61 protein-coding genes and 1 pseudogene (1 of these 62 only partly in view) are annotated in these 56487 nt (G+C 50.8%); 24 read left to right on the plus strand and 38 right to left on the minus strand.

Annotation, left to right across the window (positions count from 1 at the left end):
- The 14 genes and pseudogenes from BJ887_RS20810 to BJ887_RS20875 all read right to left on the minus strand — a co-directional run.
- Positions 1-431 (minus strand): terminase small subunit (locus BJ887_RS20810; protein ID WP_229216863.1); only part of this gene is annotated, 431 nt, incomplete at its 3' end.
- Between the two features lie 245 nt (positions 432-676).
- Complete coding sequence (locus BJ887_RS20815) at positions 677-1357, minus strand: hypothetical protein (protein WP_121340367.1); 681 nt, start codon at positions 1355-1357, stop codon at positions 677-679.
- Between the two features lie 154 nt (positions 1358-1511).
- Entirely contained in the window at positions 1512-2045 is a 534-nt protein-coding gene (locus tag BJ887_RS20820; RefSeq protein ID WP_229216864.1) for a hypothetical protein, read from the minus strand.
- Positions 2042-2578, minus strand: coding sequence for a lysozyme (locus BJ887_RS20825; protein WP_121340369.1), 537 nt, complete (start codon positions 2576-2578; stop codon positions 2042-2044). Before BJ887_RS20825 ends, BJ887_RS20820 begins: the two co-directional genes overlap by 4 nt.
- Positions 2575-2793: a class II holin family protein gene (locus BJ887_RS20830; RefSeq protein WP_121340370.1), complete on the minus strand. Its 219-nt coding sequence runs from the start codon at positions 2791-2793 to the stop codon at positions 2575-2577. The genes BJ887_RS20825 and BJ887_RS20830 overlap by 4 nt, the downstream gene beginning before the upstream one ends.
- Positions 2794-2842: 49 nt before the next feature.
- The gene (locus BJ887_RS20835; protein WP_121340371.1) at positions 2843-3136 is read right to left on the minus strand and encodes a hypothetical protein; all 294 of its coding nucleotides are present in this window, start codon (positions 3134-3136) and stop codon (positions 2843-2845) included.
- 307 nt (positions 3137-3443) lie between these two features.
- Positions 3444-4049, minus strand: a complete 606-nt coding sequence (locus BJ887_RS20840; protein ID WP_121340372.1) for a hypothetical protein — start codon at positions 4047-4049, stop codon at positions 3444-3446.
- A gap of 12 nt (positions 4050-4061) precedes the next feature.
- Positions 4062-5081, minus strand: coding sequence for a DUF968 domain-containing protein (locus BJ887_RS20845; protein ID WP_121340373.1), 1020 nt, complete (start codon positions 5079-5081; stop codon positions 4062-4064).
- On the minus strand, positions 5081-5449 hold the full coding sequence (locus tag BJ887_RS20850) for a RusA family crossover junction endodeoxyribonuclease (protein ID WP_121340374.1): 369 nt from the start codon (positions 5447-5449) through the stop codon (positions 5081-5083). Before BJ887_RS20850 ends, BJ887_RS20845 begins: the two co-directional genes overlap by 1 nt.
- Positions 5440-5640, minus strand: coding sequence for a hypothetical protein (locus BJ887_RS20855; RefSeq protein WP_121340375.1), 201 nt, complete (start codon positions 5638-5640; stop codon positions 5440-5442). The genes BJ887_RS20850 and BJ887_RS20855 overlap by 10 nt, the downstream gene beginning before the upstream one ends.
- 256 nt (positions 5641-5896) lie before the next feature.
- The gene (locus tag BJ887_RS20860) at positions 5897-6151 is read right to left on the minus strand and encodes a colicin E3-like toxin immunity protein (protein WP_023315840.1); all 255 of its coding nucleotides are present in this window, start codon (positions 6149-6151) and stop codon (positions 5897-5899) included.
- 9 nt (positions 6152-6160) lie between these two features.
- Positions 6161-7732 (minus strand): colicin-like bacteriocin tRNase domain-containing protein, encoded by a 1572-nt coding sequence (locus BJ887_RS20865; RefSeq protein ID WP_121340376.1) that lies wholly within the window; start codon positions 7730-7732, stop codon positions 6161-6163.
- A 284-nt stretch (positions 7733-8016) separates the two neighbouring features.
- Positions 8017-8250, minus strand: coding sequence for a hypothetical protein (locus BJ887_RS20870; RefSeq protein ID WP_229216865.1), 234 nt, complete (start codon positions 8248-8250; stop codon positions 8017-8019).
- A 39-nt stretch (positions 8251-8289) separates the two neighbouring features.
- Positions 8290-8522 (minus strand): annotated as a pseudogene (locus BJ887_RS20875) (DinI-like family protein).
- Between the two features lie 533 nt (positions 8523-9055).
- Between BJ887_RS20875 and BJ887_RS20880 the strand changes: the two are divergent.
- Entirely contained in the window at positions 9056-10747 is a 1692-nt protein-coding gene (locus BJ887_RS20880) for a hypothetical protein (RefSeq protein WP_229216866.1), read from the plus strand.
- Positions 10748-10794: 47 nt separating this feature from the next.
- On the opposite strand, the gene BJ887_RS23380 is transcribed toward BJ887_RS20880, so the two are convergent.
- Genes BJ887_RS23380 through BJ887_RS20910 form a run of 7 tightly spaced genes read right to left on the minus strand, consistent with a single transcriptional unit; the run spans position 10795 to position 13698 of the window.
- Positions 10795-10938: a DUF977 family protein gene (locus tag BJ887_RS23380; RefSeq protein ID WP_121340379.1), complete on the minus strand. Its 144-nt coding sequence runs from the start codon at positions 10936-10938 to the stop codon at positions 10795-10797.
- 3 nt (positions 10939-10941) lie between these two features.
- The gene (locus BJ887_RS23220; RefSeq protein ID WP_380026012.1) at positions 10942-11133 is read right to left on the minus strand and encodes a PerC family transcriptional regulator; all 192 of its coding nucleotides are present in this window, start codon (positions 11131-11133) and stop codon (positions 10942-10944) included.
- Complete coding sequence (locus tag BJ887_RS23225) at positions 11109-11345, minus strand: hypothetical protein (RefSeq protein ID WP_229216885.1); 237 nt, start codon at positions 11343-11345, stop codon at positions 11109-11111. The genes BJ887_RS23220 and BJ887_RS23225 overlap by 25 nt, the downstream gene beginning before the upstream one ends.
- A gap of 14 nt (positions 11346-11359) precedes the next feature.
- Positions 11360-11905 carry a replication protein P gene (locus BJ887_RS20895; RefSeq protein WP_229216883.1) on the minus strand — a complete coding sequence of 182 codons (546 nt, stop codon included), beginning with the start codon at positions 11903-11905 and terminating at the stop codon, positions 11360-11362.
- Positions 11817-12875, minus strand: coding sequence for a DnaT-like ssDNA-binding domain-containing protein (locus tag BJ887_RS20900; protein ID WP_229216867.1), 1059 nt, complete (start codon positions 12873-12875; stop codon positions 11817-11819). Before BJ887_RS20900 ends, BJ887_RS20895 begins: the two co-directional genes overlap by 89 nt.
- A gap of 35 nt (positions 12876-12910) precedes the next feature.
- Positions 12911-13465 carry a toxin YdaT family protein gene (locus tag BJ887_RS20905; protein ID WP_047357252.1) on the minus strand — a complete coding sequence of 185 codons (555 nt, stop codon included), beginning with the start codon at positions 13463-13465 and terminating at the stop codon, positions 12911-12913.
- A 2-nt stretch (positions 13466-13467) separates the two neighbouring features.
- Positions 13468-13698, minus strand: coding sequence for a YdaS family helix-turn-helix protein (locus tag BJ887_RS20910; protein ID WP_040017166.1), 231 nt, complete (start codon positions 13696-13698; stop codon positions 13468-13470).
- Between the two features lie 89 nt (positions 13699-13787).
- On the opposite strand from BJ887_RS20910, the gene BJ887_RS20915 reads away from it, so the two are divergent.
- From BJ887_RS20915 to BJ887_RS20940, 6 genes are all read left to right on the plus strand, one after another.
- Positions 13788-14225: a helix-turn-helix domain-containing protein gene (locus BJ887_RS20915; protein ID WP_080317437.1), complete on the plus strand. Its 438-nt coding sequence runs from the start codon at positions 13788-13790 to the stop codon at positions 14223-14225.
- 278 nt (positions 14226-14503) lie between these two features.
- Positions 14504-14626, plus strand: a complete 123-nt coding sequence (locus tag BJ887_RS23385; RefSeq protein ID WP_268989592.1) for a hypothetical protein — start codon at positions 14504-14506, stop codon at positions 14624-14626.
- Positions 14623-14805, plus strand: a complete 183-nt coding sequence (locus BJ887_RS20920) for a DUF1482 family protein (RefSeq protein ID WP_047357251.1) — start codon at positions 14623-14625, stop codon at positions 14803-14805. Before BJ887_RS23385 ends, BJ887_RS20920 begins: the two co-directional genes overlap by 4 nt.
- A gap of 176 nt (positions 14806-14981) precedes the next feature.
- Positions 14982-17462 (plus strand): exonuclease, encoded by a 2481-nt coding sequence (locus BJ887_RS20925; protein ID WP_229216868.1) that lies wholly within the window; start codon positions 14982-14984, stop codon positions 17460-17462.
- A 52-nt stretch (positions 17463-17514) separates the two neighbouring features.
- On the plus strand, positions 17515-17760 hold the full coding sequence (locus BJ887_RS20935) for an excisionase (RefSeq protein ID WP_071787694.1): 246 nt from the start codon (positions 17515-17517) through the stop codon (positions 17758-17760).
- Positions 17741-18874: a site-specific integrase gene (locus BJ887_RS20940; protein ID WP_121340381.1), complete on the plus strand. Its 1134-nt coding sequence runs from the start codon at positions 17741-17743 to the stop codon at positions 18872-18874. Before BJ887_RS20935 ends, BJ887_RS20940 begins: the two co-directional genes overlap by 20 nt.
- A 52-nt stretch (positions 18875-18926) precedes the next feature.
- Here BJ887_RS20940 and BJ887_RS20945 read toward each other — a convergent pair whose 3' ends face one another.
- The 3 genes from BJ887_RS20945 to icd form a co-directional block, all read right to left on the minus strand.
- On the minus strand, positions 18927-19910 hold the full coding sequence (locus BJ887_RS20945; protein ID WP_047357249.1) for a DNA-processing protein DprA: 984 nt from the start codon (positions 19908-19910) through the stop codon (positions 18927-18929).
- Complete coding sequence (locus BJ887_RS20950; RefSeq protein WP_047357248.1) at positions 19910-21355, minus strand: HAD-IA family hydrolase; 1446 nt, start codon at positions 21353-21355, stop codon at positions 19910-19912. The genes BJ887_RS20945 and BJ887_RS20950 overlap by 1 nt, the downstream gene beginning before the upstream one ends.
- A gap of 149 nt (positions 21356-21504) precedes the next feature.
- Positions 21505-22755 (minus strand): NADP-dependent isocitrate dehydrogenase, encoded by a 1251-nt coding sequence (icd, locus tag BJ887_RS20955; protein WP_014169617.1) that lies wholly within the window; start codon positions 22753-22755, stop codon positions 21505-21507.
- Between the two features lie 117 nt (positions 22756-22872).
- On the opposite strand from icd, the gene rluE reads away from it, so the two are divergent.
- The 8 genes from rluE to BJ887_RS20995 all read left to right on the plus strand — a co-directional run bounded on the left by rluE (position 22873) and on the right by BJ887_RS20995 (position 30680).
- Complete coding sequence (rluE, locus tag BJ887_RS20960) at positions 22873-23526, plus strand: 23S rRNA pseudouridine(2457) synthase RluE (RefSeq protein WP_032681233.1); 654 nt, start codon at positions 22873-22875, stop codon at positions 23524-23526.
- A 9-nt stretch (positions 23527-23535) separates the two neighbouring features.
- Entirely contained in the window at positions 23536-24009 is a 474-nt protein-coding gene (locus tag BJ887_RS20965; protein WP_047955425.1) for an NUDIX hydrolase, read from the plus strand.
- Positions 24010-24049: 40 nt separating this feature from the next.
- Positions 24050-25162 carry a tRNA 2-thiouridine(34) synthase MnmA gene (gene mnmA / locus BJ887_RS20970; RefSeq protein WP_032670452.1) on the plus strand — a complete coding sequence of 371 codons (1113 nt, stop codon included), beginning with the start codon at positions 24050-24052 and terminating at the stop codon, positions 25160-25162.
- Between the two features lie 27 nt (positions 25163-25189).
- On the plus strand, positions 25190-25819 hold the full coding sequence (hflD, locus tag BJ887_RS20975) for a high frequency lysogenization protein HflD (protein WP_014169611.1): 630 nt from the start codon (positions 25190-25192) through the stop codon (positions 25817-25819).
- 19 nt (positions 25820-25838) lie between these two features.
- Complete coding sequence (gene purB, locus BJ887_RS20980) at positions 25839-27209, plus strand: adenylosuccinate lyase (protein WP_121340382.1); 1371 nt, start codon at positions 25839-25841, stop codon at positions 27207-27209.
- Positions 27210-27331: 122 nt separating this feature from the next.
- Positions 27332-28003, plus strand: a complete 672-nt coding sequence (gene phoP / locus BJ887_RS20985) for a two-component system response regulator PhoP (RefSeq protein ID WP_032670531.1) — start codon at positions 27332-27334, stop codon at positions 28001-28003.
- Positions 28004-29467: a two-component system sensor histidine kinase PhoQ gene (gene phoQ / locus BJ887_RS20990; RefSeq protein WP_044857631.1), complete on the plus strand. Its 1464-nt coding sequence runs from the start codon at positions 28004-28006 to the stop codon at positions 29465-29467.
- Positions 29468-29558: 91 nt separating this feature from the next.
- Positions 29559-30680 (plus strand): cupin domain-containing protein, encoded by a 1122-nt coding sequence (locus BJ887_RS20995; protein WP_032677894.1) that lies wholly within the window; start codon positions 29559-29561, stop codon positions 30678-30680.
- 56 nt (positions 30681-30736) lie between these two features.
- Here the strand turns inward: BJ887_RS20995 and pepT are convergent, their stop codons facing one another.
- Entirely contained in the window at positions 30737-31960 is a 1224-nt protein-coding gene (gene pepT, locus BJ887_RS21000; protein ID WP_047357245.1) for a peptidase T, read from the minus strand.
- Between the two features lie 233 nt (positions 31961-32193).
- On the opposite strand from pepT, the gene potA reads away from it, so the two are divergent.
- From potA to potD, 4 genes are read left to right on the plus strand one after another with little or no spacing between them, the layout of a single operon-like run.
- Positions 32194-33345, plus strand: coding sequence for a spermidine/putrescine ABC transporter ATP-binding protein PotA (gene potA, locus BJ887_RS21005; protein ID WP_229216884.1), 1152 nt, complete (start codon positions 32194-32196; stop codon positions 33343-33345).
- Positions 33329-34186 carry a spermidine/putrescine ABC transporter permease PotB gene (potB, locus tag BJ887_RS21010; protein WP_121340384.1) on the plus strand — a complete coding sequence of 286 codons (858 nt, stop codon included), beginning with the start codon at positions 33329-33331 and terminating at the stop codon, positions 34184-34186. Before potA ends, potB begins: the two co-directional genes overlap by 17 nt.
- A complete protein-coding gene (potC, locus tag BJ887_RS21015) occupies positions 34183-34974 on the plus strand; it encodes a spermidine/putrescine ABC transporter permease PotC (protein ID WP_014169603.1) in 792 nt (263 codons plus the stop codon). The genes potB and potC overlap by 4 nt, the downstream gene beginning before the upstream one ends.
- Positions 34971-36005 (plus strand): spermidine/putrescine ABC transporter substrate-binding protein PotD, encoded by a 1035-nt coding sequence (gene potD / locus BJ887_RS21020; RefSeq protein WP_121340385.1) that lies wholly within the window; start codon positions 34971-34973, stop codon positions 36003-36005. The genes potC and potD overlap by 4 nt, the downstream gene beginning before the upstream one ends.
- Before the next feature lie 47 nt (positions 36006-36052).
- On the opposite strand, the gene BJ887_RS21025 is transcribed toward potD, so the two are convergent.
- Complete coding sequence (locus BJ887_RS21025; protein WP_063156123.1) at positions 36053-37282, minus strand: EAL and HDOD domain-containing protein; 1230 nt, start codon at positions 37280-37282, stop codon at positions 36053-36055.
- A gap of 237 nt (positions 37283-37519) precedes the next feature.
- Here BJ887_RS21025 and BJ887_RS21030 point away from each other — a divergent pair, with 237 nt between their 5' ends.
- Positions 37520-39451: a methyl-accepting chemotaxis protein gene (locus BJ887_RS21030; protein WP_121340386.1), complete on the plus strand. Its 1932-nt coding sequence runs from the start codon at positions 37520-37522 to the stop codon at positions 39449-39451.
- Between the two features lie 47 nt (positions 39452-39498).
- Here the strand turns inward: BJ887_RS21030 and cobB are convergent, their stop codons facing one another.
- Genes cobB through lolC form a run of 5 tightly spaced genes read right to left on the minus strand, consistent with a single transcriptional unit; the run spans position 39499 to position 44438 of the window.
- A complete protein-coding gene (gene cobB / locus BJ887_RS21035; protein WP_014169599.1) occupies positions 39499-40320 on the minus strand; it encodes a Sir2 family NAD+-dependent deacetylase in 822 nt (273 codons plus the stop codon).
- A 14-nt stretch (positions 40321-40334) separates the two neighbouring features.
- Complete coding sequence (gene nagK / locus BJ887_RS21040; protein ID WP_025204444.1) at positions 40335-41246, minus strand: N-acetylglucosamine kinase; 912 nt, start codon at positions 41244-41246, stop codon at positions 40335-40337.
- Positions 41247-41300: 54 nt separating this feature from the next.
- Positions 41301-42545: a lipoprotein-releasing ABC transporter permease subunit LolE gene (lolE, locus tag BJ887_RS21045; RefSeq protein ID WP_014169597.1), complete on the minus strand. Its 1245-nt coding sequence runs from the start codon at positions 42543-42545 to the stop codon at positions 41301-41303.
- Positions 42545-43246 carry a lipoprotein-releasing ABC transporter ATP-binding protein LolD gene (gene lolD, locus BJ887_RS21050; RefSeq protein ID WP_025204445.1) on the minus strand — a complete coding sequence of 234 codons (702 nt, stop codon included), beginning with the start codon at positions 43244-43246 and terminating at the stop codon, positions 42545-42547. Before lolD ends, lolE begins: the two co-directional genes overlap by 1 nt.
- Positions 43239-44438: a lipoprotein-releasing ABC transporter permease subunit LolC gene (gene lolC, locus BJ887_RS21055; protein WP_025204446.1), complete on the minus strand. Its 1200-nt coding sequence runs from the start codon at positions 44436-44438 to the stop codon at positions 43239-43241. Before lolC ends, lolD begins: the two co-directional genes overlap by 8 nt.
- 256 nt (positions 44439-44694) lie before the next feature.
- Between lolC and BJ887_RS21060 the strand changes: the two genes are divergently transcribed.
- From BJ887_RS21060 to BJ887_RS21070, 3 genes are all read left to right on the plus strand, one after another.
- Positions 44695-45768: an acyltransferase family protein gene (locus tag BJ887_RS21060; RefSeq protein WP_121340387.1), complete on the plus strand. Its 1074-nt coding sequence runs from the start codon at positions 44695-44697 to the stop codon at positions 45766-45768.
- 148 nt (positions 45769-45916) lie between these two features.
- A complete protein-coding gene (gene mfd / locus BJ887_RS21065) occupies positions 45917-49363 on the plus strand; it encodes a transcription-repair coupling factor (RefSeq protein WP_025204447.1) in 3447 nt (1148 codons plus the stop codon).
- A 149-nt stretch (positions 49364-49512) separates the two neighbouring features.
- A complete protein-coding gene (locus tag BJ887_RS21070) occupies positions 49513-50478 on the plus strand; it encodes a L,D-transpeptidase family protein (protein WP_044858705.1) in 966 nt (321 codons plus the stop codon).
- A 79-nt stretch (positions 50479-50557) separates the two neighbouring features.
- Here the strand turns inward: BJ887_RS21070 and bhsA are convergent, their stop codons facing one another.
- Positions 50558-50815 carry a multiple stress resistance protein BhsA gene (bhsA, locus tag BJ887_RS21075; protein WP_013097102.1) on the minus strand — a complete coding sequence of 86 codons (258 nt, stop codon included), beginning with the start codon at positions 50813-50815 and terminating at the stop codon, positions 50558-50560.
- 244 nt (positions 50816-51059) lie between these two features.
- On the opposite strand from bhsA, the gene comR reads away from it, so the two are divergent.
- Positions 51060-51695 carry a TetR family copper-responsive transcriptional repressor ComR gene (gene comR, locus BJ887_RS21080; protein WP_014169591.1) on the plus strand — a complete coding sequence of 212 codons (636 nt, stop codon included), beginning with the start codon at positions 51060-51062 and terminating at the stop codon, positions 51693-51695.
- 59 nt (positions 51696-51754) lie between these two features.
- Here the strand turns inward: comR and BJ887_RS21085 are convergent, their stop codons facing one another.
- The 6 genes from BJ887_RS21085 to lpoB all read right to left on the minus strand — a co-directional run.
- Positions 51755-52294 carry a glycine zipper 2TM domain-containing protein gene (locus BJ887_RS21085; RefSeq protein WP_008500779.1) on the minus strand — a complete coding sequence of 180 codons (540 nt, stop codon included), beginning with the start codon at positions 52292-52294 and terminating at the stop codon, positions 51755-51757.
- Positions 52295-52486: 192 nt separating this feature from the next.
- Positions 52487-53791 carry an NAD(P)/FAD-dependent oxidoreductase gene (locus BJ887_RS21090; protein ID WP_121340388.1) on the minus strand — a complete coding sequence of 435 codons (1305 nt, stop codon included), beginning with the start codon at positions 53789-53791 and terminating at the stop codon, positions 52487-52489.
- Between the two features lie 238 nt (positions 53792-54029).
- Positions 54030-54572: an alpha/beta hydrolase YcfP gene (gene ycfP / locus BJ887_RS21095; RefSeq protein WP_121340389.1), complete on the minus strand. Its 543-nt coding sequence runs from the start codon at positions 54570-54572 to the stop codon at positions 54030-54032.
- Positions 54573-54606: 34 nt separating this feature from the next.
- On the minus strand, positions 54607-55632 hold the full coding sequence (gene nagZ, locus BJ887_RS21100) for a beta-N-acetylhexosaminidase (RefSeq protein WP_020884661.1): 1026 nt from the start codon (positions 55630-55632) through the stop codon (positions 54607-54609).
- A gap of 11 nt (positions 55633-55643) precedes the next feature.
- Positions 55644-56468 carry a thiamine kinase gene (gene thiK / locus BJ887_RS21105; protein WP_121340390.1) on the minus strand — a complete coding sequence of 275 codons (825 nt, stop codon included), beginning with the start codon at positions 56466-56468 and terminating at the stop codon, positions 55644-55646.
- On the minus strand, positions 56449-56487 hold the end of the coding sequence (gene lpoB, locus BJ887_RS21110) for a penicillin-binding protein activator LpoB (protein WP_014169586.1). 609 nt of this gene lie beyond the right edge of the window; 39 of the gene's 648 nt are visible here — the last part of the coding sequence; its start codon lies beyond the right edge, outside the window; the stop codon is at positions 56449-56451. The genes thiK and lpoB overlap by 20 nt, the downstream gene beginning before the upstream one ends.

Genomic DNA, 56487 nt, shown 5'->3' on the forward strand with positions numbered 1-56487 from the left:
TCCAGTTCCGGAAAGCGCCGCTGAACCGACAGAGGTATTCCATCAAGGATACTGGCAATTTCTCCGGCTATCCGCGACAGCACGAACGTGCAGAATGCGGTCTCCACCACCTCAGCGGACTCTTTTGCATTTTTTAGTTCCTGAGCATCAGCCTGGGCTCGGGTAAGCCGATGGCGCTCATAATCAATCGTGCCAGGCTGGAGGTCTGATTCAGAATCAACTCTCAGCTGTTCAACCTCTTTGCGCAGCTTTTCGTTTTCTATCGCTGCGTCCCGGGCGGAATACCATTCAATTGCGGCGGCAGAGTCATAAAGCACTTCATTCCCTTTACCGCCACCTCGCGCAACTGGCATTCCCTGATCCTGCCAGTTCTGGATCGTGCGGATGCTGACACCAAAAATCTCTGAAAGGCGTTTTTTATTGACCTCCATGACGAACTCCAGGCGAAAAACAGGGTAAGGAAACCATGCCGGGTAAAATGACTACTACCAGGCTTTAATACTTCCTTTCTTTTTGTTGGTTATACCCAGAAAATACAATGACTTATAAAGAAGAAGAACGGAAACGGCAAAATCCTGAAAATTTTCATAAATAGCGAGAACCTGCGAGGTCGCCGCCCCGTAGCATGCCGAATCCAGCAAAAGGACCCGCCCCAAATTTTTTACCCATCCATTAACTATGCTTTATGCGTCAATTGAGTGCGTTTGTAGTGTTTTTCCATTACCCTACGTGCTTTTCGCTCCATTTTGTTTATTTGCTCGAAAGCCCTTAAACGATTCATTTGGTTAATACTTTGGATAATAGTATCACTTGGATTCCAGTCGTCCCTCTGTGGGATTTTGAAATGCAATCTTAATTCTTTAACTATGTTTGCAGCCTTCAAACCGATTTCGGCATATTCTCTTCGACGCATTGTGAAATAATCATCCATTCTCTCTGGACCAAATTCAGGATGATTTGTAAATTCCCTCAACTTTTCCTTTGTTTTGGCCATCTCTAAAATAACACCTTGTAACCTATAGAGCATCATAGGTTCGAGGTACTTTTGATCCCCTTTAACTGAAGACAAGTCAAAGTCTGGCACCTTAGTTTGTGGGCTGTAATCATTTTCGTTCGGTGGAGGGAAGAATGGATCATAACCCATATCCCATGACACCTCCCCACACTTGAATACAAAATCATCAAGTAAATATATGAGCTGCACAACAATATAATTTTTCTCAACGCTTCTCTTTTTAAAATCAAAATAAAAGTCTTTGATGGTGTTTACAAAAAGCGGAATAGATATAGCTGCTGCAGCACCTAAAAATGAATATAATTTCTCAGGACTATCTAGAAAATCAGTTAAAAAGGACATCAACTTCACTCATGATTTAATATTTTTCTTAGATTAATATCAAAAGAAGCTTGATTCAAGATGATAAAAATCGAAACTTCAACATTCGAAGCCCATCATCGAGTACTGACCGGCGTTTGTTGCTTTTGTGACCTTTAACAACACAATATCATTATTATCTTCGTTTCTCCTCTAGTTTTCTTTCCTGCTCAATCGATCGAATCCCAGCGAAATTGTTGTTACCTTTTTCGATAACAGCCAGCAGTGGCTTAATCCAGAGCACAGCCTGGCAGTACGTTATTGACCCGGCGGCAGCGGCACGATCATTGGCTGTATCAGGTCCGTTGGTATCGGTGTGCATGGCGCTGGCACGTAAACGGTGCGCGTATTTGAGCAGCCCACCAGCGACATCAGCAGGAACAGGCAGATCACAGGTTTTTTCACGGCGGAGAATCTCCCGGTATTCGATTACGGTTTCTTCGGTGCTGGTGTCGATCAGGGAGTTAAGCTTAGTGGCATGTTCTGCAATCTGATTGAACCGATTGAAGTTGAATGCCTGAGTGGCAATTACCTGCCCCTGCAAAGTGTTATCACTTCTCAGAACGTTGTTATCACTCTGCAGGCTGCTGGCATCTGAACAACTTTTAACGAGTGCTACTGACAGGGCAGCAATGATGACAATCGCAACTGGGAAAAGATTAAATTTCACTGTTCTATCCCCCAGCATGCCAGAGCGCTTTCCTGATCCCGTCGTTCTACCTGACCGTAGCAACCATTTTTCTGGCCTTTGGTTAGACGGCAATCACGGCCACCGTCTCTAATCCACCAACGGATCGCTTCACAAGCCCCCTTTTTGTCACCGGCGTTAATACGCTGGTAAAACGTCGATGGGAAACATTTACCTGGCCCGATGTTGTAGGGGCAGAAAGAAGCTATTCCCGCCTTCTGAGGTTCACTAAGCGGGATGTGAATATTACGGTCTACCCATGCCAGCGCCCTATCGCGCTCAATAGCGTTCACCTGATCACATTTGGCCTGCGAGAGAGTCATGCCCTTAACGACTTTCTTCCCGTCAACCAGTGTCGCACCCCGGCAAATTGTCCAAACCCCTGAACCATCCTGATAAGCTGTGGTGGTATTCCCCTCTTTCTCATCAAGAAATTTATCGAGAATTACTGTGGCCGGTGCTCCAGCGAGCACAAGCCCCAGAACAGCCGTACTCAGTTTAGCTCTGGTTTTCATTGCTCACCTCGGGCCTCTTTTCTTCTGTCATCTTTTACTTTGAAATACAGATTGGTCAGAAAGGTCAGTAAGCCAAACAGTAAACTTCCAATCACACCTATGGCCGCCCATTGTTCAGGGCTGTAACCATCAAGCAGCCTTTTAAACCAATAAAGGGCACTACCTCCTGACGCGCCGTAGGAGATGCCTGTAGTTATTTTGTCCATTCGATACATACTCTCACCTCGCTGTGTGCGAGTGCGTTTGAAGTAATAAAAAAGGCCCTTATTGGGCCTTTCGACGGGTAATTTTTTTTAGGAAGGTAAAGAGGCTAGGTTTTGGTTTTTTTCGATGGGACTCGGATGCCTCAACAAAGAGTTTTGCCTCTTCATCGCTGTATCCAGCGTCTGTCCATATTTTCAGAAGCTTTTTTTTATGTGATCTGTCGGATATTTTTTCAAGGACCCAAAAGAAAGGGGGGACTAAAATTTTCAAAATTGCAATCACGAATACGATCGTCGTCATCGCTTTGTAGTGATCTAATATTCCGTTTACATATTCGTAAATCCACTCAAGCATGCTGTCTCCTTCATCCAAAAAAAAGATTTTCTCACATGCTTGATGTGTCCGGCAAAGCTTACTCCCTTCTTGAATACAACGACGATATGACAGGGGTACTGGTGCAATGCACCTTCGCGAATACCCCTGTCGTATCGCCGGATAACAAAAAACCCCGACAGGCGGGGTTTAAAGTTTTTTCAAATTGTCGCTTAAGTTCGCTGCCATCGCGGTGCAGCTCTGCCAAGCATGAATGAATTATCTAAATTCCTGGCTCGTTTTCAATATATAAATAGAAATAGAGCACGAAAAGTCAAAGACCAATCATTCAGCTCTGCTCAGCCAAGAGTTTCCGCGTAGATAAAAAGACCTTAGCCCTGAATATTTCCAGGCACCAGCGAACTCTTTTTCTGGCCTCCCAATCCGTTAGCCACGGTGCGATCGACTGTAACTCCCGCGTAATGTCTGAGATTTTTTTGCGTGTGGTGTAATACTGCAGACCGACGATATAAACCGGGTCATTTACATCAAGCGCCTGCAGCACTGACTGCTCGACAAAATCAACGTCATCATCGTGCATAGCTTCATCAATAATGCTGGTGGCTGGCTGTGGCCACAAAATGGCGTGAGCACGATTTAAAGCCTGCGGCCCTCTGAATCCCTCTACTCGAGCTTGTTCCAGTGCAGCTGTAAAGCGAGACAATGCCTTATCCGACCATCGCCCGCCCTTAAGAACATCCCAGCATGCATGAGCGCGAGGCAAGCGAGGTGCTGTTCCACCGCTTACCCCGTCTCCCCATGTTGTCAGCAATGATTTAATCCAGGCCGACTGGATACTTGTAAGAAGCATGCTTTTACCCAGCCAGCTTTTACGCGGCGCACTCGCTGCTCTACCCAGCGCTTCAATATGGTTACGGCGTTGACGTGGTGTCATCCTGTTCTCTCCTTACGCCAGAACGCCGAGCGCATAGGCCCGGTCCAGCACTCTAATGATCATTTCCAGCTGCGAGCCATATTTGCGCTCGAATGCCAGGCGGTCGTTATGCAGTTCGGTATGATGTTTGCGGCAAAGTGGAATGGTGAATATGTCGTGCGCTTTAGTTGCCATGCCACCCTGCCCCCACCCGATTAAGTGATGCGGGTCGTCTGATTGCTGCTGGCAGCATTCACAGGGCAGTGTTTTCACCCAATTCAGATAATTGCGACTTTCCCAGCGCAGACGCTTTGGTCGACGCATGAAAGACTGAGGCGGCGCTGGATCCACCATCACGCCCACCAGCGGTTCTGTCAGCGCATCAGGTAGGTCGACCGCTGAAACTAATTCCCCAAGGATGCTGGTGGCCGGTACTTCGGGAATTATGTCACTTTCTCGTCCAATACGACTTTCTTCACGCATACAAAGAGCTTCACGAACGCATGATTCTGGAAGTGCATCCGTAACTTCTTTACGAACTGCCCACCAGCAGAGCTCTGCAAGTGAGATCTCCCGGCTTTTGTCCAGGCAGAGATGAATGCGGACAGAATCCAAAACAAAGACAATTACATTTCTGCGTGCCAGCTCTGCCAATGCTTCGGTACGCTGCTCTCGCAAGTGATTATCGCAATAGCCACAAAGCAGGATGGATCCTGGCTCATGGTGCATGATGGTTAGTTCGTGGTAGTGGTAATCGCTATGAGCGTATTGGCAATCGCCGCCGCCGTACTTCAGCAACCAGTAATCAAGCCCGCTTATACCACCAGCAGCAGCCAGAACCTGTTCATTCAAAAAGAAGCTTCGCAGCTGCTCGTTTTCAGCCAGTGGCTGCCGCGCATCCGAAACACGACCAGTTTGACACCCGGCCATGCTTTCAGGCTGGCGCTCGATCAACACTCTTCCTGCGGTGAACAACTCCATCAGCTCTCTGCCCGGCTTCAACAGAACGACACCCAGCTCTCTCGCAATAACAGGTTGAAGAAGAGCACGCATCACTCGCTCTCCCTGATAATAATTTGCCCATTTTCGCCCCAGAGCTTTGTTTTCCTTGAATCCCAGATATGCGTGTCGTCCTCGAAGAGCGCATCCATCAGAGACTTCATCAGGTTATCGAGATCGGGTTTACCCTGATGGGGCTGCCCGTTCATCTCTGCGCGCTTCTTTTTGCTCCAGCTATTCGGCATCGGAAGAACGAAGGTAACGTGTGAATTTGACTCTGGCATGTAAATGCCCAGCAGCCGGACGTGATCGCAAAAGGCCCGGTAACGCATAACTTCAGGGCGCTTTTTCCATTTGTCTGCACGAGTCATGCGTGGCTTACCCATCGGGAGGATGTTGTAGACTGTCACGATCACCCCCATGCCCGGGAACACATACTTTGCGCCGTCTTAGCTGAGGATTTTTGCTGAGGTAGTAATGCGCTGACTATCCAAAGTCGAGGGTCAATATCAAGGCTTTTCTCGACCTGAACGCCTTTAGACTTATAGCGTGCCACCAGCTCATTGGCTTCTTCGGTTGTCAGACCGGTGTGAGTGAACCAGCTTTTCTTCATGCCACCTCCTGCAGTTGCAGAGGCAAAAGAAAATCGCTGGCCCTAATAAGGGTCAGTGAGGAATTAATTTTGATCTTTTCTTGCGCCATGGTTTGTCTCCAGTGGCGCAGCAGGTATAGGGTGTTCAGGCCTATGAATTAAGTCTAACAGAGTTGAGAGTGATACGAAAACAGAAAGGAATACATTATTTATTTGTAGCAATATAAAGAAAAACCGAGCCTAAGCCCGGTTTCAACATTACATAGTCAGTGACAAATTACCATTTGTCACGATAATCGAAGGCGACAAAGTAATTGAACTTGCTGGTATCAATTCGATTCTGGAAATGCGGTTGCAAGAATGGCACCCACCCATTATCCATATCAAATTCACCGTTATTGAGGTTGTCCTTCATTGGAAGACCGAGGCTCTCCATTACTGAACTATCCTCTCCAAAGTCTTTAGATACCTCTTCGCCCTTGAAATCTTCTGTCTTCTTATCGAACCAGCTAATGCGAATTTTTAAGCCCATAAATCCCTCTCAAAGATATTTTTTAATGTTGCGCTTCGGATCTGGCCCTTTGACCTGCTTACCCGATGCAGGGTCAAACGCGCCCAGATGGCTACCATCACTCGCGCGATAACCTTCAAGCTCCCCATGCTGGGAATCCCATTCGTAAATTTTACTCTTTTTATCACCATACCAGCGAGGTCGTTTACCGCCACCATTTTGTTTAGGTGTTTTAGGTGCACCTTTGGTCAGGTCACCTAACCCCTTAATTTCATCAGTTTTTGGAACAGGATGATAATCATGGCCATAATCTTTTGCACCTTTACGCGGCTTTTTCTTTTCGTCAGCCAGTTTTTGCTCTGAAGCCTTTTTCTTTTGCTCCTTCTGCTTACGGCTTTCGACAGCAACACTCAGAGCTTTCTCAGCATCTACTTTTTCTTTAAGGGATGCATCGTAGGCTGTTTGCCGTTTTTTGGCATCCTCCTGGGCTAACCCCAATTGGTAACCAGCTTGCTGGAATACACGATGGCCAGGATGGCTCTGGTCATGGGCATATTTTAAAGTTTCCTGAACAAACTTCTTTGCATTTTCTACACGTTTATTAGAGTCGTCGAGTTCACTCTTACGCAGAGGGATCGCCTGAACAGCTTTGTTAATTCGCTCCTGAGCTTTTACAATATCGCCTTGAGCACGACTCAACTCATCTCCGGCGTCTTTATCTTCTTTAGCTGCAGCCTCAACCGGGTTATTTAAAGCCCAAGCCAGCGTACGACGTTTCTCCTCCTCCTGTCGCTTTTTAACTTGATCAGGGGTGCTCACCTCCGTCACGGAAATATAAATAGGAGGGCTTTTGCCATCAGGGAAACGAACCACGGCTTCGTGAGTGCTTTGGCCAGAAGTGAACCCCGGGAAACGAGATTGTCCCTGCTCTTTTTGAATACCTTTTGATTGTGATACAGCCGGTGCTTTCCCCGTATCAACTTTCACGTGTAGATCTGGTTTACCCGGAACTACACCAGCAGTGTAAACCCCTGCGCGTTTCGTTGGTTTCGCATCGACAACCGGAACGCTCATCGGCATGTTTTTACTTTTGACCACAGCGATATGCTGTTTACCATCTTCATCAACAATATCAGCAATTCGAGTGTGAACAACTGTAGCTTTCTGAGTCGGTAATGCAGCGGGGGGAGTGGTCGAAACTTTATCAAATGGCAAAGAGTTAACCAGATGAGCCGTCGCCATCATACGGGGATCATCTTTTGCGATCTCAGATGGAATCAGAGCACCAATAGTTGCTCCCAGGAGACGTCCGGCAAGTGGAACTGCGGCAACTGCAGTTTGCTCAACACGGGTCAGCGCTGCTTGCATCGCTTCCTGAAGCGTCGTTTTGGTGAAGAGTGTGAAACCCCACATACCATCATAAACGCCAATGACAGCGGGTACACCGAATGATGCTGGCTTCTGTGCTTCAGGTGTACTTGAAAGGTTCGCTCCGGATGAATTAGAGCCGTTACCGCCTCCATTACCGCCGCCCCCCCAATGAATACCGCTATCGTTACTGCCAGAACTACCATCTACATTAATAGTATCTTCGTTAGGCATAAAATTCCTCTTTGACTTTAAAATCAATAAATAACACCAATAACTGTATATGCATACAGTATTTTTATGCTATTCCCGAGCTGCTTTAAAGTCAATGTGGAAAGATACAAATAACGAAAATTGGTAGTTTTTTATTATCTCTAAAACAGTTGGTTGGGAGAGATACATATGGAAAGGGAATCCTTCTGCAGAATGACATGAAGTCGATTCCGAGATGGAGAACATAGAGTTATTGCTGCACCAACAACTCTATATTCAAAATTGAAATGTTTACTTATCTGAAACTAACTTGATGGCAAGTGAACCCGATACCCTGCTTTTTCCAACATTTGGGTAAATAGCGTTGGTGTACCAATGATTTCTTCGTCCCGCAAAGGAGTGAACGACACCATATCCCCACGCCTATACATCAAAGCTCGGTCACAATCTGGAAATGAGTGCAGTCTTGCAACGATAACCCCATCGTGGCATCTGATGACCGCGTAGCCCTTGTTTGGTAAATCTTCTTTTTGTTTCACCAATCTCCCCTCCAAACTGGAAAATTTTTGCATGCTCTATCAATAAAACCAGTCGTCTACACTTTCCCAGGTCTGCTGGAGGATTTCCTCAACCTTCTTCTTAGCTTCTTTTTCGCCACCGTAAATACTTAATCCATCGGAACCTGCGCGGCGTATGACCAGACTGCACTCATCGAACCGATTCAGGAGCCGTTTTAACAGTTCTTTTTCCAGTGCCGGGACCGCGCCCTTAGGAAGTTTTTAGTACAATCAATGGTTAATTCAACTTTCATAAATGCCTCTGCCGCCTTAACTGTATATTTATACAGTACACCCATGTATTAATTTGATCAACGCTATAACAGCACGAATTGCTAAGATGGCTACCAAGTGATGTCAAAAAAATCCCCGCTATTCGTGGATAAAGTTTAGCGTCTATCTAATTGTTTTAGCTGAGTTATTAAAATACGGCCTTACCCCTACTGTACAACAGCTGGCTCGGTCACTCGAAAGTTGGATAGTACTGAGGATTTCGCTTAATCTGCTTCATACCGTAACGTAACTGTATGGATTTTCTTTTTGAAAGTAGCGAACATTGCTAACGCTTCATCAGATAATTTTTGGTCGTATATCAGTAAGAACCTCCACTGGGATAAAGTTATATTGTTTCAATATCCGGCGAAGGTGCAAATGGTAAGGTAGCCTTGTGTGCGTGTTTTAGAACACAAAACGATCAAAATCAAACCAAAAAGTAGGGGAAGATTCAGGGTGTTGTAGAGTAGAATGATCGTATTGATTTCAACTTTAACTGTCTGGAAGATATCAAATGGACGGCCATACTATTCCACTAATCTACCTTTTAAATACTACTTTAAATTCTGACAAAGCGCTTCAAGCATCAGGTTTTAATGCACACAGATGTAAATTGAATGGTTTAGTCCTACAAGAACAATCTCTATTGTCGACATCAATTCCTTATTTGCACAATATCCCTGAAAACATTCACGAAGCAGAAATCATTGTCATAGATACTTCGCTTAGTAACTTCAGTCATGGAGCAGGAAGAACCTCTTCATTTAATGTGTTTTTTAAACACACACCTTCGTATGTAGACTTGCTCCCTATCGATATGTCCATAATCAGCGCACGAATATTCGAAACTAGAAAAAATCAAGCAGTCATTGTTTTTTGCGGCAGTAACACAAATGTTATTTATGCAATTGAAAGCGGCCCAGCAAGGAATAAAAAGGATTTAAACTATAATACGTATGAATTTAATAATGCTTACCTTGATGTAGTTGATAGAACAGGTTATCGCTTCAAGAAACCAGACAATATAATTTCAAAAAGCTTAACCGACCTGATATTTAAGTACGCGCATGGTAGTAGTTACAATGTAATTTTCAATGGGATAACAAAAGGTGATGTTATATTAGCCGAGAATGAAGCTGGCGAGGTAATATCATTCATTACCATGATAAAAGAAAAGCCTTTTATCTTCCTACCTGTAATAAATAATCAAACCGAATTCTTAAATGAATTATTCAACAATATTTTACCTGACATACCACTATTTTCGTCATATTTTCCTAATAATGGTAGCTTTCAATGGATCAATAGCGATTTATACATCTCACATGAAGAAAAGACAAAGTCCAATGAGATTGAAGCCCTAAATTCTGATTACGAAAGAAATCTTGCCAAGCTACAGCAAGAGTTAAGCGACTTGTCAAAAAAAGATGAGAATATAAAAACCAAAGCTTTACTGACAGCGACTGATGATGAACTTGTAATTTCTGTGAAGTGGTTCCTCGAATATATCGGATTCGAAAACGCTATAATTCCTGATGAACATGTTAATGAAGGTAATGGTGAACTATTTGAGGAAGATTTAAATATAGAAACAAGTTCTAAAGTCTATCTTTTCGAGGTGAAAGGTATTGGCGGGACATCATCTGATGACCAGTGCGCACAAATTTCAAAGATAGTCTACCGTCGTGAAGAGGCCAATCCCAACAAGAATTATAAAGGCATCTATATTGTAAATCATCAACGCCAGAAAAATCCCAAAGAGAGAAAAAACCCGCCATTCTTCGACCATCAAATCCTTGATGCTGCTATAGCTCGTAGAGGCATGACTTACACATATGAATTGTTCCAAGTCTATCATATGATTGAATCAGGAATAATTGAGAAACATGAGGTGAGAGAAGCATTTAACCAACGCGGACTTATTGATTTTCGAAAATCCTTGATGCCCTTAACCTGTGACCATGTATTCCGTGAAATATGTGTTTATTCTTTTGATCTAACTTCAACACCAGACACAACGATAAGTAAAGATGATAGCGTTGTGGTTAAAGATGAAAATAATAATTGGCATTTGCTATCTATTGTGGGTATTCAGATAAATAGAATTCCCATTAATGAAGCAACAGCAACTAGCGGTGCTAGTGCCGGGGTGAAGGTAGACAGAATTGTCCCTGGAGCTAGAGAGTTTTTCGTTTTGAAAAAATGAAGAAGAGAAGCCCTCACGGGCTTCTTATCCTAAATATATTCAAACTATTACTCTTTTGACTTAGTGGTAATGCAATACAAATCGATCATCGCAATTACATTTTTCATCGTGATACGGCCATGCACTTTCACCAACCCAATGATTCTGGTGATGATTTGAGCTCGCTCACTGTGTGTTTTTTGTTTCGGCATCGGTTACGCCCTCCCCGCCTGGCGCACGCAGTCTTTAAGACGCTTGGCGATACGAGCAACCTCAACAGCACTACCTGCTATGCCAAACATTTCTGAATACACCGCAGCAGCTCTTCGCCATAGCCCCTTATCCTCAAATGCCTTCGCTTTCTGCTCAGCAGCCTGCATCCCTACTGGATCACTATTTTCCACCATGCACGGGATGATAACGTCTTGAATATCCGCGTGTGGTACTGACCGCTATCACGTGATCGAATGATCACGCCTTCGTCACTGAGCTCACGCAGCAACCTGCCGGCTGTGCCGCCAGCCAAGTCCAACGCATCGGAAACATCGCCTACGACGCAGTTCGGTTGGTAGCGCACGAATACAGCAACCTGCTCTTTTTGGGTTAATGTTTTGGTCATTGGTCAATACTCGATTAGTTGGTTAAACCTGCCGCTTTACGGCGTTGGTACTCTTCCATCAGTAGCTGTGCCGGAGTTGGCCCTGCCGGATGCTGCGGTGCAGCAAGCTGGCGACAGATTGGTGGAACCAACTGCCCGTTACTAACGTGCTTTGTCCATTTGGTTAATAACTTCTCAGCCAGTTTTTTAAGTTCCCCCTCGGTCATCTGACGCTCAATACCAGTTCTGCGCATTTCGATGCAGATGTGATACAACACCGGCTGGGACCAGGGGTATTTGTCACTACCCGAAAAACGATACGACTCGTTACGCCAGCGACGGTATTCACTCATCACCCGGTCAGATGTCAGCCCGAACGGATTTGCACCACTTTCTGAAACCAGCGAAACGAACTCAGCAAGATCCGGGGGCCATGTATTACCTAATGCGCAACGGTCCATGCATTGCTGACAAACCAGTTTGATCTGGTTCTCAGTCATCGAACCTATCTGAGCTATCCACAGGGCCGTGGGTTCTGCCCCATTCTTCTGCGTCCAGCGGTTCGAGAAGATTTCCCCCATCACCTGCCATAACCGCCACGCTGTCTCCGTCGCCATCAAGTCCGTTCCGGCGTCGCCACTCTGCGTGTGCTGACTGTATTTGCTGTACAGCCCGGGATGCTGCTGGCTGTGGTCGAACTGATGCATTCTTGGTACCTCCCGTTTGTGGTGCTTTCAGAACCTTTGCGCGATCCAGGTGGCGAGCGAACTTCTGCTCCCACTGAATTTGATGAAACACTTTCCCTTCGGCTTGCCAGTAAGCGATGAAGCTGCTCAGCTCGGCTTCGATATTTATGCCTGCCTTGATCGGCATTCCCCACAGATTTGCCTGTCGAGCAAAGTCGGCTGTTGGATTCCAGTTTTTAAACATCCGGAATTTGCCGAATGGCTGCTGTTGCCCAATTCCGATACCTGGCTGATCCGGATAATCAGGAATAACAGGTTCGACCAGTTCTCTATGTGTGGGGTTTAGATCTTTATGGTTCCTTGGTAGATTCCGTGTCCCGTTTTTGGGACTGTTTAAAGGGAAAAACGGTACTCTTTGGTTAAAATCCGAACTGTTAACAATCCCGTTTTTGGTACCCTTATCACCTGAAATAGTCCCGTTAATGGCACTGTTTGTATTAACAGTTCCGTTTTCGGTACGGTTCAAATTAACCGTCCTGTTTTTGGGATCCTTTAAAGAGTTCCGGTTTTGGGTCTGTTCGGCATCGGGGATGCTTTCCTCAACACCGACCAACTTGTACACAGGAATTTGCTTTGTCCTGCCGCGCCGTTCACCTGTATCGACAACCAGGCCGATTTCCTGCAGATGCTGCAAGCCTGCAAGCACCGTCTTTCTGTCCATCTCAGTAGCCTCTGCAAGCGCAGCGACAGATGGATAAGCGCACAAGTCAGCGCCGCACATGTCAGCCAGCCAGGTAAGGATCGCCTTACTGGATGATTTTCCGGTCTTAACTTGCTTGGCCCACCGCATTGCATCAATGCTCATGAAGCCTCCGGGTTGAATTCATTGGTCAAACTCGATTAAAAAAATTGCGGCGCTACAGCGCTGATACTCGCCAGTAGTGGTCCCGCCGCATCAGCAGGTAACATGTTGAATAAAGTGATTGCCGCTTCGCGGATCTCCTTCTCAAGCTTTTGCAGCGGTGCGCCTAGCAATTTCGCCTGGTGCGCCTCACTGCATTCTTTGATTGAACTCGCCACCAGCTCGGCTTCCGTTCTGGCATTACTCAGGCCATGCTTTCTGGCAAGCTCAATGGGCATAGCGGCGACAATTGCCCCCGACAGCTGCATGACGTAAGCGGTGTATTTTTCCGAGCCACCTTCGTTTTTCAGATATCGGAATAAATTCTGCTTATTGACCGCGATACCGCGGCCCCCTTCCTTCGCCCACTGCTCAGCCACCATCTGAGCGATTTTCTCCTGCGCCTGGCCGGGCAAAGTGGATTCCCACTCCCGAACTGCAACCTGTATTGAACGGTGCTTAAAGCTATCTCGCCGATGCGCCATAAATTGATTTTGAGTTTTCAGCGGTCCGGCCTGGCGTTGGTTATGATGTTGATATGTAGCTGACTGCATGATTAAGCCTCCTTCTGAGGTAAACCATCTGTTGCGTTGGGATAGAGGTCTGGACGTAATTCATGCGGGGTGACTTCCCAATCCAAAGCTCTGCATGCGTTTAAAACCTCTGTGCTTGCTACCTGAGTACGAAACCAGACAGATACAGTCTGCGAGTTTTTACCTAAGCGGCGTGCCAGTTCTGATTGGCTGCCACACAGCGAAATAATTTTTTGTTGAATGTGTTCTTTCATGCTTCCTCCCAATTTATGAATCACATGATTGATAAATAATTTGTCAATGTCAAGAAACTTAATCAATCACATCTGATAAGAAAGTTTGTATGCTTGCTTATGGGTTTGATTTGGATACGAACATGAACTTCGAAGAAAGACTGTTACGAGCTCTTGATGAAGCCGGGATATCTCAATCTGAGCTGGGCCGCAGAGTGGGGGTAAACTCACAAACGGTTAGTAACTGGTGCAATACAGGTAATTTCCCTCGCAAGGAAAAGTTGGCTTTATTCCCGGAAGCATTAGGTAAGCCACTGTATTGGTTCTTTTTATCTGATGAAGAAGAGGCGCATCTTAAGGCAACCAGCGAAAGCAAAACGGTATTGAACGAGAAACAAGCTGCATTGTTGGAAGTTTTTGATCAGTTACCTGAAGTTGAACAAACCAGGTTCATACAGCTGGCCAGCGACCGCCTCGAAGAGCTCGATAAATTTATGGCTGAATTTCTCAGCAAACGGAAGATTGAGCCCGCTCCAACCAAAGACTGATAAAGAACACTCTAAAGGCCGCATTTTGCGGCTTTTTTTTGCCTCTAGTATCTCCTCAGCTCTCCTCTAAAAATCATCACTACAATTATTTATGTCAATTAAGTATTGACCTATGACATATTTATTTGTAGCCTGATTTTAGAAAATCAGTCATCAAGGCAGGACGCCCACGAAGTAGCTACCGGTGGCATACGAAACACCGGATGAGATGGCAAGACAATCGCGCAGCAGGTTTACCGTTCCGCCAGCCTGGCGTTAAAGGCACACAGGAGTTAACCATGATCGATTTCTCACGCAAAAAAGCTGGCTGCCAAGCCGTTCGCTTAAATCTGTTTGAAGTTCTGGTTCGTAAGCTTTGCTACTTACTGGCCCAAAAAGGCAATCCAGAGCTTAAAGCATGAGCTCGTTCTTTGCCCTAATCGTTACCGTCTGTGCCCTCACCGGGGAATGCTCAGACATCATGCTCGGTGTATACAAAACCGAATCTGGCTGTGATGCAGCTGCCAAAGAGCAGCACATTAAAGGAGAGTGTTATCCGTATAAACCGGCTGAAGACCAACAGCCTGCTTTCAAATTTTAATCGAGTTAAGACCTATGGCTTCTACCAGCCCTTAAAAGCACAAAACCCGCGCAAGGCGGGTTTAGTACCCGGTCAGCCGACCAAAGCTTTCCGGAATCGAGTTTTGACCAATGACCACTACCCAAGGCGGCAATCATTAGCTGCGGGTATCTTACAACCAAAATTAAGGACCCGATATGGAATTCTTTCATTTAATCAAGGCAACGCAGAAATCCGGCAAAGAAGATGCCGTTATCTGGTTCACGGCTAAATCAGAAGCACGAGCCAATTTGCAGCTGGATGTTGAGCTGGAAGATGCTGGCATTGAAACCGGCCGGGGCAAGGATTATAGCAAACCTGTCCGTACCGATTTTCCGGTTTATGACGACCTGCCTGAAGAAAGCACAGTTGATTATTCATGGTGCAAACGCTACGAACTGCAGGACGATGGTCGCACCTGGCTGCCAAAGGCTGGTGCTGAGTCATCTGGAGCCGTTGACAACACAACCGCACCGGAACCGATCGTTAAAGTCGAAACTACCGTCGAGAGTGTTCCTCTTGAAAACCGCACTCCAGCGGTGCGTTTTGCCGTCCACCTGACCAGCGACAAATACCAGTCACATATCACTAAAGAGCAGCAGCTGGCTGCCAGCGAGATGTCACAGGATGAAGGCAACACCTATCTCCAGAACCTGCTGCTGGCGAAGAACGACATCCCTGAAGTTGCCGAACTCACCCTGAACGCTGAGTGGAAACTCGTTCAGGGGATTAAGCAGGTATTCGCGCCAGATGAAGCTCACGAAACTGAAAACATCGCTGCATTCATGGCTGACTGGACTAAAGCAGATGCCAGCGATCGCAACCAATTAGTGGAAGACTGGTGCAGCGGCAAATTTACCCCTCTGAAATCTGAAAGCACCAGCGACGCCGGCGTTATAGCAGGTCAGGGTCTTGAACCTAATAATGGTATCCAGATAGACGAGAATGATGACGAAACCACACGTTATCCGGTCGTTCGCATGTCCTTTCGCAAGCAGTTACTCGCCCAGTTTACCGCCGACGAACTGCGGCACCACTTAACCCGCGAAGAATACGAAGGTATCAGCGCGCTGGAGATGGACACTGACAATAGCTATGTCCAGAACCTGTTGCTGGCGGCAGAAAACTGCGAACAGGTAAAGGGTTACGACACCAAAGACCTGTGGCGCTATACCGATGCCATTCGCAAGGTGTTCGGACAGGAAAAGCGTCACGAACTCGCTTTGGTTCTCCGATTCACCAGAATCTGGGCGGCGACTGATTACATTGACCGCGGCCTGCTGGTAAAAGAATGGGCCAAAGGCAATCGCGTTGCAGAAATACAGCGTACTGAAAGCGGTACGAATGCTGGCGGAGGCAACAAGACTGACAGAAACCCTGACCTTAAACATGATCTCGACACTCTCGATTTAGAGATTGCGCTGGCCACGTTACCAATGGATTTCAACATTTACGATATCCCTGGTGGTGTTTTCCGTCGGGCAAAAGAGATCGTTAGTAAAAAAGAAAGTCCATTCAAAGAATGGTCTAAAGCTCTTCGTGCAACTCCGGGAGTTTTGGATTACTCGCGTGCAGCTATCTTTGCACTTATCCGCAGCGCTCACCCTGAGCATTACCTGTATCCGGCACGTCTCAGCGGATTCATTAACGCAAACCTGACTGAAAGCGATCATTCTGCTCCATCAGACCAAACCTTTGCGGCTGCGCGCCATAACCCTGAGGTGAGCTGGTCAAACGAGGTAACTAATGACTCTGCTGTTGAAACTGGCGGCCAGAATGAGGGGACTCAGGTCGACGGCGACACGCAGCCGGTTCTCGAAAAAGTTGGTAATGGTCTTTTTTCTATTGAAGGGCTGGCCACCAGCAACTCTGTAATCGACCAACAAAATACCGCGACAGAGTACGTAGATAATGTGCAGATGGAAGAAACTGGCAATGATGAAACCCCGGACGGTGCTGCGTTATCAGAACGCACGGAAGAAACTATCTCAAGCGCAAGTGCTACTGAAACTTATAGCAGCACAACTGCCATAAATAATGATTCCGGTCATCATAATCATACCGAGCCTGAAATGCTCTATACACACCTTATGATCGACATTGAAGCTTTTGGTAAAAAAGCTGATTCACCAGTCGTATCTATCGGGGCCGTGTTCTTTGATCCATCTACAGGTAATACCGGATCGGAATTTTACAAAGTTATTAGCCTGGAATCAGCCATGGCCAGCGGCGGGGTTCCGGATGCATCTACCATAACCTTCTGGCTCAAAGCTTCACCTGAAGCTCGTTCAGAGTTAGTGGTGGATGATGCTATTCCGCTCGATGACGCCTTACTACAGCTAAATGAGTTTATAGCTGAGAATGCGGCTAACGGCCCTGAACATGTGCAAGTCTGGGGCAATGGTGCCACTTATGACAATGTCCTGCTTGAGGCATCTTATGACCGGACGGGGCTCCCCTGCTCATGGAAGTTCTGGAATAACCGGGATGTAAGAACTGTTGTCGAGTTGGGTAAAGCCGTTGGCTGCGAGCCTCGCTATGAGATCCCATTTGAGGGTGAACCTCACAAGGCTATTTCGGATGCTCTTCACCAGGTCAAATACGTGTCAGCAATCTGGCAGCGTCTGACAGAACACTGATTTTTTAATTTCAGAAAATGGCCCTGATATGGGCCATTATGAGGTAAATCACATGCTTCAAATGCTGACTTTAGAAGAATGGGCTGCGGAAAAATACCGGAGTAATCCTCCAAGTCTGAATACTTTACGTCGATATGCTAAAGAGAGCATGTTCACTCCCCCGGCCACCAAAGAAGGAAGATACTGGCGGGTAAGAGAGGACGCCGAGATTACAGGTAATTTAACCCAACCCGTTATTAAAAAATCTGATTCTCCTATGCTTCAAAGGATACTGTCTGATGGCTGCTCGACCACGTAAAAACAACGTTAAGATACCTAATCTTTATCCGCTCTACAGTCGTAAGGTAAATAAAATCTACTGGCGGTATAAGCATCCGGTTACAGGTAAGTTTCATAGCCTTGGAACTAACGAGGCCGAAGCAACAGCAATAGCAATCGAGGCCAATGAGCGACTAGCTGAACAGCGCACCAGGCAGGTTTTGGCTATCAGTGACAAGATCGCTTCCAGCAAAGGAAAGGCGATAACAACAAATACGTGGTTAGATCGTTATTGGAAAATTCAGGATGAAAGACTGGAGAACGGTGATATCAAGCCGAACACTCATAAGCAAAAGGCTAAACCAGTAGCCCTACTTCGCGAGAGCGTGGGAATGAAATTGATTTCATCCGTCGATGTTCGGGATGTTGCCCAGATACTGGAGTCCTATGTTGCAGCAGGTCAACCTAGGATGGCCCAAGTGATCCGCTCTGTTTTAATCGATGTTTTCAAGGAAGCCCAACATTATGGCGAGGTACCGCCGGGTTATAACCCAGCACTTGCTACAAAACAACCGCGCCGGCGGGTTAGCCGACAACGTCTTAACCTTGACGAATGGCAAAAGATTTTCGCGATTGCTGATGCCCGCAATCATTACATGGGCAATGCAATGCTATTGGCACTCGTTACGGGTCAGCGCCTCGGGGATATCTCCAACATGAAGTTTAGCGATATTTGGGATGATCATCTACATGTCGTTCAGGAGAAAACAGGGAGCAAGCTAGCGATCCCTCTATCCCTAAGGCTTAACGCGATTGACTGGAGTTTGAGGGATGTAGTTGCACGTTGCCGTGACTATGCAGTGAGTCCATACCTAATCCACTTCTTCCGGGCAACCTCAATGGCGGAACGTGGAGCGCAGGTTAAGTCGAATACCATAACAATGAATTTCAGTAAGGCCCGTGATAAAGCAGATATTAATTGGGGGGAAGGCGCACCAGCTACTTTCCATGAACAAAGATCTTTAGCAGAGCGTCTGTACGAAGCACAAGGAATTGATACACAGAAGTTATTAGGTCATAAGTCCCCCAATCAAACAGCTCGCTATCATGACGATAGAGGAAAAGATTGGACGAAGATTAAATTATTAGGATGATGGATTTTATTTATTAGAACACAGCCAGAACCAAAAGTTCATGGCTGTTTTTTTAGAAATCAAAGCCATTCGAGCTTATCTGATACCTTTGTAAGGAATTAACAAGCATTCCCTCAATAAAAGTATAATCATTGCTGTTTTTCATAATCAACAATCTATCAGTCATAAAATTATTAACCTTCAAGAGATTGCGTATTGCGTAAGAATCACCATTCATGAATGTTAAGTTTGCCTGTATTTTAGGTTCATTGTTTATGATATCGCGATTAGATTGATTTGGTATAATCAAATACCGCCCATAGTTTATTGCGGACCTAGAGGCATGAAGACTTCCGCCTTTTAAGTCAGACTGGACCATTAATACAGCCGCCGATAACCCAGCTTGTATTCTATCTCTTTGAACAAAATTATTACGAAAGGTATGACTACCGTAACTATATTCAGATATTAGCAACCCACCATTATCAATTATATCCAGGGCTAGTTTTTTATTTTCAGCAGGATATATTTTCTCGAGACCTTGAGCCATAACAGCTACAGTTTTCCCATGATTTTCAATGGCAGTGCGATGTGCAATTGAATCAATACCTTTAGCCAATCCACTGATAATATTCCAACCTTTATCAGAGAACCACTTAGTTATATTGGAAGCAATTATTTGTCCGTGTTCAGTGGGTTCACGGGTACCAATCACAGCAAGTGATTTTTGATTTAGAATTTTTACATCACCGGCACAGTATAAAATAACTGGGCGATCTTCTGTGGCTTTAAGAATTCCAGGATAGCTGTCATCGAAGATTGAAATTATTGAGTGGTTTTTATTCTGTGATATTTCTATGTTTTTATTGGCAAATTCTTTAGCCAAAACAATATCTTTTTGCGAAATTTCTTTAAGAGCTAATATACCGACTAATTCTTCTACTGAAAAAGAAGATAAGTCTTTTAACTTCTCTAAATTTGAAAGAGTCTTAGTGCCCACTCCCTGTAGGGCACTCAGAGTCAACAACTTAACAGTGTTATCTGAAATGTTCGACATCACTCATTCTCAGTGTAATAGCATTTTGGTTCTTGATTCCAACCCGTACAAGACAAGAACCTAACCCCTTGTTTTTTATTGAATTTTTTCACCATATTTCTACCGCATTTTGGACATGTTTTTTCAACAAAGCTTTCAGTATATTCACATTTATCAGACGTATCATTATAACCCGAACATCCCCAGAAATGTATACCACTTTGCTGATTTCGTCTTATTCTTAGTACGTGAGACTGGCATTTCGGACAAAGACGTTCTTCTTCAGAAATCGATACCGTTTTAGCCAAGCAAATTCCTAAGACATGCTTAACATTTTCAGCGCGTAGGAGCTCATATGCACGCTTTAGAGTTGCACCTGTAGTAATAACATCATCAAAAATCAAAATAGACTTACCTTGCAGGCGATTTCTATATTTTTCATTTAAATGCAGAGATGATTCAATTTCAATTGCTCTTTGGTCTCTTGGAAGAGCTTTAAGTGATTTCGCTCCTTCCTCAAACACAAATAAATCGTTGATAAAACTAGTATTAGACTGACTTTTTTGGGCTGCATTATCTAATACAAGTTCCAATCTCTGTTTTTTTTCTTTTTTTGATGGTATTACTGTTGCTATATCAAATCCTTTTTTGGATTTAAAAAATTCCGGCAATTTATCATTAGCATGAGCAAGAATATCTCCCCAATAATCAGGTGGAGTATAGTTTTCATCATGTTCCTTACTCGCAATTTCAATTGAAAGAGGGTGAGAATCATGAAGTTTAGTAGTAACCAAACTTTTTTGAGAGAAGTAACGGCCAAGACAAATTGTCGAGAGAGTATCACTTGCAGGAATAACATTAGCAGATTCATCTAAAGGAACGAAATAAAAACGCTTACGTTCAAATGAGAAGTTCTTATGCTGAGCACTCTTTTCGGCCATGAGTATGATATTTTCTAGTGTTTCACACTCATCTAAAAGAAACTCACTACTCAGCACTGCTGCCGGGACCTGTGAAACTGGTGTTCTTGATGCCCAAGAGGGCACAATTGGTATTACTCCAGCGTAGTAACTTGCTATTATATCTGTATAGTCGTCACCCACATATATGACCTTTTCAGGATGAGTTATTCCTAAGTTGCTTAAAGCAAGATGAATGCCTTTCGGATTAGGTTTCATTCCTGAACTACCGACATCAGTATATGTCACGATAGTATCAAATTTCGGTAAATCGAGCTGCTTGAGGACAATATCGGCATATTGACGACCTGAATTAGTCACTATTCCGACTTTTATGCCCTTAGAAATTAAGCCTGAAAGCAAATCTTTAGTATTGTTATAAGGTTTAATTGTTCTAAGTAATTCAGGCGTTATTTCATTATATGCCCCTCTTTCTCTAATATCTCTCAGTTTATTAGTTGATGCTAAAGTGTTATCAAGATCGAATAAAACAGCCTCAAGCTTCATGATGAACTCCATGTATATAGGATTATTCTAATATACAATCTCTTAGCTTTTTTGATAACTATTTTTGATAAATTTTTGATAACCGTTCGAAAGCGAATAATAAAAAAGGGAACCATTAGGTTCCCTTCTTAATTCGACTAAACTTCGAATTACATGTTCGCGATGATTGCGTCGCCAAACTCTGAGCATTTCAGCAGTTTAGCGCCTTCCATCAGACGTTCAAAGTCATAGGTGACGGTTTTTGCGTTAATCGCGCCTTCCATACCCTTAACGATCAGGTCTGCGGCTTCGAACCATTCCATATGACGGAGCATCATTTCTGCAGACAGGATGATAGAACCTGGATTCACTTTATCCTGGCCGGCATATTTTGGTGCCGTACCGTGGGTCGCTTCGAACAGTGCGCACTCGTCACCGATGTTCGCACCAGGGGCGATACCAATACCACCAACCTGCGCCGCCAGGGCGTCGGAGATGTAGTCACCGTTCAGGTTCATACAGGCGATAACGTCATATTCAGCAGGACGCAGCAGGATCTGCTGCAGGAACGCATCGGCGATCACATCTTTAATGATGATCTCTTTGCCGGTGTTCGGGTTCTTGATCTTCTGCCATGGACCACCGTCAATCAGCTCACCACCGAACTCTTCCATCGCCAGCTGGTAGCCCCAGTCTTTGAATGCGCCTTCGGTGAACTTCATGATGTTGCCTTTGTGAACCAGCGTCACAGAGTCACGGTCGTTGGTGATCGCGTATTCAATGGCCGCACGCACCAGACGTTTAGTCCCTTCTTCGGAGCAAGGCTTGATACCGATACCGCAATGCTCAGGGAAGCGAATTTTCTTCACGCCCATCTCTTCGCGCAGGAATTTAATCACTTTCTCTGCGTCAGCAGAGTCCGCTTTCCACTCGATGCCCGCGTAGATGTCTTCTGAGTTTTCGCGGAAGATAACCATGTCGGTCAGTTCAGGGTGCTTAACCGGGCTTGGGGTGCCCTGATAGTAACGAACCGGACGCAGACACACGTACAGGTCCAGCTCCTGACGCAGCGCAACGTTCAGGGAACGAATACCGCCACCGACTGGAGTTGTCAGAGGGCCTTTAATAGCAACGCGGTAGTCGCGGATCAGGTCCAGCGTTTCAGCTGGCAGCCAAACGTCCTGGCCATAAACTTGAGTAGATTTTTCACCGGTGTAAATTTCCATCCAGGAAATTTTACGCTCGCCTTTGTAGGCTTTCTCAACAGCGGCATCAACCACTTTCAGCATTGCCGGGGTAACGTCTACACCGATACCGTCACCTTCGATGAACGGGATAATCGGATTGTGAGGAACGTTAATCTTGCCGTTTTGCAGGGTGATCTTTTTACCTTCCGCCGGAACAACTACTTTGCTTTCCATTAACCTCTCCTTCGAGCGCTTCTGGTTGTTACTGATCTTATGTTAATAAATTGTAATGAGCCCTTCGATAGTACCTGATTGTCCGACGCCATGAAAGGTCTTCGTTAATAGGCTATAATGCGGCAATTGATAACGTCTGAAAATACCATGAAGAAAACTTCTTTTACAAAACACCGGGTTGAGCGATTCAGCTCACGACAAGCCGCCAGAAGACCACAAGAATCCCAGCCAAAGCGGGTTATTTTGTTCAATAAACCCTACGATGTTTTGCCGCAGTTTACTGACGAAGCCGGACGCAGCACGCTGAAGGATTACATTCCTGTTCAGGGCGTCTACGCCGCCGGCCGTCTGGACCGGGATAGCGAAGGACTTCTGGTCTTAACCAACGATGGTGCCTTACAGGCCAGGCTCACTCAGCCGGGCAAACGCACGGGAAAGATTTACTTCGTCCAGGTTGAAGGTGAACCGGATGAAGAGACGCTGGCGACATTACGCCGCGGCGTGACGTTAAACGATGGTCCTACGTTGCCTGCAGGTATCGAGCTCGTCAGCGAGCCGGAATGGCTGTGGCCACGCACCCCGCCGATCCGCGAGCGCAAATCCATCCCGACGAGTTGGCTCAAAATCACCCTTTATGAAGGCCGTAATCGCCAGGTTCGCCGGATGACCGCACACGTGGGCTTCCCTACCCTGCGACTTATTCGCTATGCCATGGGCAACTACACCCTGGATTCACTGGCAAACGGTGAATGGCGGGACGTTACCCCTTAAGGAGTCACTATGTTTAAACCGCATGTCACGGTCGCCTGCGTGGTTCACGCGCAGGGTAAGTTTTTGGTCGTAGAAGAGAGTATTAACGGCAAGGCGCTGTGGAACCAGCCAGCCGGGCACCTTGAAGCCAATGAAACCTTACTGCAGGCCGCCAAACGCGAACTGTGGGAAGAGACCGGTATCCACGCGGAGCCGCAGCACTTCATCCGTATGCACCAGTGGATTGCCCCTGATCACACTCCGTTCCTGCGCTTTTTATTTGCCGTCGAGCTTAGCGAAACGTGCGCCACAGAGCCGCAGGACGATGATATCGATCGCTGCCTGTGGGTCACTGCCGAAGAGATCCTGAACGCGCCAAACCTGCGCTCGCCGCTGGTTGCCGAGAGTATCCGCTGCTGGCAGGCTGCTGGTCGCCTGCCGCTTGAGGTGATTGGAGAATTTAACTGGCCGTTTACAGAGGGTGCCAATGGTGGGGGGGCGTGATAGAATACGCCGCCTTGAAGTTCAATGTCGTGAGTATTCCATGTCAGATAACAGCCAGAAAAAAGTGATCGTCGGCATGTCCGGCGGTGTCGATTCCTCCGTTTCCGCCTACCTGTTGCAACAACAGGGCTATAAGGTGGAGGGCCTGTTCATGAAGAACTGGGAGGAAGATGATGGCGAGGAATATTGCACTGCTGCTGCGGATCTCGCCGATGCGCAGGCGGTGTGCGATAAGCTGGGCATTGAACTGCACACCGTTAACTTTGCCGCAGAATACTGGGACAACGTCTTCGAGCTTTTCCTGGAAGAGTACAAAGCCGGTCGTACCCCGAACCCGGACATTCTGTGCAACAAAGAGATCAAATTTAAAGCCTTCCTGGAATTCGCCGCAGAAGATCTGGGCGCAGACTATATTGCGACCGGGCACTACGTGCGTCGTGCCGATGTGAATGGCAAAAGCCAGCTGCTGCGCGGTCTGGATGGCAACAAAGATCAGAGCTACTTCCTTTATACACTCAGCCACGAACAGATTGCGCAAAGCCTGTTCCCGGTAGGCGAGCTTGAAAAGCCGCAGGTGCGTAAAATCGCCGAAGAGCTGGATCTGATCACCGCGAAGAAAAAAGACTCCACCGGTATCTGTTTTATCGGCGAGCGCAAATTCCGCGATTTCCTTGGTCGTTACCTGCCGGCACAGCCGGGTAAAATCGTTACCGTCGACGGTGATGAGATTGGTCAACATCAGGGGCTGATGTACCACACGCTGGGCCAGCGTAAAGGGCTGGGTATTGGCGGCACCAAAGAAGGCAGCGAAGATCCGTGGTACGTCGTAGATAAAGATGTCGAAAACAATATTCTGGTTGTCGCTCAGGGCCACGACCATCCGCGTCTGATGTCCGTCGGCCTCATCGCACAACAGCTGCACTGGGTCGATCGTGAGCCGCTGAAGGGTACGCTGCGCTGCACGGTAAAAACACGCTATCGCCAGACCGATATCCCTTGTACCGTCACCGCGCTGGATGATGAACGCATTGATGTGCGTTTCGACGAGCCGGTTGCGGCGGTCACCCCAGGCCAGTCCGCCGTATTCTACAGCGGCGAAATCTGTCTGGGCGGCGGGATCATTGAACAGCGCCTGCCGCTGCCGGCCGTTTAACACGATTGCACACATAAAGGAGAACGTGTGGCGAAGAACTATTATGACATCACCCTGGCACTGGCTGGAATTTGCCAGTCTGCCCGTCTGGTGCAACAGCTGGCGCATCAGGGTCATTGCGATGCTGACGCGCTGCACGTTTCACTCAACAGCGTTATCGACCTCAACCCCGGTTCGACTCTGGGTGTCTTCGGTGGGAGTGAAACCAATCTTCGTCTCGGTCTTGAAACTTTGCTTGGCGTGCTTAACGCCAGTAGCCGTCAGGGGTTGAACGCGGAGCTGACCCGCTACACGTTAAGCCTGATGGTGCTGGAGCGTAAGCTCAGCGCGGCTAAAGGCGCCCTTGATACGCTCGGTGACCGCATTGCCGGGCTGCAGCGCCAGCTCGACCATTTTGATCTGCAGTCCGAAACGCTGCTCAGTGCCATGGCCGGCATTTATGTTGACGTCATCAGCCCGCTGGGCCCACGTATTCAGGTCACAGGCTCTCCTGCCGTGCTGCAAAGCCCGCAGGTTCAGGCAAAAGTCCGCGCCTCCCTGCTGGCGGGTATTCGTGCCGCCGTGCTGTGGCATCAGGTTGGCGGTGGCCGCCTGCAGTTAATGTTTTCTCGTAATCGCCTGACGACTCAGGCAAAACAAATTCTTGCTCATTGTTAACCTCCCGGAGTTGCGAATTATGGAATTATCCTCACTGACCGCCGTATCCCCTGTAGATGGACGCTACGGCGATAAAGTCAGCGCGCTGCGCGGGATCTTCAGCGAATATGGTTTGCTGAAGTTCCGTGTTCAGGTTGAAGTACGCTGGCTGCAAAAGCTGGCCGCCCAGGCAGCAATCAAGGAAGTTCCTGCTTTTGACGCCCAGGCAAACGATTACCTCGATAAAATCGTTGCTGACTTCAACGAAGAAGATGCTGCGCGCATTAAAACTATTGAGCGCACCACCAACCATGACGTAAAAGCGGTTGAGTATTTCCTGAAAGAGAAAGTGGCAAGCGTGCCTGCGCTGCATGCCGTGTCTGAATTCATTCACTTCGCCTGCACCTCAGAAGACATTAACAACCTGTCTCATGCGCTGATGCTCTCCACCGCGCGCAAAGACGTGGTGCTGCCTTACTGGCGTAAAATCATCGACGCGGTAAAAGCACTGTCTGTCGAATATCGTGATATTCCGCTGCTGTCCCGTACCCACGGTCAGCCGGCCACTCCCTCCACGATGGGTAAAGAGATGGCAAACGTGGCGTACCGTATGGAACGTCAGTATCGTCAGTTGGAGCAGGTCGAGATTCTGGGTAAAATCAACGGTGCGGTAGGTAACTACAACGCCCACATCGCTGCCTACCCGGAAGTGGACTGGCATCAGTTCAGCGAAGCGTTCGTGACCTCTCTGGGCATTAAGTGGAACCCGTACACCACCCAGATTGAGCCGCACGACTATATCGCGGAACTGTTTGACTGCATCGCTCGCTTCAACACCATTCTGATCGATTTCGATCGTGACGTGTGGGGTTACATCGCGCTGAACCACTTCAAACAGAAGACCATCGCCGGTGAAATTGGCTCCTCAACCATGCCGCACAAAGTCAACCCAATCGACTTCGAAAACTCCGAAGGCAACCTGGGTCTGGCGAATGCGGTGCTGCAGCACATGGCGAGCAAACTGCCGGTGTCCCGCTGGCAGCGCGACCTGACTGACTCCACCGTGCTGCGTAACCTGGGCGTGGGTATCGGCTACGCGCTGATCGCGTATCAGTCCACCCTGAAAGGTGTAAGCAAACTGGAAGTGAACCGCGACCGTCTGCTGGACGAGCTGGATCACAACTGGGAAGTGCTGGCAGAGCCCATTCAGACCGTCATGCGTCGTTATGGCATTGAAAAACCGTACGAGAAACTGAAAGAGCTGACGCGCGGCAAACGCGTAGACGCCGAAGGCATGAAACAGTTTATCGACAGTCTGGAACTGCCGGAAGACGAGAAAACCCGCCTGAAAGCGATGACCCCGGCAAACTATATCGGCCGTGCCATCACCATGGTTGACGAGCTGAAGTAACCTCCCTTCCCCCTTTCCGCCTGGAAAGGGGGCTGCTTTTCCCCGGTTTACTTAATGTTTATCCCCACAACAACATAATCAGCGTTAAACTATTCATACCATTCATATAGGGAGAAAAGATGATGCGCGTACTGGTTGTTGAGGATAACGCATTGCTACGCCATCACCTGAAGGTTCAGCTTCAGGAGATGGGTCATCAGGTGGACGATGCCGAAGATGCAAAAGAAGCCGATTATTATCTCAATGAGCACCTGCCGGACATCGCCATCGTCGACCTCGGATTGCCTGATGAAGACGGTTTGTCGTTGATTCGTCGCTGGCGGAGCCATGATGTCTCCCTTCCGGTTCTGGTGTTGACCGCACGTGAAGGCTGGCAGGACAAGGTTGAAGTGCTCAGCGCGGGCGCGGATGATTACGTCACCAAACCGTTTCACATCGAAGAAGTGGCGGCACGCATGCAGGCACTGCTACGCCGCAACAGCGGCCTGGCCTCCCAGGTGATTTCGATTCCCCCTTTCCAGGTTGATCTCTCCCGTCGTGAATTCTCGATCAATAATGAAGTCATTAAGCTGACCGCGTTTGAATACACCATCATGGAAACGTTAATCCGCAACAGCGGCAAAGTGGTGAGCAAAGACTCCTTAATGCTTCAGCTTTATCCGGATGCCGAGCTGCGTGAGAGCCACACGATTGATGTGTTGATGGGACGTCTGCGCAAGAAAATTCAGGCGGAGTACCCGCAGGACGTGATCACGACCGTCCGTGGTCAGGGCTATCTGTTCGAAATACGCTAAATGAGAGGGATCTTGCGTCATATTCTGCCCCTCTCGCTGCGGGTTCGCTTTTTACTGGCAACGGCCGCCGTCGTGCTGGTGTTATCCCTCTCCTACGGCATGGTGGCTCTGGTGGGCTACAGCGTCAGTTTTGATAAAACAACTTTTCGACTGTTGCGTGGTGAAAGCAACCTGTTTTATACCCTGGCGAAATGGGAAAACAACACGATCACCGTCGAAATGCCGGAAAACCTTAACCAGCAAAGCCCGACGCTGGCCCTGATTTATAACGAAAAGGGAAAACTACTTTGGGCACAACGCGATATCCCATGGCTGGTTAAAAGTATTCGTCCGGAATGGCTTAAGACCAATGGTTTCCACGAACTTGAAGCCGATCTGAACACCACCAGCTCGCTGCTGCGCGAGGACCGCTCCCTGCAGCAAAAGCTGAATGAGATCCGCGCAGACGATGCCGAAACAGAAATGACGCACTCCGTGGCGATTAACCTCTACCCGGCCACGATGAACATGCCGCAGTTAACCATCGTGGTGGTCGATACCATCCCGGTCGAACTTAAACGTTCTTATATGGTATGGAACTGGTTCGTCTATGTTCTGGCCGCGAATCTGCTGCTGGTAATCCCGCTGCTGTGGCTCGCCGCGTGGTGGAGTTTACGCCCCATCGAATCGCTGGCGAGAGAGGTGCGCGAGCTGGAAGAACATCATCGTGAGAAACTCAACCCGGAGACTACCCGCGAGCTGACAAGCCTGGTGCGTAACCTCAACCGTCTGCTGAAAAGCGAACGTGAGCGCTATGATAAATACCGCACCACCCTCACCGACCTCACGCATAGCCTGAAAACGCCGCTGGCGGTGATGCAAAGTACCCTGCGTTCGATGCGCAGCTCAAAGCTGAGCGTTGATGACGCCGAGCCGGTGATGCTGGAACAGATCAGCCGTATTTCTCAGCAAATTGGTTACTATCTGCACCGTGCCAGCATGCGTTCCGGCAGCGCGTTATTGAGCCGCGAACTGCATCCTGTGGCACCGCTTCTGGATAACCTCACCTCCGCGCTCAACAAGGTTTACCAGCGCAAAGGGGTCAATATCAGCCTCGATATCTCTCCCGAAATCAGCTTTGTTGGTGAAAAAAATGATTTCATGGAAGTGATGGGCAATCTGCTGGATAACGCCTGTAAATATTGCCTGGAATTCGTGGAAGTTTCCGCGCGTCAGACGGATAACGAATTGCATATTATCGTTGAGGATGATGGCCCGGGGATCCCGCGCAATAAACGTGATGTGGTATTCGACCGCGGTCAGCGTGCGGATACGTTGCGCCCCGGCCAGGGGGTTGGGTTAGCGGTGGCACGCGAAATCGTCGACCAGTACGACGGAAAAATTGAAACCGAAGACAGTTTACTCGGAGGCGCCAGAATGGAGGTCATTTTCGGTCGCCAGCAGCCCACATCGAACGATAGTTAACCCGTTATGTGAAAAATGCGAGGATCTCGCACCCAGGCTCCTGTGCTTCCGTTATAATCCGAGTCAGTAAGAGCCTGCGGAATAAAAAAATATGGATTATCACTTAACACTTAACTGGCCCGAATTTATTGAACGTTACTGGCAGAAACGCCCGGTCGTTCTTAAACGCGGGTTCAGCAATTTTGTCGATCCTCTCTCCCCTGACGAACTGGCCGGTCTGGCCATGGAGAGTGAAGTCGACAGCCGCCTGGTAAGCCACCAGGACGGGAAATGGCAGGTCAGCCACGGTCCTTTCGAAAGCTACGATCACCTCGGTGAAAACAACTGGTCATTACTGGTTCAGGCGGTTAACCACTGGCATGAACCGACTGCGGCGTTAATGCGTCCGTTCCGCGCCCTGCCCGACTGGCGAATGGACGATCTGATGATCTCCTTCTCCGTGCCAGGAGGGGGCGTTGGTCCGCATCTGGACCAGTACGACGTGTTTATCATTCAGGGTACAGGCCGCCGGCGCTGGCGCGTGGGCGACAAAGTGCCGATGAAACAGCACTGCCCGCATCCGGACCTGCTTCAGGTCGATCCGTTTGAAGGGATTATCGATGAAGAGCTGGAGCCGGGTGATATTCTCTATATCCCACCAGGCTTCCCGCACGAAGGGTATTCGCTGGAAAACTCGCTGAACTACTCCGTCGGATTCCGCGCACCAAGCGGTCGCGAAATGATCAGCGGCTTTGCTGACTACGTGCTGCAGCGTGAACTGGGCAGCCATCGTTACAGCGATCCGGATGTGCCTGCACGCGAGCACCCGGCTGATATTGTGCCAGCCGAACTGGACAAGCTTCGCGGCATGATGCTGGATTTGATCAATGAACCGGCGCATTTCAGCCAGTGGTTTGGTGAGTTTATCAGCCAGTCACGCCATGAGCTGGATGTGGCACCGCCAGAGCCGCCATACCAGGCCGACGAGATTTATGACGCACTGCAGCAGGGCGACAAACTGGTTCGTCTGGGCGGGTTGCGCGTACTGCGCATCGGTGAAGATGTTTTCGTTAACGGCGAGAAGCTGGACTCCCCTCACCGTCCGGCGCTGGAGGCTATTGCCAGCCACCTGACCTTAACGGCTGATACCTTTGGCGATGCGCTGGAAGATCCCTCTTTCCTCGCGATGCTCGCCGCGCTGGTGAACAGCGGGTACTGGTTCTTTGAGGACTAAACCGTAAAGAAAAGCGTGCCGGGTGGCGGCTTCGCCTGACCCGGCTTTTTTTGTCATTACCGCGCCGCGGTCAGCTCCGCAATTCGCACAATCACCTTCACCGCTTTTTCCATTCCTTCCAGCGTCACGAACTCGTGCTTGCCGTGATAGTTGTAGCCACCGGTAAACAGATTCGGGCAAGGCAGCCCCATGAACGACAGCTGCGAACCGTCTGTGCCGCCACGAATCGGTTTTAACAGCGGTTCAATATCACAGTCACGCATTGCCTGCTGCGCGATATCGAGGATATGCGGATGCGCCATCACTTTCTCGCGCATATTGTAGTAGCTGTCTTCGATAATCAGCTCGATATAGCAATCCGGATGCAGGCCCTTACCGACCTTTTTGGCTATCTCCATCATCTTACGTTTACGCGCTTCAAATGCTTTACGGTCAAAGTCGCGAATGATGTAGTGCATCTGCGCACTGTCTACGGTGCCCTTAATGCTGGTCAGGTGATAAAAACCTTCATAACCGTCGGTCTGTTCCGGGCTCTCTTCTGGCGGAACTTCCGCATGAATACGCGACGCCAGCGACAACGCATTCACCATGACCCCTTTGGCGGAGCCAGGATGAACGTTGTTTCCGACGATTTTGATTGTCACGGACGCGGCGTTGAAATTCTCGAACTCCAGTTCCCCTACGCCGCCACCGTCGACGGTGTAGGCCCACTTCGCGTTAAAGGCCTCTACGTCGAAGTGTTTTGCCCCCTTGCCGACCTCTTCATCCGGCGTAAAGGCGACACGGATATCCCCGTGCGGGATATTTTTCTCTTTCAGCACCGCCAGCGCCGTCATGATCTCGGCAATCCCCGCTTTGTCATCGGCACCCAGCAGCGTTTTGCCGTCGGTGGTGATGAGCGTTTGACCGAGCAGCTGGTGCAGCACCGGGAACATCACCGGCGACAGTACTTCGTCACCAATCCCCAGCGCAATGTCGCCGCCGCGGTAGTTTTCAACAATCTGCGGGTTCACATGTTTACCGCTAAAATCCGGAGAGGTGTCGACATGGGAGATAAAGCCAATCGCCGGGATATCACCGGAGACATTCGCAGGCAGCGTTCCCATCACAGTGCCTTTCTCGCTTAACGTGACGTTAACCAGCCCCATGGCGTCGAGCTGCTCTTTGAGCAGGTTTAATAACTTCCACTGGCCTTCGGTGCTTGGCACCTGGCGGACACCCGGTTTAGATTGGGTATCCAGCGAAACGTACTGTAAAAAACGCTCAAGTAATTTATCCATGCAGTCACCCTCACTTTTTGTGACAACATTATCAATAAGCATCAAAAGGCAAATATTGCGTCAGGTCACTTTTATCCCGCAAACGAGAATATTTTCCGTTTATATCGTATCCGTTAGTAAATGTAGCTTATGAATCAGTGACAAGGATTGGCGATTACAGTGGTTTGCCGTAGAATGTCCGCCCTCATTACGAGTCACCAAGGTGGTTACACACAAACCCCGCTTCGGTCTGCATCCCGGAGCGTCTATATGGGACAGCGCAAAAATTGAATACACAATCCCGTTCACGTTCACCGCTGGTGCAACTGGAACGAATTCGTAAAAGTTTTGATGGTAAAGATGTTATTTCCGGGCTCAACCTGACCATCAATGACGGTGAGTTCCTCACGCTGCTTGGCCCCTCTGGCTGCGGCAAAACAACCGTACTGCGCCTTATCGCCGGACTGGAAAACGTCGATAGCGGTCACATCCACCTTGAAAACCAGGATATCACCCAGGTCCCCGCCGAAGAGCGGCACGTGAATACCGTCTTTCAGAGCTATGCCCTGTTTCCGCACATGACCGTGTTCGAGAACGTCGCATTTGGCCTGCGGATGCAAAAAACACCGACCAGCGAGATCCCGGCTCGCGTTACCGACGCGCTGCGCATGGTGCAACTGGAAGAATTTGCCCAGCGTAAGCCACACCAGCTTTCCGGCGGCCAGCAGCAGCGCGTTGCTATCGCCCGCGCTGTGGTCAATAAACCGCGTCTGCTCCTGCTGGATGAGTCACTTTCCGCGCTGGACTATAAACTGCGCAAGCAGATGCAGAACGAGCTTAAAGCCCTGCAGCGCAAGCTCGGCATTACCTTTGTCTTCGTTACCCACGATCAGGAAGAGGCACTCACCATGTCGGACCGTATCGTGGTGATGCGTGATGGCAAAATCGAGCAGGACGGCACGCCACGTGAAATCTATGAGGAGCCGAAAAACCTGTTCGTGGCCAGCTTCATTGGGGAGATCAACATTTTCAACGCCACGGTGATTGAACGCCTGGACGAACAGCGCGTGCGGGCCAACGTAGAAGGCCGCGAGTGCAATATCACCGTGAATTTCGCCGTCGAAAAAGGGCAAAAGCTCAACGTCCTGCTGCGCCCGGAGGATCTGCGCGTTGAAGAGATCCACGGCAATACTGATGCCGAGGGACTGATTGGCTATATCCGTGAGCGCAACTATAAAGGGATGACGCTGGAGTCTGTCGTCGAACTGGAAAACGGTAAGATGGTGATGGTCAGCGAGTTCTTTAATGAGGACGACCCTGATTTCGACCACTCCCTCGACCAGAAAATGGTTATCAACTGGGTAGAAAGCTGGGAGGTTGTACTGGCTGATGAAGAACACAAGTAAATTCCAGAATGTGGTGATTGCTACTATCGTCGGTTGGCTTGTGTTGTTTGTCTTCTTACCCAACCTGATGATCATCGCCGCCAGCTTCCTGACACGCGACGATACTGACTTCGTAAAGCTGGTCTTTACGCTGGACAACTACTCGCGTCTGCTCGATCCGCTTTATTTTGACGTGCTGTTGCACTCGCTTAATATGGCGCTGATCGCCACCGTTGCCTGCCTGGTGCTGGGTTATCCCTTTGCATGGTTTCTGGCACGTCTGCCGCAAAAAGTGCGTCCACTGCTGCTCTTTTTGCTGATCGTGCCTTTCTGGACCAACTCCCTGATCCGCATCTACGGGCTGAAAATTTTCCTCAGCACCAAAGGCTATCTGAACGAGTTCCTGTTGTGGCTGGGCGTGATTGATACGCCAGTGCGCATCATGTTTACGCCGGGTGCGGTCATTGTGGGTCTGGTCTACATCCTGCTGCCCTTTATGGTGATGCCGCTCTACTCCAGCATTGAGAAGCTGGATAAACCGCTGCTGGAAGCTGCGAGAGACCTGGGCGCCAGCAAACTGCAGACCTTTATCCGGATTATCATTCCGTTGACCATGCCTGGCATCATTGCAGGTTGTCTGCTGGTAATGCTGCCGGCAATGGGCTTGTTCTACGTGTCCGACCTGATGGGCGGCGCGAAAAACCTGCTTATCGGCAACGTGATTAAGAGTCAGTTCCTGAACATTCGCGACTGGCCGTTCGGTTCCGCTATCAGCATTACGCTCACGGTGGTGATGGGTCTGATGCTGTTGATCTACTGGCGTGCTTCACGATTACTGAATAAAAAGGTGGAACTCGAATGATCGGTCGACTGCTTCGCGGCGGTTTTATGACCGCCATCTATGCGTATCTTTATATTCCGATCATTATTTTGATCGTGAACTCGTTTAACAGCTCGCGTTTCGGCATCAACTGGCAAGGTTTCACTACCAACTGGTACAGCCTGCTGATGAACAACGACAGCCTGCTGCAGGCTGCTCAGCACTCCCTGACGATGGCGATTTTCTCCGCCACCTTCGCCACGCTGATTGGTTCGCTTACCGCCGTGGCGCTCTACCGCTATCGCTTCCGCGGTAAACCGTTCGTCAGCGGGATGCTGTTTGTGGTGATGATGTCGCCGGATATCGTCATGGCGATTTCGCTGCTGGTGCTGTTTATGCTGCTGGGCGTCCAGTTGGGCTTCTGGTCACTGCTGTTCTCTCACATCACTTTCTGCCTGCCGTTTGTGGTGGTCACCGTCTTCGCACGCCTGAAAGGGTTTGACGTGCGCATGCTGGAAGCCGCAAAAGATCTGGGAGCCAGTGAGATGACCATCCTGCGCAAAATCATCCTGCCGCTGGCGATGCCCGCCGTTGCTGCCGGATGGCTGCTGAGTTTTACCCTGTCGATGGACGATGTGGTGGTCTCCTCCTTCGTCACCGGCCCGAGTTATGAAATTCTGCCGTTGAAGATCTATTCAATGGTGAAAGTCGGCGTCTCGCCCGAGGTGAACGCGCTGGCGACCATACTGTTAGTGTTCTCGCTGGTGCTGGTGATTGCCAGCCAGGTTATTGCTCGTGATAAAACAAAATCTCAGGGGACAATGAAATGAAAAAAATGCTTGCCGCTGCGGCACTGGTGCTCGGAATGGGTGCCGCGCACGCTGATGACAGCAAAACGCTCTATTTCTATAACTGGACCGAGTATGTGCCACCTGGCCTGCTGGAGCAGTTCACGAAAGAGACGGGCATCAAGGTTATCTATTCTACCTACGAGTCGAATGAAACCATGTACGCCAAGCTCAAAACTTATAAAGAAGGCGCGTACGATCTGGTCGTCCCGTCGACCTATTTCGTCGATAAAATGCGCAAAGAGGGCATGATTCAGAAGATCGATAAAACGAAGCTCACTCACTTCAACAATCTCGATCCGGAGATGCTCAATAAGCCGTTTGACCCGAATAACGACTACTCCATTCCTTACATCTGGGGCGCAACCGCCATTGGGGTCAACAGCGAGGCTATCGATCCGAAAACCGTTACAAGCTGGGCCGATCTGTGGAAACCGGAATACAAAGGCAGCCTGCTGTTAACCGACGACGCGCGCGAAGTGTTCCAGGTAGCGCTGCGTAAGCTCGGCTACTCAGGCAATACGACGGACCCGAAAGAGATTGAAGCGGCCTATAACGAGCTGAAAAAGCTGATGCCTAACGTGGCGGCATTTAACTCTGATAACCCGGCAAACCCGTATATGGAAGGCGAAGTGAATCTGGGCATGGTGTGGAACGGCTCCGCGTATGTTGCCCGTCAGGCCGGTACGCCGCTGGAGGTAGTGTGGCCGAAAGAAGGCGGGATCTTCTGGATGGATAGCCTCTCTATTCCTGCAAACGCGAAGAACGTTGACGGTGCCCTGAAGCTGATTAACTTCCTGCTGCGCCCGGACGTCGCGAAACAGGTTGCGGAGACCATTGGTTATCCCACCCCGAACCTCGCTGCGCGCAAGCTGCTCAGCCCGGCCGTCGCGAACGACAAATCGCTCTATCCGGATGCGCAAACCATCAGTAAAGGCGAGTGGCAAAACGATGTCGGTGAAGCAAGCCGCATCTATGAAGAGTATTACCAGAAATTAAAAGCGGGCCGGTAAGCGGCCAGGCTTTCTTCCTCACTCCGTCTTAGCGGAGTGAGGAACGATTAACTGACGGCGTTCTCCCCGGCCCAGATCGTGGCCTTCCTCATCGCCTCGACGATCTCTTCCTCTGCCAGCCCCAGCGCGTGACTTATTCTGCTTGCCTCATCCCACTGCTGCTGCTCGTAGTAATGGCAGAGGCGAACCATATCCGCTAACTGCCCTTCCTGATGGCACAACGCATTACTCACGCTCTGCGGGACAGCAATTTGCGTCATCAACTCTGCCATCGGCAGCTCAAGCAGGGTATCAAGGAGTGAGAACAGACCGCACATGAACGCATTCTCAGCCAGCATCGGCTCATTCAGCTTCTCGGCAATCAGCTCACAGAATTTCCCGCGCATCATACTCATCGGGTAAAGCTCGGTGACGGTGTCGTTGGCTGCACTTGCCAGCACTACAACGGCCACAAACCTTCTGAGCTGATTTTCTCCAAGATACCTCAGCACTTCACTCAGCGTTAACTTGCTGAAATTACAGGCCCCCATGTGTTTAAAGGCGGTGTGCTTCATATAGCGCATGATTTTATAGGACAGCGTGAGGTCGCTTTTGATTAACGCCTCGATGATCCGAAAGTCAGGTTTATTGCGCCCTACTTCCATTTGCAGACGGAAAATTGCAAGCTGATTTTGCGATAGCCGTTTATATTTAATCACCTCCGGACGACAGAAAAAATATCCCTGAAAAAGAGAAAATCCGGCATCGCTGTATTGTTTGAATTCCTCTTTAGTCTCAATTTTTTCAGCCAGATATTTAATATGCCCGGTCAGGCTTTTACGCTCACTCAGGTAATTTTGAATTTGCGCTAAGGTGTAATTCTGGACATCAAATTTGATGATGGAAATATAGGGCAAAAAAACATCCCATTCCGGTGCGAGAGTGAAATCATCGAGCGCAAAACAGTACCCGTGCTCATACATTTCTCTCACGGCCTGCAAAAGCGCCTCACCCGGGTCAGCATCTTCAAGGATCTCAATGACCACGTTGTTTTTGTCCAGCGCCTCAGCGCTGCGGTCGATAATCATCCGGGAAGGAAAATTGATAAACGACGTATGTTCCCCGGCGATGCGCTGGGACGGCACGGATAAGAACTGGTCTGATATCATTCTGGACGTGGCATATTCCGCCGACACATCGGGGAAACGGTTGGTCATTCCGTCTCTGAAAAGCAGCTCATAGGCCACGGTATTCATATCGAGGTTAAAAATGGGTTGTCTCGCGATAAATCCATACATATCCCATCCTCCTGAACGTCTTTATATTTATTAGCATCCCCTATCTGCACAACGATAACGAGCATTATCGAACACTAATTTGATTGAATGCACAAAATAAAAGCATCCACACTAATTAACGGGAATTAGCGATCAAAAATTTAAATTAAATATACCCGGTGCTCTACAGAAACATGGCGAAATATCCGATAAGTGATCTGTGCCTGCCCGACATGCACGTCATTACGGGAGTTGAGAATGAAAGACGCCATGGTCCGAAAACAAAAAATAAGAGTCAAGACGTTGATGCTATTGTCCATTTTCCTCACCGTGACGGTGGGCTTTACGGCAACGATCGGTTTTATGATGTGGCAGTGGATGGATCAGCAAGAAGTGCTGGCTAAAAAACACATCCGTCAGATTGCTGAAGTGCAGTCTTTGCAGGTCAGTAAACAGATGGATTCCGCCCTGGCGGCCGCGCGTGACATGGGAAATAGCGCTCAGGCACTGCGCGACGCGGGCATCGCTGATCGACAGGGACTCAACCAGCTGCTAATCCATTATCTCTCAGCGCACCCTCAGTTTCTTTCAATGTCGATGGCCTTTGAACCTGATGCCTTCGATGGCAACGATGCCACCTTTGCCGGTCAGAGCGGTGAAGATCCCGCCGGACGTTACGCCCGCTACGTTGACCGTGACGCCACAGGCAAACCGGCATTACATCTGCTGACGGACATCGAAACGCCCGGCAGCGGCGATTATTATCTGCTGCCGAAGCAACGGCAAAAAGATGTCATCATCGAACCCTATATTTATCCCTACAATGGGGTGGACGTAATGCTCACCTCGATTGCCGCCCCCATCATGCGTGAGGGTCAGTTCCTGGGGTCCGTCACGTCGGATTTCTCACTCGCTACCCTGCAATCGATGATCGGGGCGATTAAACCGTGGAACGGTACAGGCTACGCCCTGCTTCTGTCGGCGGGCAACAGCGTGGTTTCCAGCCCGGATAAACGTGCCGTAGGCAAGCCTTACACCGGAACTGTCACAGGGGATGAGGTGATACGCACAAACGATCCTCAACTGAAGGAAGAGGCATTTATCACCTGGCAGGCGATTACCATCGGCAACAGTCAGACGCCCTGGAAGCTGGCTATCGTCATCCCGGTCAGCGAAGTGATGGCCGAGGCAAGACAATTTTTACTGAAAGCCATCCTCCTGATGGTGTTAAGCATTGTGGTTGTCAGTCTGGTCATGGCGCAAATCTTTACCCGTAAAGTGGACCGCCCGGTGGGGGGCGAACCGTCAGATGCCGCCGGGATCGCGCTGGCCGTGGCCGGAGGCGACCTGAACAACGCTATCCCGGTGCGTCCCGGGGATACCAGCAGTATTTTTTACGCCCTGCACACCATGCAAATGCAGCTCAAGCGCATCGTGGGTAACATCAGCGAAGCCAGCCACTCCGTTCACGGTGGCACCAGTGAAATTTCGGCAGGCAATCTCGATCTGGCCTCACGCACCGAAGAACAGGCAGCGGCGATTGTCGAAACCGCAGCCAGCATGGAAGAGATTTCGGTCACGGTGAAAAATAACGCCGACAATGCGCACAAAGCTACCACCCTTACCGATCGCGCCGCGACCCTTGCCGGACATGGCGAGACGCTGGTCAACGATGTCGTGGTGGTGATCGGGGAAATTGACGAAAGCGCCCGTAAGATTGGAGAGATCAACAGCATTGTGGACGGTATCGCCTTCCAGACCAATATTCTGGCGCTGAATGCCGCCGTAGAAGCGGCGCGCGCGGGCGAACAGGGGCGCGGTTTTGCAGTGGTGGCGGGTGAAGTGCGCAACCTTGCCCAGCGAAGCGCCAACGCGGCAAAAGAGATCTCCCAGCTGATAGCCGAGTCTTCAGGCCGTGTCAGCAAAGGCGTTGAGCTGGTCAATGAAACCGGCGTCATGATGAAGCAGGTCATTGAGGCCGTGTCGCATGTGCATCTGGTGATTAACGATATTGTTCAGGCTCTGGATGAGCAGAATCGGGGAATTAGCCAGGTCAGCATTGCCGTCAATCAGATGGACAGCACGACCCAGCAGAACGCGTCCCTGGTACAGCAGATCTCGGCAGCGGCCCTGTCTCTGGACGAGCAGGCGAAATCGCTGGAGAAAACGCTGGCGTACTTTACGCCATAAACAAAAAAAGGCACCCGCAGGACGGGTGCCTTTTCAGGCTATCGCGATTACAGCCCTTTCAGGAGTTTATCGACAAACTCCGGTACGACGGTACTGGCCAGGCCATAGTGCTTCTCTTCGAACTCGCTGCCCACCTGGCTCGGCTCAAGATTCAGCTCAACCGTATGCGCACCGTGCAGCCGCGCTTCGTGAACAAAGCCGGCCGCCGGATAGACATGGCCAGACGTGCCAATGGCGATAAAGACATCCGCCATGGCCAGCGCGCTGTAGATGTCATCCATACCAAGCGGCATTTCACCAAACCAGACCACATGCGGGCGCAGGCGCGACGGAAACTGGCAGCAGTGGCACTTATCTTCAGGCAGCACGTCCTCTTTCCAGTCCAGCACCTGACCGCTCCAGGCGCAGCGAACTTTCAGCAGTTCACCGTGCATATGGATGATGTTTTTGTTACCGGCCCGTTCATGCAGATTGTCGATATTCTGCGTAACCAGCAAAAAACGATCGCCAAGCGCCTCTTCCAGCTTCGCCAGCGCCAGATGCGCCGGATTAGGCACAACCTCTGGCTGCTGCAGCTGACGACGGCGGGCGTTATAAAACGCCTGCACAAGATCCGGATCGCGGGCAAAGCCTTCCGGCGTCGCCACATCCTCAACACGGTGCTCTTCCCATAACCCGTCCGCAGCGCGGAAAGTACGAATACCTGACTCTGCGGAGATCCCCGCCCCGGTCAGCACCACCACTCTGGGTTTATCCATCGCTTCTGGCATCATTCTGTCTCTGAAAAAGATCCGCTGGCGCAAGCGCTCACGTAAGCGGCGTTTATTTTTGCGAAAACGGCTGAGTCGACCTAAGCGACGCGACAGCATAAAAACCTCGTAAACTAATCGGTGAGATGAAGGAATGCGGCTCCGCGCATCCCTCCTGCGTCCCCGTGTCGCGCACGTTCAATACGCGGCACGCGGGCAACCGGCAATAAATGTCGGGGCAAACGCCCGGACAGCTGTTCCGTTAACGCGCTAAAGTTTGAAAGCCCTCCCCCAATCACCAGCAGATCCGGGTCGACGATGGTGAGAATATTTCCCAGACACACCGCCAGCAGATCCAGATAGCGCTCAACGTGCTCTCGCGCCTGCGCATCCCCCTGCTCCCACAAGGTAATGATTTGAGGGGCTTCAAGTTTCTGATGATAGAAGTGTTCGTAAAGCCATGCAAACCCACGTCCGGAGAGGTAGTTCTCAATACAGCCATGCTGACCGCAACCGCAGCGGGTCAGCGGGAAGTCGCGCCCGACGACCGCCAGGGCATCAACCGGCAGGCGGATATGGCCGAACTCTCCCGTAATGTAACTGCGCCCGGTAATCGGCTTACCGTTGATGACGATACCTCCCCCTACGCCCGTGCCGAGGATCAGCCCCATCACCAGAGGATAGCGCTGAAACTCATCGTCCCAGGCTTCAGAGAGTGCAAAACAGTTGGCATCATTATCTAAACGCACGTCGCGTTCAAGCAGAGCGGAGAGATCGGCGCGCAGCGGTTTACCGCTGGCAGCAGGAACGTTGGCCGCATACAGCGTACCATCGTCAGTTTCGGGCATTCCCGGAATACCAATGCCGACGCTGCCTTTCACGCCAAAGCGTGAATCAGCTTGCGCCACCAGCGCGGCAATGGCAGTTAAAAATTCATCGTAGCTTTCGCGTGGTGTGGGAACGCGGGTTTCCCACTGCAGTTTGAGGTTTTTATCAAACACGCCCAGCGCAATTTTGGTGCCGCCAATATCAAATCCATAATACATCATGCATTCCTCTTTTTGATTTGGCGGCCTGACGACCGCTAAATCATGACGTAATTACTGGCCACTTAGTACCCTCGCCGGATCAATTCGGCTTGCGCGACGCGCCGGATACCAGCTTGCCAGCAGACTCAGTAAAAGTGCCGTTACCAGCACATAAAAAACGTCCAGCCAGTGCAATTCAGACGGCAGGAAGTCAATAAAATAGATATCACCCGACAGGAACTGGTGGCCAATAAGCGCCTCGATGCCATTGATAATTGGCGTCAGCTGCAGAGAAACCACCACGCCAATCACCACGCCGCAGAGGCTCCCGAACAGCCCAGCCAGCAGACCGTACCAGACAAAGATGGCGCGAATAAGACCGTCTTTTGCCCCCAGGGTACGCAGGACGGCGATGTCGCCGCTCTTGTCTTTGACCGCCATCACCAGCGTCGAAACGATATTAAAGCACGCGACCCCAATCACCAGCACCATCGCCAGATACATAATGGCGCGGATCATCTGGATATCACGGTACATATAACCGTAAGTGCCAATCCAGCTTTTGATGTAGACATAGTTATTGGTCACGCTGCCGGCATCACGCACTAGTTTATTGGCGTTGAAGACGTCGTTGACCTTAATGGCAATCCCCGTCACGCTGTCGGCCATGTCGAGATACTGGCGCGCATCTTCCATCGGCACCATCGCAAAGCTGTGATCGAGCTGGCCGCTTAACTGAAGAATACCGGTGACGTGCAGGCGTACACGTTTAGGCTGCTGCAGCTTGTGGTCGGCACTGGCGTTCGGGATCATGATAGAGACCCAGTCGCCCTGCTTAACCTTCAGGGCCTCGGCAACGCCTTTGCCCATAATAATTTGCTGTTCACCGGCCTTAAAGTTTGCCCACGCGCCGTTTTGCACATATTTCGGCAACGCGCTGAGGCGCTCTTCCTGCACCGGGTTCACCCCTTTTACCTGAATGGCGCGCAGGTTAACGCCGCTCTCGACCAGCCCGGTAAAGTTAATGTAAGGCGCGGCCGCCACGATGCCTGGCACTTTTTCAATTTTGCTCAGGGCATCGCTCCAGTGCGTCCACGGCTGATTCACCGGTTCGATTTCACCGTGCGGGACCACCGCCAGGATGCGGTTATTCAGTTCACGCTCAAAGCCGTTCATGGCGCTAAGGCCCACGATCAGCACCGCCACCCCCAGCGCAATACCGATGGTGGAGATCACCGAGATCAGTGACACCATGCCGCCGCGACGACGTCCGCGGCTAAAACGCAACCCTATGAGTAACGATAACGGTGAAGCCATTACTCCGCCCCCATCAGGGTCAGTTCTGGGTTCAGATGACCGTCGCGCATCTCAAGCTGACGTCCCATCCGTTTTGCCAGCTGGAGATCGTGGGTTACCACCAGAAACGCGGTTCCCTGCGAGGCATTCAACTCACCCAGCAGCTGGAAAATACTGTCCGCGTTGCGGGCATCCAGGTTACCCGTTGGCTCATCCGCCAGTACCAGGCGCGGATTGTTGACCAGCGCACGCGCAATGGCCACACGCTGGCGTTCACCGCCGGAAAGTTCAGAAGGACGATGGTTACCGCGATGCCCAAGCCCAACCGCTTTCAGCATATCGCTGGCGCGGGTAGTAATTTCTGCGGGTTTCTTTTTACCAATCAGCAGCGGCATCGCCACGTTTTCCAGCGCCGTGAAATCCGGCAGCAGGTGGTGGAACTGGTAGATAAAGCCCAGCTCGCGGTTACGCAGCTCCGCTTTTGCCGCAGATGACATTTTGCTCATCGGCTGGCCGGAGAAAATCACGTCACCGCTGGTGGGTGTATCCAGTCCACCGAGCAGGTGTAATAACGTACTTTTCCCGGAGCCGGAACTGCCCACAATCGCCATCATCTCACCTTCGCCCACGCTGAAGCTCACATTGTGCAACACGTCAGTCTGCACAGTGCCTTCCTGATAGCGTTTGGACAGGTTGTCGCATTGCAACAGGATCTTATTCATAACGTAAAGCCTCAGCGGGTTGAGTGGCGGCAGCGCGCCAGGAAGGATAAAGCGTAGAAAGCAGCGCAATGGCCATCGCAGCCAGCGCAATTCCAATCACCTGTAACGGTTCGATAGCCACGGGCAGCGCCGCACCATCAAGCAGAGCGCCGATGATCGGCATTAAATTGTTAAGCTGGCTGGCGAGCAGCGCCCCCAGCACCGCACCGAGTAGCGCACCGATAATCCCGGCACTGGCACCCTGCACCATAAATACCGCCATGATCTGGCGCGGCGTTAGCCCCTGAGTCTGCAGAATGGCGACTTCACCCTGCTTTTCCATCACCATCAACCCCAGTGAGGTGATGATGTTGAAGGCCGCGACCGCCACGATCAGGCTCAGCAGCAGCCCCATCATATTTTTTTCCATCCGCACGGCCTGGAACAGCTCGCCTTTGCGTTCACGCCAGTCCTGCCATTTGGTCCCTTCCGGCAACGTTTGCTGGCTGAGGGTATCCACTTTTAGCGGGGCGTCGAGCCACAGGCGCCAGCCGGTGATATTCCCCGCCGGATAGCGCATCAGACGTGACGCGTCCTGAATATTCACCAGCATCTGATAACCATCGACTTCGCTGTTGGCGGCAAACGTGCCAACCACCGTAAACAAGCGCTGGCTTGGCAAACGTCCCATCGGCGTAAACTGACTGGCCGACGGTACCATTACGCGCAGCTGGTCGCCACGGTTGACGCCAAGCTGCCCGGCCAGTTGCTCGCCGAGGATCACGTTATATTTGCCGGCTTCCAGGTCGGTCTGCTTCACGTTCACGAGGAACGGCGTCAGCGGGTCGTTTTGCGCCGGGTCAATGCCCAGCATCACGCCGACCGCCACGCTACGGGCGCTTTGCAGCACCACATCGCCCGTGGTTAACGGCGCAACGCGCGTGACACCCTGTAACTTCGCCGCGCTTTCCGGGAGCTGTTGTGGGTTAACGGAACCGTTGGTTGAGGAGAGGATAGCCTGCGGCATCAGCCCCAGAATGTTGTTTTGCAGCTCGCGCTCAAAGCCGTTCATGACGGAGAGAACCGTCACCAGAGCCATTACGCCAAGCGTAATGCCAATAGTCGAAAGCCAGGAGACAAAGCGACCGAAGCGGTCCGCGGCGCGCCCACGCATGTAACGTAAGCCTATGAAGAGTGCGACAGGTTGGTACATGAAATCCGTCTGTTTGCTGATAGCAGACCCACGAGTATATAAGCGAATCCCTTAAGCGTAAATGACTGAAACCGTAAGCTTTGGTAATCATTTTTCTGAAAAATTCAGATAAATCAGGGTACTACTCTCTGAAACCTCCCTGTACAGCCTCCACCTTTTCCGAAAAACCTCCTGATACAGACTGTTACCCGTTACATCACGGTTTTGTTTAACAACAATTGTTCGTTCGTTTATGGCAAAAAGGTAGTCGCGAACAATGAAGCAAAAAGCATTATGGATTAACCAGATAAAAGGGCTGTGTATCTGCCTGGTGGTTATCTACCATTCAGTCATCACCTTTTATCCCCATCTCAATGGGTTACAACATCCGTTATCCGGTCTTCTCGCCAAATGTTGGGTCTATTTTAATCTCTATCTTGCTCCCTTCCGCATGCCGGTGTTTTTCTTCATTTCCGGCTATCTGATTCGACGTTACATCGATGAGGTGGACTGGCGTACCAGTCTCGATAAACGGATCTGGAGCATTGTCTGGGTACTGGCGCTGTGGGGCGTTCTGCAATGGCAGGCGCTGAGCCACCTCAACGCCTGGCTTGCTCCCGAGCGTGAACTGGCCACTTCCTCCAATGCGGCCTATGCCGATTCCCTTTCCGGGTTTGTGAAGGGAATGCTCACCGCCAGCACCAGTCTCTGGTATCTGTATGCCCTGGTGGTCTATTTCACGCTGTGTAAACTGCTGAGCCGCTGGAAGCTGCCGGTACTGGGGCTGCTGGCACTGGCGAGCGTCGCGATAAACTTCCTGCCGCTGCCGTGGTGGGGAATGAACAGCGTGGTGCGCAACATGATCTACTACAGCCTCGGCGCGTGGTATGGCGCTGAGCTGATGGCGTGGATGAAAGGGTTCAATCTGCGTCGCGCCTGGCTGGCGTTAGCCGCGTTCGCTGCCGTCTCTGTGGTGCTGTGGTTTGCTAACGTCCCGCTGCTGCTCTCCCTGCTGTCGATTGTGTTGATCATGAAGCTTTTCTACAGCATTGAGCAACGTTATGCCGTCCATCCTAATAATCTGCTTAACGTGATCGGTTCTAATACCATCGCGATTTATACCACCCATCGCATCCTGATTGAGGCCTTTAGCCTGTTCCTGATTGGTGAGATGAATGCCGCATACTGGCCGGTCTGGGCGGAGCTGACGTTGATTCTGGTCTACCCGTTTGCCAGCCTGTTGCTCTGCACCCTTGCCGGGCTTGGGGTGCGTAAGGTCTCCAGCGCACTGTTTGGTGATGTGTTCTTCTCCCCGCCTTCCACGCTTTCTCCGTCATCGGCCAGCCGCTGATGCGCTTTTCGCCCCCTTTTGGGGGCGAATTTCCTCCCTGTGCGGTTCCGGTTTGATTATGTAAAACGATCGAGGATAATAAAGACATTGCGTATCAGTGATATGCCCCAATACTGTTGGTATATCCCCAAGAGACTCTGACATAGCCATGCCTGAACACTATCGATATTCCTTGCCTGTCAAAGCGGGCGATCAGCGCCAGCTGGGCGAACTTACTGGCGCGGCGTGCGCCACGCTGGTGGCAGAAATCGCTGAGCGACACCCGGGTCCGGTGGTACTGGTTGCCCCGGATATGCAAAATGCCCTGCGCCTGCATGATGAAATCCGCCAGTTCACTGACAATCTGGTGTTCAGTCTGGCCGACTGGGAAACGCTGCCCTATGACAGTTTCTCGCCGCACCAGGAGATCATCTCCTCTCGTCTGTCGACCCTGTATCAGTTACCGACGATGCAGCGCGGCGTGCTGATCGTCCCCGTAAACACCCTGATGCAGCGGGTCTGTCCGCACAGCTATCTTCATGGCCATGCGCTGGTGATGAAAAAAGGCCAGCGCCTGTCCCGGGACGCCCTGCGCGCGCAGCTCGACAGCGCCGGTTATCGCCATGTCGATCAGGTGATGGAGCACGGGGAATATGCCACGCGTGGTGCACTGCTCGATCTTTACCCGATGGGCAGCGACCAGCCGTATCGTCTGGATTTCTTCGATGATGAAATCGATAGCCTGCGCGTGTTCGACGCCGACACGCAGCGCACGCTGGAAGAAGTGGACTCCATCAATTTACTGCCCGCACATGAGTTCCCGACCGACAAAACCGCAATCGAGCTGTTCCGCAGCCAGTGGCGCGACAGATTCGACGTTAAACGCGATGCCGAACATATCTATCAGCAGGTCAGCAAAGGGACGCTGCCGGCGGGGATTGAATACTGGCAGCCGCTGTTCTTTAACGAGCCTCTGCCCGCGCTGTTCAGCTATTTCCCGGCCAATACGCTGATTGTTAACACCGGTGATATCGACGCCAGCGCCAGCCGTTTTGAGAGCGAAACTCGCGCCCGCTTTGAAAACCGGGGCGTGGACCCGATGCGTCCGCTGTTGCCACCGGAAGTGCTGTGGCTGCGCACTGATGAGCTGAACGCCGAGCTGAAACGCTGGCCGCGTATGCAGCTCAAAACCGATTCGCTCGCCGACAAGGCCGCCAATACCAACCTCGCCTTCCGCACGCTACCGGATTTATCCGTTCAGGCGCAGCAGAAGTCGCCGCTGGATAATCTGCGCAAGTTCCTCGAATCCTTTACCGGGCCGGTCGTGTTCTCCGTTGAAAGCGAAGGCCGCCGGGAAGCGCTGGGTGAACTGCTGGGGCGGATCAAAATTGCCCCGAAACGTATTTTGCGCCTGAGTGAAGCCACCGGTAATGGCCGTTATCTGATGATTGGCTCCGCCGAGCACGGGTTTGTGGATACTCTCAACAATCTGGCGCTGATTTGCGAAAGCGACCTGCTGGGGGAACGCGTGGCGCGCCGCCGTCAGGACAGCCGTCGCACCATTAATCCGGACACGCTGATCCGTAACCTCGCCGAACTGCACCCCGGCCAGCCGATTGTTCACCTCGAGCACGGAGTTGGCCGTTATCAGGGCATGACGACGCTGGAAGCCGGTGGCATCAAGGGCGAATACCTGATGCTGACCTACGCCAATGACGCCAAACTCTATGTGCCGGTCTCTTCCCTGCATCTCATCAGCCGCTATGCCGGCGGTGCAGAAGACCATGCGCCATTACATAAACTGGGCGGCGACGCCTGGGCGCGCGCGCGGCAGAAAGCCGCGGAAAAAGTGCGTGATGTGGCGGCAGAGCTGCTGGATATCTACGCCCAACGCGCGGCCAAAGAAGGCTTTGCCTTCAGGCATGATAAACAACAGTACCAGATGTTCTGCGATAGCTTCCCGTTTGAAACCACCCCGGATCAGGCCCAGGCCATTAATGCTGTGCTGAGCGACATGTGCCAGCCGCTGGCGATGGACAGGCTGGTTTGCGGCGATGTCGGCTTCGGCAAAACCGAAGTGGCGATGCGCGCCGCCTTCCTCGCTGTAGAAAACAACAAACAGGTCGCGGTGCTGGTGCCTACCACCCTGCTCGCCCAGCAGCATTTTGACAACTTCCGCGACCGTTTCGCCAACTGGCCGGTTCGTATTGAGATGCTGTCACGTTTTCGCAGCACCAAAGAGCAGACGCAGATTCTGGAACAGGCCAGCGAGGGTAAGATCGATATTCTGATCGGCACCCACAAGCTGCTGCAGAGTGATGTGAAGTGGAAAGATCTGGGGCTGTTGATCGTCGATGAAGAACACCGCTTTGGGGTCCGTCATAAAGAGCGTATTAAAGCGATGCGTGCCGACGTCGATATCCTCACCCTGACCGCCACACCGATTCCGCGAACGCTGAATATGGCGATGAGCGGCATGCGTGACCTGTCAATTATCGCCACGCCGCCGGCACGTCGTCTGGCGGTAAAAACCTTTGTTCGTGAGTACGACAACCTGGTCGTCCGCGAGGCTATTCTGCGTGAAGTACTGCGCGGGGGTCAGGTCTATTATCTCTATAACGACGTGGAAAATATCCAGAAAGCGGCGGACAGGCTGGCAGAACTGGTGCCGGAAGCGCGCATCGCTATCGGTCACGGTCAAATGCGCGAGCGCGAGCTGGAGCGGGTGATGAACGATTTCCACCACCAGCGCTTTAACGTCCTGGTGTGTACCACCATCATTGAGACCGGGATCGATATTCCGACGGCCAATACCATCATTATTGAGCGCGCGGATCACTTTGGACTGGCGCAGCTTCACCAGCTGCGTGGCCGCGTTGGCCGCTCGCACCATCAGGCCTACGCCTGGCTGCTAACCCCGCATCCGAAAGCGATGACCACCGATGCGCAAAAACGTCTGGAGGCTATCGCATCGCTGGAAGATCTGGGCGCGGGCTTCGCGCTGGCGACACACGACCTTGAGATCCGCGGTGCAGGTGAACTTCTGGGCGAAGACCAGAGCGGCTCGATGGAAACCATCGGCTTCTCGCTCTATATGGAGCTGCTGGAAAATGCGGTCGATGCCCTGAAGGCCGGACGTGAGCCATCGCTGGAAGATCTGACCAGCCAGCAAACTGAGGTGGAACTGCGCATGCCTTCCCTGCTACCGGATGATTTTATTCCGGATGTGAACACGCGTCTGTCGTTCTACAAACGTATCGCCAGTGCGAAAAATGAGAACGAACTGGATGAAATTAAGGTAGAGCTGATCGATCGCTTTGGCCTGTTGCCGGATGCCGCGAGAAACCTGCTGGATATTGCGAGGCTGCGCCAGCAGGCACAGAAGCTGGGCATTCGTAAGCTCGAAGGCAATGAAAAAGGTGGCGTGATTGAATTTGCCGAGAAGAATCACGTTAATCCGATGTGGCTAATCGGTCTGCTCCAGAAACAGCCGCAGCATTTCCGTCTGGATGGTCCAACGCGTCTGAAATTTACGCAGGAGCTGACGGATCGTAAAAACCGGATGGAGTGGGTTCGTCACTTTATGCGTCAGCTGGAAGAGAACGCTGTCGCATAATTCCCCTTCCCCCCGTTGGCGCAATGCTTACGGGGGGACAATTTACAAACTCTTTGCACTTCACCTGGATTTCCCGACATACCCATTCGCCATAATTATCGTTAACGCCTTATAAAACAATAACCTTATTATTTATATGGATTATGGTGATGATGACCTCTTCGCGTTTTACCCGCTGGATAACCGTGTTTGCGCTGGCAGCAACGGTAGCTGTTGCGCTTCCTGCACGCGCAAATACCTGGCCTCTTCCCCCTGCTGGCAGCAAGGTCGTGGGCGAAAACCGTTTTCATGTGGTTGAAAATAATGGGGGATCGCTCGAAGCGATTGCCAAAAAATATAACGTAGGCTTTCTGGCTCTGCTGCAGGCTAACCCTGGCGTCGATCCCTATGTGCCACGCGCTGGCAGCGTCCTGACCATCCCGTTGCAGACCCTTCTCCCGGATGTAGCGCGCGAAGGGATCGTGATAAACCTTGCCGAGCTGCGTCTTTACTATTACCCGCCGGGTAAAAATGAAGTCACCGTTTATCCAATCGGTATTGGCCAGCTGGGCGGCGACACGCTGACCCCAACAATGGTCACCACCGTATCGGATAAACGTGCCAACCCAACCTGGACGCCAACGGCTAATATTCGTGCTCGCTATAAAGCACAGGGAATTGATTTGCCGGCTGTGGTGCCAGCGGGTCCGGAGAATCCGATGGGTCACCACGCGATCCGTCTTGCGGCCTATGGTGGCGTTTACCTTCTGCATGGAACAAATGCGGATTTCGGTATCGGGATGCGCGTCAGTTCCGGCTGTATTCGTCTGCGCGATGATGATATCAAGACGCTCTATAGCGTGATCACGCCTGGTACCCGAGTGAATATTATTAATACGCCCATTAAGGTTTCTGAGGAGCCGGGTGGCGTAAGACTGGTTGAAATTCACCAGCCGTTATCGAAAAACATTGGCGACGATCCGCAGACACTGCCAATTAATCTGAATGCCGCGATGGTGAGCTTTAAAACGAATGCCCGCACGGATGGCATCGTGATGGAGCGTGCGATGGAGGCGCGTTCCGGGATGCCCACCGATGTCACCCGGCATCAGGATGTCACCCAGCAGTCGATGTGATCCCCAATAAAAAAAGCCCTGCTGAGCAGGGCTTTTTTACAGTGGCATCGCAGTGGCATAAATGAGGGTTTAGCCAGGCTTATTTGTAGATAACAGCGGTGCCGTGCAGGGTGTTAGGACCGGTCACTGAGGTGATGCGGAAAGATTTTGCACCCATCTCGTCAGCTTTCTGCGCCAGCTGATCTTCCAGTGAGCCCAGGTTAGTCCCGGCAGAAGCAGAGATAGTCCCGACTTTATGCTGGTCAGCAGGGGTTGATTGCACTTCAACAGCAGCGAAGCTTGCGAAAGAAAGTGAACTCAGAACAGCAGCAGCGATGAGGGTTTTTACGTTTTTCATGATTTTTACCTTTGGGCAGATGATTTGGAGGTCGTTAGCTATTTAGTTAACGATCGATATGTAAATCATAAATGTGATCCAGCTCACGCGTCAACATCTTTTTATAACGAACATTAATTAAATTTTAAATCCGTTATTTTTCATACCCATATGATTAATTTATTTTTCTCTCATCAGTGCTGGTGGTCACCCGCGATTATTTTTATAATGATTATTCAACAAACCAACAGAGGACCAACGGCAAATGACAACCGACGTGACGAGTTGCGCGAAGAAAAGCCGTGGCCGACCAAAAGTGTTCGACAGGGATGCAGCGCTTGATAAGGCCATGACTCTCTTCTGGCAACATGGGTATGAAGCGACCTCGCTTTCCGATCTGGTGGAAGCTACCGGTGCCAAAGCACCCACGCTGTATGCTGAATTCACCAATAAAGAGGGGCTGTTCAGGGCGGTGCTGGACAGATACATTTCGCGCTTTGCGGCGAAACACGAAGCCCAGCTATTTTGTGAAGAGAAAAGCGTCGAACAGGCGCTACGGGACTATTTCACCACCGTCGCGACCTGCTTCACCAGTAAAGATACCCCTGCGGGTTGCTTTATGATTAACACCTCTGCCACCCTTGCGGCCTCCTCAAAAGAGATTGCCAACACGGTGAAATCGCGCCATGCCATGCAGGAAGAGACGCTAAGCGCGTTCCTGTCTCAGCGCCAACAACGAGGTGAAATTCCTGCGCATTGCAATCCACAGATGCTGGCGCAATACCTGAACTGTATTTTGCAGGGTATGTCGATAAGCGCCCGTGAAGGGGCTACGCTGGAAAAACTGCAAACCATTACCGCGACCACGCTGAAACTGTGGCCTGAACTGCTTAAAATCTGACGTAAAAAAAAGCTCCTCAGCCTGAGCGCTTGAGGAGCTAAGTTCAGAGAACATCTTTTTTACACTTTGTTATTCAGTACCAGCTGGCCGTTTCCATCCAGCGGAATTTGAGTGCCCGGGTCTTTATCCATGCGGATCTTGCCCTGCTGATCGCCAATTTTGTACGTCACGTCGTAACCCAGCATTTTCTCCGACTTGTCATAGACGGTTTTGCAGCGCTGCTGAGTCGTCGTGTACGTGTCGTTATCCTGCATAGCGCCCTGCACCTGGTTACCGGCATAGCCGCCGCCCAGCGCGCCGACCACGGTCGCCACATCTTTACCACGACCACCACCAAACTGATGGCCAATCACACCACCGGCAACCGCACCCAGTACTGAACCGGCGATACGGTTTTCATCCTGTACCGGACGGCGATGGGTCACGGAGACGTTACGGCACTCCTGACGAGGCGTTTTCACGGTTTCTTTAATGGGGGTAGCAGACACGACCTGTGCGTATTGTGGGCCGCGATCCAGTACGTTGAGACTGGCAACGGCAGCCACACCTAACGCAGCAGCGACGCCAATCCCTATACCCGCCAACATTGATTTATTCACGGGACTTCCTCCTTTGTTGCTATTGGTAACAATTTTGCAATGCAGGTCGCGCTTCGCCAATAAGACAAAGGATCAAAAAGTGGACGTGGAGGAGAGATATATCGTGTTTAGGAGAACTCTTAAGCACTCAATGTACGATGAGCAGCATGATATGCTAAAAATCCCCTCCGGAGGCCCCGGAGGGAGAGAATATTAGTGCAGCTTCAGGCGTGGTCGAATAACGCGGTTGATTCGTCCCACCAGCATCATCAGCCCGGTTTTGAAGTAACCGTGCAGGGCAATCTGGTGCATACGATAGAGCGAGATATAGACAAAGCGTGCAATACGCCCTTCCACCATCATGGAGCCGCGCATCAGGTTACCCATCAGGCTGCCGACGGTAGAGAAGTTCGAGAGCGATACCAGAGAACCATGGTCTTTATAGACATAGGCTTTCATCGGCTTACCTTTGTACTGCGCCAGAATATTGTGCAGTACCAGGCTTGCCATCTGGTGCGCTGCCTGAGCACGCGGAGGCACAAAACCGCCCTCCGGACGCGCGCAGGAAGCACAGTCGCCGATGGCGAAAATGTCCGGATCGCGTGTGGTTTGCAGGGTCGGCTCGGTCACCAGCTGGTTAATACGGTTCGTTTCCAGCCCGCCAATCTCTTTCATAAAATCAGGTGCTTTGATGCCAGCAGCCCAGACCATCAGGTCTGCTTTGATGTACTCGCCATCTTTGGTATGCAGGCCGCCGCCGTCCGCGCTGGTTACCATGGTTTGGGTCAGAACCCGCACGCCCAGCTTGGTCAGTTCATTATGCGCCGCACCGGAAATGCGCGGAGGCAGCGCCGGCAGGATACGTTCACCCGCTTCAACCAGCGTCACGTTCAGCGCGTCATTGGTTAAGCCTTTATAGCCGTAGCTGTGCAGCTGTTTCACCGCGTTGTGCAGCTCAGCAGAAAGCTCGACGCCCGTCGCACCCCCACCAACAATCGCGATATTAACCTTCCCGTTCGCACCCATATTGCTGGTGTACTTCAGGAACAGGTTCAGCATTTCCTGGTGGAAACGACGTGCCTGATGTGGGTTATCGAGGAAGATACAGTGCTCTTTTACACCTGGTGTGTTGAAGTCATTGGAGGTACTGCCCAGCGCCATGACCAGCGTGTCATACGGCAGTTTGCGCTCAGGAACCAGCAGATCCCCTTTTTCATCGCGCAGCTCTGCCAGGGTAATGGTTTTGCTCTCACGATTGATATCCACCACGGAGCCCAGCTGGAACTGGAAATGGTGATTGCGCGCATGTGCCAGATAGCTCAGCGCGTCCACGCCCTCATCCAGTGAACCGGTCGCCACTTCGTGCAACAGCGGTTTCCACAGATGGCTGTGGTTACGATCCACCAGCGTAATTTTGGCTTTTTTGCCGCGACCGAGCTTCTTGCCTAACTGTGTAGCCAGCTCCAGCCCGCCAGCACCACCGCCGACAATCACTATCTTTTTCAATGGCGTAGTCAACGTGACCCCCTCAAATTATTAACCAATTGTTAATTAAAAGTTATAAAAATAACCCTTAATTAACAACAGGTTACAGCACTGAAACCATTCAGGTGCATTGAGAATACCACGTCAGGCGCATTGGTCATACCAAAATTGATATGCATCAAGTTTTGATGGCTTAAAAGTAGACAATTCTGGACAAAAAGAAAGCCCGGCGCGCTTTCGCGGCCGAGCCTGGCAGGTCGTACGCAGTGGATTAGCCCAGGGTTTTGAAGGCTTTGATCCGCTGCAAATGCGGGGAGATGTTCTTGAATTTGTGGGTCTGTTCTTCATCCCAGACAATTTCATAGTATTGATGCAGCAACTCAGCCGCCCGGTGGCTGTTAAGGGCTTCATCATTACGCGACAAGATCACCAGACAACGGTCGCGGTTTTTCTCCCGAAAATTACTGACGCACTTGGTGGCAATATCGACATACTCTTCAGGGCGGTCAATTTTACCTTCCATGTTCTCATTCGGGAAAAGATTAGGATTGAACACCACCTGGCGGATATCGCACAGGAATCCAATCCGCTCTGCCCAGTAGCCACCTAATCCCACGCCACAAATCAGCGGACGGTCATCGATGTTGAGCTGCAACATCTTGTCCACCTCTTTGAGCAGGTGCTGCATATCATGCTTTGGATGGCGTGTGCTGTAACTGATCAGCCGGACATCCGGATCGATAAACTGCAGCTGCAGGACCTTCTCATGATTACCAGGACTGTTTGAGTCAAAACCGTGTAAATAGATGATCATTGTCTTCTCACCACGCTACGCCTTCCGGGAGGATTTACAGGCTGGCTTTATGTGCCTGCCAGCGTTCATTCAGGGCTTCAAGCTGCGCGTTGACCGTCTTCCAGCGCGCCGAGTCCATCAGCTCCTGACGGCTAAATGAACCTTTATGATACAATTGTGTAACACGCTGTGCATTGATCGGCGACAGGTTATCCAGCACGCTGACGGCACCTTTACGATTATTGCAGACGAGGATCATATCGCAACCTGCGTCCAGCGACGCCTGACCGCGCTCCGCGTAGCTGCCCATAATCGCCGCCCCTTCCATCGACAAATCGTCTGAGAAAATCACGCCATTAAACCCCAGTTCCTGACGCAAAACGGTTTTCAGCCAGTGCGCGGACCCGCTTGCAGGACGCGGGTCGACGTCGCTGTAAATCACGTGCGCTGGCATGATGGCGTCCAGCTTGTTATCGGTGATCAGGGAGCGGAACACCGACATATCTTTGGCACGAATGTCAGCTTCCGGACGCGGATCGCGCGGCGTCTCTTTGTGCGAGTCGGCGGTCACCGCACCGTGTCCCGGGAAATGTTTCCCGGTGGTTTTCATTCCCGCGTCGTGCATACCGTCAATAAAACAGCTCGCTATCGCCAGCGCAATACGCGGATCTTCATGGTATGAGCGTTCGCCAATGGCGGCGCTGATATGCCCCACGTCCAGAACCGGCGCAAAACTGATGTCGATATCCATGGCAATCATCTCGCTGGCCATCAGCCAGCCGGCCTCTTGCGCCAGTTTGCCCCCCTCTTCCGTGCCCAGTAATGCCGCAAAAGATTGGGCGGCAGGCAGGCGAGTAAAGCCTTCGCGGAAACGCTGTACGCGTCCGCCTTCCTGATCGACGGCCACCACCAGATGATTGCGCGATGCAGCACGGATCTGGCGCACCAGTTCTCGCAGCTGCGCCGGATCGTGATAGTTGCGGGTGAACAGGATCAAGCCTCCCACCAGCGGGTGCGCCAGTATTTCACGCTCCTCCGCATCCAGTTCAAACCCTTCTACATCCAACATGACTGGACCCACACCAACCTCTCTTATCCTTTAGTTTGTAACTGACGCCAGGCATCATCTGCCAGCGCAATAAATTGTTTGTCTCGGGATTGCTGAAAGCGCATTTCAAACCAGCCAGCCATCAGCATGACGACCCACGGTCGCCAGCGCCTCACCTGACGCCTCAGGGCGTCGGCATTCATGTGCGCTATCCGGGCGTAGTCGGTGATGAGCCGCTGTCGCGCAGTATCATCTTCCGACCAGACGGCCGCCAGCTCTAGCGCTACGTCTCCGTCACCGGCATACTCCCAGTCGATAAGCCTCGCACCGAGGGACGTATGAACAATATTTCCGGCATGAACATCCATATGCAGCGGCGAGAGCCGAAGCGGCTGCGGTTCGCCCGTTTTACGCAGCCGTTTTAGCTGTGCCAGCCAGAATGGGGTTCGCCTGTCGGCTGAAGCCTGCTGCCAGTATTGATCAAGCAACGGCAGCAGCGTCACCCGCCACCCCAGACGCGGTTGCCGGTGCAGATGACAGAGCATAGCCGCAAGCACTGCCGTTTCCGGTAGCGTGTTGCCGATCTCCCCTGCCAGATACTCCACGGCCATCCAGCCCTGGCGGTAAAAACGGGGCTTTGGCACCAGATCCGCCGGAAGGCGTTTCAGTGCCCGATACTGACGGCGGAAATGGGATGCAGACGCTGAGGGATCGTGATTCTGCCGCAATACCAGACGTTGCTCGCCCTGCTCTATAATGCAACTCGCGCCGCCAAGCCCGGAAGGGGCCTGCGGCGCGATAAGGCGATACTGTGGAAAATAACGCGTCAGGATCTCTTCACGCGTACTGTCAGAGTTGCGTAACGGCACCTTTACCTGACCAGATAAT

Origin of the sequence: Enterobacter sp. WPR_3_1 (genome assembly GCF_003635055.1) — a bacterium.
In the GTDB taxonomy this organism is placed as follows: domain Bacteria; phylum Pseudomonadota; class Gammaproteobacteria; order Enterobacterales; family Enterobacteriaceae; genus Enterobacter; species Enterobacter ludwigii.

Excerpts from the sequence above, each read along its gene's own strand:
- BJ887_RS20815 (WP_121340367.1), bottom strand. The coding sequence starts at position 1,357 with ATGTCCTTTTTAACTGATTTTCTAGATAGTCCTGAGAAATTATATTCA.
- BJ887_RS20825 (WP_121340369.1), bottom strand. The coding sequence starts at position 2,578 with ATGAAAACCAGAGCTAAACTGAGTACGGCTGTTCTGGGGCTTGTGCTC.
- BJ887_RS20830 (WP_121340370.1), bottom strand. The coding sequence starts at position 2,793 with ATGTATCGAATGGACAAAATAACTACAGGCATCTCCTACGGCGCGTCA.
- BJ887_RS20835 (WP_121340371.1), bottom strand. The coding sequence starts at position 3,136 with ATGCTTGAGTGGATTTACGAATATGTAAACGGAATATTAGATCACTAC.
- BJ887_RS20840 (WP_121340372.1), bottom strand. The coding sequence starts at position 4,049 with ATGACACCACGTCAACGCCGTAACCATATTGAAGCGCTGGGTAGAGCA.
- BJ887_RS20845 (WP_121340373.1), bottom strand. The coding sequence starts at position 5,081 with ATGCGTGCTCTTCTTCAACCTGTTATTGCGAGAGAGCTGGGTGTCGTT.
- BJ887_RS20850 (WP_121340374.1), bottom strand. The coding sequence starts at position 5,449 with ATGGGGGTGATCGTGACAGTCTACAACATCCTCCCGATGGGTAAGCCA.
- BJ887_RS20855 (WP_121340375.1), bottom strand. The coding sequence starts at position 5,640 with ATGAAGAAAAGCTGGTTCACTCACACCGGTCTGACAACCGAAGAAGCC.
- BJ887_RS20860 (WP_023315840.1), bottom strand. The coding sequence starts at position 6,151 with ATGGGCTTAAAAATTCGCATTAGCTGGTTCGATAAGAAGACAGAAGAT.
- BJ887_RS20865 (WP_121340376.1), bottom strand. The coding sequence starts at position 7,732 with ATGCCTAACGAAGATACTATTAATGTAGATGGTAGTTCTGGCAGTAAC.
- BJ887_RS20880 (WP_229216866.1), top strand. The coding sequence starts at position 9,056 with ATGGACGGCCATACTATTCCACTAATCTACCTTTTAAATACTACTTTA.
- BJ887_RS23380 (WP_121340379.1), bottom strand. The coding sequence starts at position 10,938 with ATGCCGAAACAAAAAACACACAGTGAGCGAGCTCAAATCATCACCAGA.
- BJ887_RS23220 (WP_380026012.1), bottom strand. The coding sequence starts at position 11,133 with ATGGTGGAAAATAGTGATCCAGTAGGGATGCAGGCTGCTGAGCAGAAA.
- BJ887_RS23225 (WP_229216885.1), bottom strand. The coding sequence starts at position 11,345 with ATGACCAAAACATTAACCCAAAAAGAGCAGGTTGCTGTATTCGTGCGC.
- BJ887_RS20895 (WP_229216883.1), bottom strand. The coding sequence starts at position 11,905 with ATGGGGGAAATCTTCTCGAACCGCTGGACGCAGAAGAATGGGGCAGAA.
- BJ887_RS20900 (WP_229216867.1), bottom strand. The coding sequence starts at position 12,875 with ATGAGCATTGATGCAATGCGGTGGGCCAAGCAAGTTAAGACCGGAAAA.
- BJ887_RS20905 (WP_047357252.1), bottom strand. The coding sequence starts at position 13,465 with ATGCAGTCAGCTACATATCAACATCATAACCAACGCCAGGCCGGACCG.
- BJ887_RS20910 (WP_040017166.1), bottom strand. The coding sequence starts at position 13,698 with ATGAAAGAACACATTCAACAAAAAATTATTTCGCTGTGTGGCAGCCAA.
- BJ887_RS20915 (WP_080317437.1), top strand. The coding sequence starts at position 13,788 with ATGCTTGCTTATGGGTTTGATTTGGATACGAACATGAACTTCGAAGAA.
- BJ887_RS23385 (WP_268989592.1), top strand. The coding sequence starts at position 14,504 with ATGATCGATTTCTCACGCAAAAAAGCTGGCTGCCAAGCCGTTCGCTTA.
- BJ887_RS20920 (WP_047357251.1), top strand. The coding sequence starts at position 14,623 with ATGAGCTCGTTCTTTGCCCTAATCGTTACCGTCTGTGCCCTCACCGGG.
- BJ887_RS20925 (WP_229216868.1), top strand. The coding sequence starts at position 14,982 with ATGGAATTCTTTCATTTAATCAAGGCAACGCAGAAATCCGGCAAAGAA.
- BJ887_RS20935 (WP_071787694.1), top strand. The coding sequence starts at position 17,515 with ATGCTTCAAATGCTGACTTTAGAAGAATGGGCTGCGGAAAAATACCGG.
- BJ887_RS20940 (WP_121340381.1), top strand. The coding sequence starts at position 17,741 with ATGGCTGCTCGACCACGTAAAAACAACGTTAAGATACCTAATCTTTAT.
- BJ887_RS20945 (WP_047357249.1), bottom strand. The coding sequence starts at position 19,910 with ATGTCGAACATTTCAGATAACACTGTTAAGTTGTTGACTCTGAGTGCC.
- BJ887_RS20950 (WP_047357248.1), bottom strand. The coding sequence starts at position 21,355 with ATGAAGCTTGAGGCTGTTTTATTCGATCTTGATAACACTTTAGCATCA.
- icd (WP_014169617.1), bottom strand. The coding sequence starts at position 22,755 with ATGGAAAGCAAAGTAGTTGTTCCGGCGGAAGGTAAAAAGATCACCCTG.
- rluE (WP_032681233.1), top strand. The coding sequence starts at position 22,873 with ATGCGGCAATTGATAACGTCTGAAAATACCATGAAGAAAACTTCTTTT.
- BJ887_RS20965 (WP_047955425.1), top strand. The coding sequence starts at position 23,536 with ATGTTTAAACCGCATGTCACGGTCGCCTGCGTGGTTCACGCGCAGGGT.
- mnmA (WP_032670452.1), top strand. The coding sequence starts at position 24,050 with ATGTCAGATAACAGCCAGAAAAAAGTGATCGTCGGCATGTCCGGCGGT.
- purB (WP_121340382.1), top strand. The coding sequence starts at position 25,839 with ATGGAATTATCCTCACTGACCGCCGTATCCCCTGTAGATGGACGCTAC.
- phoP (WP_032670531.1), top strand. The coding sequence starts at position 27,332 with ATGCGCGTACTGGTTGTTGAGGATAACGCATTGCTACGCCATCACCTG.
- phoQ (WP_044857631.1), top strand. The coding sequence starts at position 28,004 with ATGAGAGGGATCTTGCGTCATATTCTGCCCCTCTCGCTGCGGGTTCGC.
- BJ887_RS20995 (WP_032677894.1), top strand. The coding sequence starts at position 29,559 with ATGGATTATCACTTAACACTTAACTGGCCCGAATTTATTGAACGTTAC.
- pepT (WP_047357245.1), bottom strand. The coding sequence starts at position 31,960 with ATGGATAAATTACTTGAGCGTTTTTTACAGTACGTTTCGCTGGATACC.
- potB (WP_121340384.1), top strand. The coding sequence starts at position 33,329 with ATGAAGAACACAAGTAAATTCCAGAATGTGGTGATTGCTACTATCGTC.
- potC (WP_014169603.1), top strand. The coding sequence starts at position 34,183 with ATGATCGGTCGACTGCTTCGCGGCGGTTTTATGACCGCCATCTATGCG.
- potD (WP_121340385.1), top strand. The coding sequence starts at position 34,971 with ATGAAAAAAATGCTTGCCGCTGCGGCACTGGTGCTCGGAATGGGTGCC.
- BJ887_RS21025 (WP_063156123.1), bottom strand. The coding sequence starts at position 37,282 with ATGTATGGATTTATCGCGAGACAACCCATTTTTAACCTCGATATGAAT.
- BJ887_RS21030 (WP_121340386.1), top strand. The coding sequence starts at position 37,520 with ATGAAAGACGCCATGGTCCGAAAACAAAAAATAAGAGTCAAGACGTTG.
- cobB (WP_014169599.1), bottom strand. The coding sequence starts at position 40,320 with ATGCTGTCGCGTCGCTTAGGTCGACTCAGCCGTTTTCGCAAAAATAAA.
- nagK (WP_025204444.1), bottom strand. The coding sequence starts at position 41,246 with ATGTATTATGGATTTGATATTGGCGGCACCAAAATTGCGCTGGGCGTG.
- lolE (WP_014169597.1), bottom strand. The coding sequence starts at position 42,545 with ATGGCTTCACCGTTATCGTTACTCATAGGGTTGCGTTTTAGCCGCGGA.
- lolD (WP_025204445.1), bottom strand. The coding sequence starts at position 43,246 with ATGAATAAGATCCTGTTGCAATGCGACAACCTGTCCAAACGCTATCAG.
- lolC (WP_025204446.1), bottom strand. The coding sequence starts at position 44,438 with ATGTACCAACCTGTCGCACTCTTCATAGGCTTACGTTACATGCGTGGG.
- BJ887_RS21060 (WP_121340387.1), top strand. The coding sequence starts at position 44,695 with ATGAAGCAAAAAGCATTATGGATTAACCAGATAAAAGGGCTGTGTATC.
- mfd (WP_025204447.1), top strand. The coding sequence starts at position 45,917 with ATGCCTGAACACTATCGATATTCCTTGCCTGTCAAAGCGGGCGATCAG.
- BJ887_RS21070 (WP_044858705.1), top strand. The coding sequence starts at position 49,513 with ATGATGACCTCTTCGCGTTTTACCCGCTGGATAACCGTGTTTGCGCTG.
- bhsA (WP_013097102.1), bottom strand. The coding sequence starts at position 50,815 with ATGAAAAACGTAAAAACCCTCATCGCTGCTGCTGTTCTGAGTTCACTT.
- comR (WP_014169591.1), top strand. The coding sequence starts at position 51,060 with ATGACAACCGACGTGACGAGTTGCGCGAAGAAAAGCCGTGGCCGACCA.
- ycfP (WP_121340389.1), bottom strand. The coding sequence starts at position 54,572 with ATGATCATCTATTTACACGGTTTTGACTCAAACAGTCCTGGTAATCAT.